The 57671-nt window shown below is 64.2% G+C and carries 49 protein-coding genes and 1 pseudogene (2 of these 50 only partly in view); 33 read left to right on the top strand and 17 right to left on the bottom strand.

All coding sequences use genetic code 11. From position 1 onward, the window contains the following. Both OVY01_RS03015 and OVY01_RS03010 read left to right on the top strand, forming a co-directional pair. On the top strand, nt 1-641 hold the end of the coding sequence (locus tag OVY01_RS03015) for an ATP-binding protein (RefSeq protein ID WP_267845548.1). Its footprint begins 1777 nt before the window's first position; the window shows 641 of its 2418 coding nt (coding positions 1778-2418); the start codon falls outside the window, past its left edge; its stop codon occupies nt 639-641. A 14-nt stretch (nt 642-655) separates the two neighbouring features. Continuing rightward, a pseudogene (locus tag OVY01_RS03010) lies at nt 656-1081 on the top strand (response regulator); the annotation flags it as partial. 73 nt (nt 1082-1154) lie between these two features. Here the strand turns inward: OVY01_RS03010 and OVY01_RS03005 are convergent. Continuing rightward, the gene (locus OVY01_RS03005) at nt 1155-4037 is read right to left on the bottom strand and encodes an excinuclease ABC subunit UvrA (protein WP_267845546.1); all 2883 of its coding nucleotides are present in this window, start codon (nt 4035-4037) and stop codon (nt 1155-1157) included. Nucleotides 4038-4222: 185 nt separating this feature from the next. Here OVY01_RS03005 and OVY01_RS03000 point away from each other — a divergent pair, with 185 nt between their 5' ends. The 3 genes from OVY01_RS03000 (at nt 4223) to OVY01_RS02990 (ending at nt 7891) form a co-directional block, all read left to right on the top strand. After that, a complete protein-coding gene (locus OVY01_RS03000) occupies nt 4223-5275 on the top strand; it encodes an NADP(H)-dependent aldo-keto reductase (protein ID WP_267845544.1) in 1053 nt (350 codons plus the stop codon). A gap of 364 nt (nt 5276-5639) precedes the next feature. Next, nucleotides 5640-6524 (top strand): amidohydrolase family protein, encoded by an 885-nt coding sequence (locus OVY01_RS02995; protein ID WP_267845543.1) that lies wholly within the window; start codon nt 5640-5642, stop codon nt 6522-6524. Beyond that, on the top strand, nt 6521-7891 hold the full coding sequence (locus OVY01_RS02990) for a short-chain fatty acid transporter (protein WP_267845542.1): 1371 nt from the start codon (nt 6521-6523) through the stop codon (nt 7889-7891). Before OVY01_RS02995 ends, OVY01_RS02990 begins: the two co-directional genes overlap by 4 nt. Before the next feature lie 34 nt (nt 7892-7925). Here the strand turns inward: OVY01_RS02990 and OVY01_RS02985 are convergent, their stop codons facing one another. After that, a complete protein-coding gene (locus OVY01_RS02985; protein WP_267845540.1) occupies nt 7926-8807 on the bottom strand; it encodes a LysR substrate-binding domain-containing protein in 882 nt (293 codons plus the stop codon). Between the two features lie 75 nt (nt 8808-8882). Between OVY01_RS02985 and OVY01_RS02980 the strand changes: the two genes are divergently transcribed. The 3 genes from OVY01_RS02980 to OVY01_RS02970 are packed head-to-tail and all read left to right on the top strand — an operon-like array spanning nt 8883 to nt 12494. Next, complete coding sequence (locus tag OVY01_RS02980) at nt 8883-9767, top strand: HpcH/HpaI aldolase/citrate lyase family protein (protein ID WP_267845539.1); 885 nt, start codon at nt 8883-8885, stop codon at nt 9765-9767. Continuing rightward, nucleotides 9764-10939, top strand: a complete 1176-nt coding sequence (locus tag OVY01_RS02975; RefSeq protein ID WP_267845537.1) for a CaiB/BaiF CoA transferase family protein — start codon at nt 9764-9766, stop codon at nt 10937-10939. Before OVY01_RS02980 ends, OVY01_RS02975 begins: the two co-directional genes overlap by 4 nt. Before the next feature lie 58 nt (nt 10940-10997). Next, nucleotides 10998-12494 (top strand): 2-hydroxycarboxylate transporter family protein, encoded by a 1497-nt coding sequence (locus OVY01_RS02970; protein ID WP_267845535.1) that lies wholly within the window; start codon nt 10998-11000, stop codon nt 12492-12494. Here OVY01_RS02970 and OVY01_RS02965 read toward each other — a convergent pair. Further along, nucleotides 12468-14054 carry a methyl-accepting chemotaxis protein gene (locus tag OVY01_RS02965; protein WP_267845533.1) on the bottom strand — a complete coding sequence of 529 codons (1587 nt, stop codon included), beginning with the start codon at nt 14052-14054 and terminating at the stop codon, nt 12468-12470. The two genes, OVY01_RS02970 and OVY01_RS02965, sit on opposite strands and share 27 nt — an antisense overlap. A 532-nt stretch (nt 14055-14586) precedes the next feature. Here OVY01_RS02965 and OVY01_RS02960 point away from each other — a divergent pair. Both OVY01_RS02960 and OVY01_RS02955 read left to right on the top strand, forming a co-directional pair. Continuing rightward, nucleotides 14587-15837, top strand: coding sequence for an NAD(P)/FAD-dependent oxidoreductase (locus OVY01_RS02960; RefSeq protein WP_267845532.1), 1251 nt, complete (start codon nt 14587-14589; stop codon nt 15835-15837). Between the two features lie 397 nt (nt 15838-16234). Continuing rightward, entirely contained in the window at nt 16235-17257 is a 1023-nt protein-coding gene (locus OVY01_RS02955) for a porin (RefSeq protein ID WP_267845530.1), read from the top strand. Between the two features lie 38 nt (nt 17258-17295). Here the strand turns inward: OVY01_RS02955 and OVY01_RS02950 are convergent, their stop codons facing one another. Further along, nucleotides 17296-18549: an MFS transporter gene (locus OVY01_RS02950; RefSeq protein ID WP_267845528.1), complete on the bottom strand. Its 1254-nt coding sequence runs from the start codon at nt 18547-18549 to the stop codon at nt 17296-17298. Between the two features lie 312 nt (nt 18550-18861). Between OVY01_RS02950 and OVY01_RS02945 the strand changes: the two genes are divergently transcribed. The 9 genes from OVY01_RS02945 to OVY01_RS02905 all read left to right on the top strand — a co-directional run bounded on the left by OVY01_RS02945 (nt 18862) and on the right by OVY01_RS02905 (nt 29670). Next, complete coding sequence (locus tag OVY01_RS02945; protein WP_267845527.1) at nt 18862-19836, top strand: ABC transporter substrate-binding protein; 975 nt, start codon at nt 18862-18864, stop codon at nt 19834-19836. A gap of 16 nt (nt 19837-19852) precedes the next feature. Continuing rightward, nucleotides 19853-20878 (top strand): amidohydrolase family protein, encoded by a 1026-nt coding sequence (locus tag OVY01_RS02940; RefSeq protein WP_267845525.1) that lies wholly within the window; start codon nt 19853-19855, stop codon nt 20876-20878. Between the two features lie 41 nt (nt 20879-20919). After that, nucleotides 20920-21771 carry an amidohydrolase family protein gene (locus tag OVY01_RS02935; RefSeq protein ID WP_267845523.1) on the top strand — a complete coding sequence of 284 codons (852 nt, stop codon included), beginning with the start codon at nt 20920-20922 and terminating at the stop codon, nt 21769-21771. Between the two features lie 85 nt (nt 21772-21856). Then, nucleotides 21857-23149: an MFS transporter gene (locus OVY01_RS02930; RefSeq protein ID WP_267845521.1), complete on the top strand. Its 1293-nt coding sequence runs from the start codon at nt 21857-21859 to the stop codon at nt 23147-23149. A gap of 111 nt (nt 23150-23260) precedes the next feature. Next, nucleotides 23261-24247, top strand: coding sequence for a DODA-type extradiol aromatic ring-opening family dioxygenase (locus OVY01_RS02925; RefSeq protein WP_267845520.1), 987 nt, complete (start codon nt 23261-23263; stop codon nt 24245-24247). Nucleotides 24248-24296: 49 nt separating this feature from the next. Beyond that, on the top strand, nt 24297-25154 hold the full coding sequence (locus OVY01_RS02920; RefSeq protein WP_267845518.1) for an HpcH/HpaI aldolase family protein: 858 nt from the start codon (nt 24297-24299) through the stop codon (nt 25152-25154). Beyond that, on the top strand, nt 25155-26708 hold the full coding sequence (locus OVY01_RS02915; RefSeq protein ID WP_267845517.1) for an acetolactate synthase large subunit: 1554 nt from the start codon (nt 25155-25157) through the stop codon (nt 26706-26708). It abuts the gene before it with no gap. A gap of 28 nt (nt 26709-26736) precedes the next feature. Then, the gene (locus OVY01_RS02910) at nt 26737-27633 is read left to right on the top strand and encodes a substrate-binding domain-containing protein (protein WP_267845516.1); all 897 of its coding nucleotides are present in this window, start codon (nt 26737-26739) and stop codon (nt 27631-27633) included. 99 nt (nt 27634-27732) lie between these two features. After that, on the top strand, nt 27733-29670 hold the full coding sequence (locus OVY01_RS02905) for a hypothetical protein (RefSeq protein WP_267845515.1): 1938 nt from the start codon (nt 27733-27735) through the stop codon (nt 29668-29670). A gap of 120 nt (nt 29671-29790) precedes the next feature. Here OVY01_RS02905 and OVY01_RS02900 read toward each other — a convergent pair whose 3' ends face one another. Then, a complete protein-coding gene (locus OVY01_RS02900; protein WP_267845514.1) occupies nt 29791-30819 on the bottom strand; it encodes a hypothetical protein in 1029 nt (342 codons plus the stop codon). Between the two features lie 507 nt (nt 30820-31326). On the opposite strand from OVY01_RS02900, the gene OVY01_RS02895 reads away from it, so the two are divergent. The 3 genes from OVY01_RS02895 (at nt 31327) to OVY01_RS02885 (ending at nt 35093) form a co-directional block, all read left to right on the top strand. Beyond that, nucleotides 31327-32352 (top strand): porin, encoded by a 1026-nt coding sequence (locus OVY01_RS02895; protein ID WP_267845513.1) that lies wholly within the window; start codon nt 31327-31329, stop codon nt 32350-32352. A gap of 238 nt (nt 32353-32590) precedes the next feature. Then, nucleotides 32591-33781 carry a helix-turn-helix domain-containing protein gene (locus tag OVY01_RS02890; protein WP_267845511.1) on the top strand — a complete coding sequence of 397 codons (1191 nt, stop codon included), beginning with the start codon at nt 32591-32593 and terminating at the stop codon, nt 33779-33781. Nucleotides 33782-33977: 196 nt separating this feature from the next. Continuing rightward, nucleotides 33978-35093 carry a lactonase family protein gene (locus tag OVY01_RS02885; protein ID WP_267845509.1) on the top strand — a complete coding sequence of 372 codons (1116 nt, stop codon included), beginning with the start codon at nt 33978-33980 and terminating at the stop codon, nt 35091-35093. A 71-nt stretch (nt 35094-35164) separates the two neighbouring features. Here the strand turns inward: OVY01_RS02885 and OVY01_RS02880 are convergent, their stop codons facing one another. The 3 genes from OVY01_RS02880 to OVY01_RS02870 all read right to left on the bottom strand — a co-directional run bounded on the left by OVY01_RS02880 (nt 35165) and on the right by OVY01_RS02870 (nt 37808). Continuing rightward, a complete protein-coding gene (locus OVY01_RS02880) occupies nt 35165-35476 on the bottom strand; it encodes a hypothetical protein (protein ID WP_267845507.1) in 312 nt (103 codons plus the stop codon). A 157-nt stretch (nt 35477-35633) separates the two neighbouring features. Beyond that, the gene (locus OVY01_RS02875) at nt 35634-37139 is read right to left on the bottom strand and encodes an MmgE/PrpD family protein (RefSeq protein ID WP_267845506.1); all 1506 of its coding nucleotides are present in this window, start codon (nt 37137-37139) and stop codon (nt 35634-35636) included. Nucleotides 37140-37478: 339 nt separating this feature from the next. Beyond that, a complete protein-coding gene (locus OVY01_RS02870; protein ID WP_267845503.1) occupies nt 37479-37808 on the bottom strand; it encodes a hypothetical protein in 330 nt (109 codons plus the stop codon). A 425-nt stretch (nt 37809-38233) separates the two neighbouring features. Between OVY01_RS02870 and OVY01_RS02865 the strand changes: the two genes are divergently transcribed. The 4 genes from OVY01_RS02865 (at nt 38234) to OVY01_RS02850 (ending at nt 42878) form a co-directional block, all read left to right on the top strand. Continuing rightward, complete coding sequence (locus OVY01_RS02865) at nt 38234-39583, top strand: MFS transporter (RefSeq protein ID WP_267845502.1); 1350 nt, start codon at nt 38234-38236, stop codon at nt 39581-39583. Nucleotides 39584-39656: 73 nt separating this feature from the next. Further along, nucleotides 39657-40865: a peroxidase-related enzyme gene (locus OVY01_RS02860; protein ID WP_267845501.1), complete on the top strand. Its 1209-nt coding sequence runs from the start codon at nt 39657-39659 to the stop codon at nt 40863-40865. Beyond that, on the top strand, nt 40858-42435 hold the full coding sequence (locus OVY01_RS02855) for a flavin-containing monooxygenase (protein WP_267845499.1): 1578 nt from the start codon (nt 40858-40860) through the stop codon (nt 42433-42435). Before OVY01_RS02860 ends, OVY01_RS02855 begins: the two co-directional genes overlap by 8 nt. Before the next feature lie 14 nt (nt 42436-42449). After that, complete coding sequence (locus OVY01_RS02850; protein WP_267845497.1) at nt 42450-42878, top strand: DUF3293 domain-containing protein; 429 nt, start codon at nt 42450-42452, stop codon at nt 42876-42878. On the opposite strand, the gene OVY01_RS02845 is transcribed toward OVY01_RS02850, so the two are convergent. From OVY01_RS02845 to OVY01_RS02835, 3 genes are all read right to left on the bottom strand, one after another. Further along, nucleotides 42879-43799, bottom strand: a complete 921-nt coding sequence (locus tag OVY01_RS02845) for a TauD/TfdA dioxygenase family protein (RefSeq protein WP_267845495.1) — start codon at nt 43797-43799, stop codon at nt 42879-42881. Between the two features lie 176 nt (nt 43800-43975). Then, on the bottom strand, nt 43976-44257 hold the full coding sequence (locus OVY01_RS02840) for a hypothetical protein (RefSeq protein WP_267845493.1): 282 nt from the start codon (nt 44255-44257) through the stop codon (nt 43976-43978). A 2-nt stretch (nt 44258-44259) separates the two neighbouring features. Beyond that, nucleotides 44260-44688 carry a hypothetical protein gene (locus OVY01_RS02835; RefSeq protein WP_267845492.1) on the bottom strand — a complete coding sequence of 143 codons (429 nt, stop codon included), beginning with the start codon at nt 44686-44688 and terminating at the stop codon, nt 44260-44262. 218 nt (nt 44689-44906) lie between these two features. Between OVY01_RS02835 and arsC the strand changes: the two genes are divergently transcribed. Continuing rightward, complete coding sequence (gene arsC, locus OVY01_RS02830) at nt 44907-45263, top strand: arsenate reductase (glutaredoxin) (protein WP_349293482.1); 357 nt, start codon at nt 44907-44909, stop codon at nt 45261-45263. Here arsC and OVY01_RS02825 read toward each other — a convergent pair. Continuing rightward, a complete protein-coding gene (locus OVY01_RS02825; RefSeq protein WP_267845490.1) occupies nt 45255-46112 on the bottom strand; it encodes a helix-turn-helix transcriptional regulator in 858 nt (285 codons plus the stop codon). The genes arsC and OVY01_RS02825 overlap by 9 nt on opposite strands. A 98-nt stretch (nt 46113-46210) precedes the next feature. Between OVY01_RS02825 and OVY01_RS02820 the strand changes: the two genes are divergently transcribed. Continuing rightward, nucleotides 46211-47098, top strand: coding sequence for an SDR family oxidoreductase (locus tag OVY01_RS02820; protein WP_267845489.1), 888 nt, complete (start codon nt 46211-46213; stop codon nt 47096-47098). Between the two features lie 30 nt (nt 47099-47128). Here the strand turns inward: OVY01_RS02820 and OVY01_RS02815 are convergent, their stop codons facing one another. Continuing rightward, on the bottom strand, nt 47129-47920 hold the full coding sequence (locus OVY01_RS02815; RefSeq protein ID WP_267845488.1) for an SDR family NAD(P)-dependent oxidoreductase: 792 nt from the start codon (nt 47918-47920) through the stop codon (nt 47129-47131). 342 nt (nt 47921-48262) lie between these two features. Between OVY01_RS02815 and OVY01_RS02810 the strand changes: the two genes are divergently transcribed. Further along, nucleotides 48263-48592: a hypothetical protein gene (locus OVY01_RS02810; protein WP_267845487.1), complete on the top strand. Its 330-nt coding sequence runs from the start codon at nt 48263-48265 to the stop codon at nt 48590-48592. Nucleotides 48593-49135: 543 nt separating this feature from the next. Here OVY01_RS02810 and OVY01_RS02805 read toward each other — a convergent pair. Genes OVY01_RS02805 through OVY01_RS02795 form a run of 3 tightly spaced genes read right to left on the bottom strand, consistent with a single transcriptional unit; the run spans nt 49136 to nt 53301 of the window. After that, nucleotides 49136-49912: a DeoR/GlpR family DNA-binding transcription regulator gene (locus OVY01_RS02805; protein ID WP_267845485.1), complete on the bottom strand. Its 777-nt coding sequence runs from the start codon at nt 49910-49912 to the stop codon at nt 49136-49138. A gap of 15 nt (nt 49913-49927) precedes the next feature. Then, nucleotides 49928-52309 carry a 4-hydroxythreonine-4-phosphate dehydrogenase PdxA gene (gene pdxA / locus OVY01_RS02800; RefSeq protein WP_267845484.1) on the bottom strand — a complete coding sequence of 794 codons (2382 nt, stop codon included), beginning with the start codon at nt 52307-52309 and terminating at the stop codon, nt 49928-49930. Further along, complete coding sequence (locus OVY01_RS02795; RefSeq protein ID WP_267845483.1) at nt 52309-53301, bottom strand: 2-keto-3-deoxygluconate permease; 993 nt, start codon at nt 53299-53301, stop codon at nt 52309-52311. The genes pdxA and OVY01_RS02795 overlap by 1 nt, the downstream gene beginning before the upstream one ends. A gap of 642 nt (nt 53302-53943) precedes the next feature. Here OVY01_RS02795 and OVY01_RS02790 point away from each other — a divergent pair. Both OVY01_RS02790 and OVY01_RS02785 read left to right on the top strand, forming a co-directional pair. After that, on the top strand, nt 53944-54768 hold the full coding sequence (locus tag OVY01_RS02790) for an alpha/beta hydrolase family protein (protein ID WP_267845482.1): 825 nt from the start codon (nt 53944-53946) through the stop codon (nt 54766-54768). A 170-nt stretch (nt 54769-54938) separates the two neighbouring features. Beyond that, on the top strand, nt 54939-55655 hold the full coding sequence (locus OVY01_RS02785; protein WP_267845481.1) for a GntR family transcriptional regulator: 717 nt from the start codon (nt 54939-54941) through the stop codon (nt 55653-55655). Here OVY01_RS02785 and OVY01_RS02780 read toward each other — a convergent pair. Continuing rightward, entirely contained in the window at nt 55632-55781 is a 150-nt protein-coding gene (locus tag OVY01_RS02780; RefSeq protein WP_267845479.1) for a hypothetical protein, read from the bottom strand. The genes OVY01_RS02785 and OVY01_RS02780 overlap by 24 nt on opposite strands. On the opposite strand from OVY01_RS02780, the gene OVY01_RS02775 reads away from it, so the two are divergent. Together OVY01_RS02775 and OVY01_RS02770 are read left to right on the top strand one after the other, a co-directional pair. After that, nucleotides 55780-57033, top strand: a complete 1254-nt coding sequence (locus tag OVY01_RS02775) for an MFS transporter (RefSeq protein WP_267845477.1) — start codon at nt 55780-55782, stop codon at nt 57031-57033. The genes OVY01_RS02780 and OVY01_RS02775 overlap by 2 nt on opposite strands. A gap of 54 nt (nt 57034-57087) precedes the next feature. Next, a protein-coding gene (locus OVY01_RS02770) for an amidohydrolase family protein (protein ID WP_267845465.1) crosses the window boundary here: on the top strand, nt 57088-57671 show its 5' portion. It continues 277 nt past the right edge of the window; the window shows 584 of its 861 coding nt (coding positions 1-584); it begins with the start codon at nt 57088-57090; its stop codon lies off the right edge, out of view.

Below are 57671 nucleotides of genomic sequence, written 5' to 3'. Positions count from 1 at the left end.
ATGACCTGCTGGCGTTCGCGCAGCTGGGCCGCGCCGCGCTGGCGGTGTCCGCGGTCGACATGAACGCGCTCGTGCGTTCGATCGTGCAGGGTGAAATGACGGGACAGGGCGCCGCGGTCGACTGGCGCGTGGGAGCATTGCCGACGGTGCATGGGGATCCGGCGTTCCTGCGCATGGTCATGCAGAATTTGATCGAGAACGCATTGAAATTCAGCGCCAAGCGAAGCGCACCGTGTATCGAAATTGGTTGCTTGCAGGAGCCGGAGCCAGGGCCGGGCGCCGGACATCACGTCCTGTTCGTGAAGGACAACGGCGTGGGATTCGACATGCGGTATATCGACAAGCTGTTCCGCGTGTTTCAGCGTCTGCATGGGCAAGAGGAATTTGCGGGGACCGGTATCGGACTGGCGAACGTCAAACGCATCGTCGAGCGGCACGGCGGACAGGTGCGCGCCGAAAGCCAGCCGGACCGGGGCGCGACCTTCTTCGTATCGCTGCCCGACGAGATAAGCCTGCAGGGCAGCGAGCAGCCCGAAGCGCCCGCCGCGGCGCTCGCCCGGCTGGTTGCCACCGGTACGCGCACGCCCGCAACCGCGACCGCGACCGGCCTGGCGAAGATCGTGCCGCGCGGCAGACACTGAACAAAGGAGATCTCATGCTTAAATCCATTCTGATAGTCGAGGACAGTCCGAACGATCTGGAACTCATCCTGATCGCCCTTGAAAAGAGCCGTCTCGCCAATCCCGTGGTGACCGTACGCGACGGCGCCGAGGCGCTGGAGTATCTACGCCGCGAGGGCGAATGGCAGGGCCGGGACGACGAGCATCCCGTCGTCATCCTGCTGGACAAGAAACTGCCGAAAGTCGACGGCCACGAGGTCATCGACGCGGTGCGCGCCGACGATGCGCTCCGGTACATCCCGATCGTCATGCTGACCTCGTCGCGCGAGGAGCAGGACCTGCTGCGCAGCTACGAACTGGGCGTCAACGGCTACGTCGTGAAGCCGGTCCAGTTGAAGGACTTCATGCAGGCGGTGAAGGACATCGGCATGTTCTGGGCCGTGCTCAACGAACCATCGCCGCGCCCCTTGAAGCCGCGCGGGACGGGCATGGAAGTGACGTCGCTGAACCAGGACAGCGGTTTGCGGCAGACCATCACCCGCCAGGCGACGGACTGACAAACGCCGCTGCGCTGGCGAGCTGACGCGCCAGATAGGGAGCGGTCGCGCTCCCGGCATGGCGCGCCACCGTCTCCGGCACGCCGGCCGCCACGATCTCGCCGCCGCGGGCACCGGCGCCGGGACCCATGTCGATCACCCAATCGCTTTGCGCGACCACCCGCATGTCGTGCTCGACCAGCACCAGCGTGTTGCCGGCGTCGGCGAGCTGCTGCAACTGGCGCATCAGGCGGTCGACGTCGGCCGGGTGCAGTCCTGTGGTCGGTTCATCGAGGATGTAGAGCGTATTGCCGCGCTGGGCGCGTTGCAGTTCCGTCGCGAGCTTGATGCGCTGCGCCTCGCCGCCGGACAGCTCCGTCGCGGGCTGGCCGAGCCGCAGATAGGCGAGCCCGATATCGCGCAGCACGCCGAGCGGGCGCGCGACCGCGGCCTCGGCGGCGAAAAACGCACAGGCTTCGCCCACCGTCATGCCGAGCACCTCGGCGATATTCCTGCCCGCCCAGACGATGTCGAGCGTCTGGGGATTGTAGCGGGCGCCATGGCAGACCGGACAGGGCGCGTAGACGCTGGGCATGAACAATAGTTCGATGCTGACCGAGCCCTCGCCCTCGCACTTGGGGCACCGGCCTTTCGCGACGTTGAACGAAAAGCGGCTGGCATCGTAGCGCCGACGGCGTGCCTCGGGTGTCGCGGCGAAGAGTTTGCGCACCTGGTCGAAGAGGCCGGTATAGGTCGCGAGATTCGAACGCGGCGTGCGCCCGATCGGTTTCTGATCGACGCGTACCAGCCGCGTCAGGCGCTCGATGCCCGCGACGATGCGACCCGTGCTGCTGCCGGCGGCGGCGTCCGTCGCGTCCGTCGCGTCCGCCGTCACGGGCGTCTCGTCCGCGGCGTCCGGGGTCGGCTCGTCGGCGTCCGCGACGTCGCTTTCGCCGCCGTCGGTCTGTCCGAGATGGGCCGCGATCAGTTCCGGCAGAACCTGGCTGACCAGCGACGATTTTCCCGACCCCGACACCCCGGTCACGGTCGTCAGACAGCCGAGCGGGAAACGCGCCGCGGCATTGCGCAGATTGTTGCGCGTGATGCCTTCGATCTCCAGCCAGGCCGCGGGCGTGCGTCGCGGGCAGCCCGTGGACGCCGCGTCGCCGGACGCGGCGGGCGGAAACAGGTAGCGCCGGGTCTCGGAGGCGGCGATGTCGGCCAGTCCGGCGGGCGGGCCGCTGTACAGCACCTCGCCGCCCAGCTCTCCGGCACCGGGACCCACATCGACCAGCCAGTCCGCGCGTTGCATCAACTCCGGGTCGTGCTCGACGACGAAGAGCGAGTTGCCCGCTTCCTTGAGCCGCGCCAGTGCGCGGATCAAGGCCTCGCCGTCGGCGGGGTGGAGGCCGGCCGACGGCTCGTCGAGCACGTAGACGACGCCGAACAGCTCCGAATCGAGTTGTGTCGCCAGGCGCAGGCGTTGCAGCTCGCCCGGCGACAGCGTCGGCGTGCTGCGTTCGAGCGACAGGTAACCGAGACCGAGATCGATCAGCGCCGCCACGCGCGCGAGGACATCCTGGCAGATGCGCGCGGCGGCGATGTCCGCGGCGGCCGTGCGTTCCGGCGCGTTCCGTTCCGCGGCGCGCAACGCGGCATGCGACTTGGTCTGGGACTTGGTCTGGGACTTGGTCTGGGACTTGGTAAGGGCGACGGCGGGTACCGCCGCAGGTGTCACGGCAGGTGTCACGGCAGGTATCGCGTCCGATGCCGCGTCCGATGCCGCGCGGCCGTCCCCGCGTTCGCGCGGCTTCCTGACGGCGGGGTCGGCGTCGGGCGGGGAACCCGCGGCGGCGGCCGCCTCGCCCTGGGCGACGGGCCGCAATACCGCTTCGAGTTGATCCAGCGGCAGCATCGACAGCGCGCCGATGTCATAGCCGTTGAACGTCACGCTCAGCGCCGCGCGCTTGAGACGCTTGCCGTCGCACTCCGGGCAGGCGCGGCTGACGAGATAGCGCGCGACGCGTTTTTTCATCAGCGCGCTCTGCGTGGTGGCGAAGGTATGCAGCAGATAACGCCGCGCGCTGCTGAACGTGCCCTGGTAGCTCGGCTCGCGTTTGCTTTTCAGCGCCGCCCGTGTCTGCGCGGGCGACAGGCCGGCGTACACCGGGACCGTGGGCTGCTCGTCGGTGAACAGGATCCAGTCGCGTACGCGCCGGGGCAGGTCTCGCCACGGCGTGTCGACGTCGTGCCCGAGCGTGACCAGGATGTCGCGCAGGTTCTGCCCATGCCAGGCGGGCGGCCAGGCGGACACCGCTCGCTCGCGGATCGTCAGGCGATCGTCCAGCACCATCGAGCGCTCGGTGGCCTCGTAGACCCGGCCCAGGCCATGACACACCGGACAGGCGCCCTCGGGTAGGTTCGGCGAGAAATCCTCCGCGTACAGCATCGCCTGACCGGGCGGATAACAGCCGGTGCGCGAATACAGCATGCGCAACAGGTCCGACAGATGCGTGACGCTGCCGACCGACGAACGGCTGTTCGGCGTGCCGCGTTGCTGCTGCAAGGCCACCGCCGGCGGCAACCCGTGGATCGAATCGACGGCGGGCGTGCCGACCTGGTCGATCAGACGGCGCGCGTACGGGGCGACCGATTCGAAATAGCGGCGTTGCGCCTCGGCATACAACGTGCCGAAGGCCAGCGACGATTTGCCCGAGCCGGACACGCCGGTGAAGACGACCAGCGCGTTGCGCGGAATGTCGACGTCGACATTTTTGAGATTGTGCTCGCGGGCGCCGCGCACGCGGACCCGGTCGTTGATCGGCGGCGTGCCCGGCGAACGGGAATCGTGGGCGGCGGCGCGTCCCGGTTTCTTTGTCATGCGTGCTGCGGCGCGGTGGCCGGAAAAGGGGAGAGGAAAGCCGCTCCGGGCGATCCGGGGGCGGGGCTCGCGTTCCAGCATACCGCGAATGCCCGCGCCCGGCCGGGGCCGGGGCCGGCGCCGTCGGGATGCCGCGCTTTGTGATAGCGTCGTCGTTTCGAACCACCCTTCGCAAGGATGTCATGATGGAGTACAGGAAACTGGGGGACAGCGGTATCGACGTGAGCCTCATCGGGTTGGGCACGATGACCTGGGGCGAGCAGAATACCGAGGCCGAAGCGCACGAGCAGTTGAACTTCGCGCTGGAACAGGGCGTGACCCTGGTCGATGCCGCCGAAATGTATCCGGTGCCGCCACGCCCGGAAACGCAGGGGCGCACCGAGGAATACATCGGTACCTGGCTGGCGAAGACGCCGGGCGCGCGCGAGAAGATCGTGCTGGCGACGAAGATCGCCGGCCCCGCGCGGCAGCCGCACAATCCGCGTCACATTCGCGGCGACGCCAACCAGTTCGACCGTCCGAATCTGGTCGCCGCGGTGGAATCGAGCCTGCGGCGCCTGCAAACCGACCGCATCGACCTGTACCAGCTCCACTGGCCCGACCGCAGCACGATGACCTTCGGACGTACCAATTATCCGTGGGTCGAGGATGCGTACACGGTGCCGATCGAGGAAACGCTGAGCGCGCTGGCCGACCTGGTCAAGGCGGGCAAGATCCGGCACATCGGCCTGTCGAACGAAACGCCCTGGGGCGTCGCGCAATTCCTGCGGGCCGCGGAAAAGCTGAGCCTGCCGCGTGTCGTGAGCATTCAGAATCCGTATAGCCTGGTGAACCGTACCTTCGAACTGGGATTGTCGGAATTCTCCCATCACGATGGCATCGGTCTGCTGGCCTACTCGCCGCTGGCCTTTGGCTGGTTGTCGGGAAAGTACGAAGGCGGCGCGCGGCCGGCCGGGGCGCGCATCACGTTGTTCGAACGCTTCCAGCGCTACAGCAAGCCGGAGTCGGTCGCCGCCGTCAGCCGCTATGTCGCGCTTGCGAAGCAGCATGGTTTGACGCCCACGCAGTTCGCGCTGGCGTTCGTCAACAGCCGGCCCTTCACGACCAGCACCATCATCGGCGCCACGTCGATCGCCCAGCTGCAGGAAAATATCGATAGCGTGAACGTCAAGCTGTCGGACGACGTCATTGCCGAGATCGAGGCACTGCACCAGATCCAGCCGAATCCGGCGCCCTGAAACACCGCGTGGGCGGATTGACGCGCGCCGCTGTCCGGTGAACGCCAATGGCCGCGCGCGCGGTACATCGCTGGCAGGGCGGTATGCCGTGCCGGCGGTTTCCCGCTGCGCTTTCCCCTCATCCCTTTTTCCGACTCCCGCTTTTTAACGCCGCTTTTTCCTGACGTGCCGCACCGTCGCGGACGCCGGCAACGGGCGCATGCGCGTCTCCTGAAAAGATAGTTTTACTTAAGTATGAATGCGGTTCAGCTCGCTTTATCTTTCGTGCCCGTCTGTCTAGACTCATCTTGAGAGACGGTCGACACCTGTCCGGTCGGAAACGGACACCGTGTCGTCGCAGCAAGAAAAAAAGAGGAGACACGACATGTCACGGACACGGCCCATGCCGGCGCTGGCGTGCGATGCGCACATGCACGTATACGACGCGGGGTTCGCCCATGCCGGCACGCTGGCCGGGGCGGCCACGGCGCATGACTACCAACATCATTTCCAGAAGCGCGTGGGTACGCGGCGCACGGTCGTCGTGACGCCGCGCCCCTATGGCGTCGACAACGCCGTCACCCTGGACGCGATTCGGAAACTCGGCCTGGCGCACACCCGTGGCGTCGCCGTCCTGCACCCCGACGTGAGCGACGCGGAGTTGGCCCGGTTGCACGCGGGCGGCATACGCGGCGTGCGCTTTACGTTGTATACCGCCGCGCGGGCAGCCGTCGGATTCGACATGGTCGAGCCGCTGGCGCAACGCATCCAGGCCTTGGGCTGGCATGTGCAGCTGCACTGGACCGCCGACCAGATCGTCGCGCACGCGTCCTTGCTGCGCCGTTTGCCGAGCCGCATCGTGTTCGACCATCTAGGCCGCCTGCCCATGCCGCAGGGCACCGCGCATCCCGCCTTCGCGATCGTGCGGGGGCTGCTGGAACGGGGCCGGACGTGGATGAAACTGTCGGGCCCCTATCTCGATTCGCGGGTCGCGGACTACGCGGACGTCGCGACGGTCGCCCGGGCCTGGATCGCGGCGGCGCCCGAGCGCCTCGTCTGGGGCAGCGATTGGCCGCATGTGACCGAAACGCACGACAAACCCGACGATATCCGTCTGGCCGAGGCGTTGTCCGACTGGGTCGAGGACGACGCCACCTATCAAAAAGTGCTCGTGACGACACCGGCCGAATTGTATGGATTCGAGCCACTACACAATAATCATAAGGAGACGAAAATGATGCACTCTTCCCACCTGGGTGGCCTGCGATGACGCCCGCCAGCGATGCCCCCGGCGGCCGGTCACGGTTGCGCGTCACCGATGCCACCATCGGCCTGTTCGAACGCATCATCCCCGACCCCTTCGTGCTCGCCATCCTGATCACGATGGTGGTGACGGTGGTGGCCGCGCTGATCGCGCCGCGCGTCTCGTTCGCCGGCATCGTCGACGGATGGTACAAAGGCTTCTTCAACATCCTGACGTTCGCGTTTCAGATCACGCTCGTGCTCGTGACGGGGCATGCCTTCGCCCATGCGCGGCCGGTACAGGCGCTGTTTCGGACGATCGTCTCGGTGGCGCGCACGCCGGTGCAGGCGGCCGCGCTGACCTTTCTGTCGGTCGCGGCGGCCTCGTTCTTCAATTGGGGGCTGGGTTTGGTGGTGGCGGCCCTGCTGGCGCGCGAAGTGGCGAAACGCATGCGCGTCGACTTCGCCTGGATCGTGGCCGCGGGATTTTCAGGATGGGTGGTGTGGGCCAGCGGCATCTCGAGTTCGATCGCGTTGGCGCAGTCGACCCACGGCAGCGCGATGAATGTCGTCGAGAAGCTCACGGGCCGGGTCCTGCCCTTCAGTGAAATGGTATTCACGCGCTTCAATCTCGTGCCGGTGCTGGCGATGCTGGTGCTCACGCCCGTCGTGCTCGCGCTCGTCAAGCCGCGCGATCAGGATGCGATCGTACTCGATCTTGAAAAAAATCCGGATGCGCCCGTGCGGCGGCGTCTGCGTGGCCGCCTTACCCCCGCGCAGTGGATCGAGAACTCCTGGGTGGGCAGCGCCTTCATCGGCCTGGCGGGCTTGTCGTTCCTGGTGATGGCGCTCACCCGGCATCTCGCCGCGTTTTCCGGGGTGAACGCGGTGATCTTCCTGATGTTCGTCGGTGGCGTGGTGCTGCACGGCTATCCGCTCGCGTACGCGGACGCGGTCAGGAACGCCGCGCGCCAGACCGGTTCGATGATGCTGCAATACCCCCTGTATGGCGGCATCATGGGCATCATGGACGCCACCGGATTGCCCGACGTGCTGTCGCATTTCTTCATCCAGATCTCCACCGCGCATACCCTGCCGTTCTGGAGCTACGTGAGTTCGCTGCTCGTCACCTTCCTGGTGCCCAGCGGCGGCGGCCACTGGGCGGTGCAGGGGCCTTTCGTCATACCCGCGGCGGTGGCGTTGCACGCCTCCGTGCCCGGCACGACGATGGCGGTCGCGATGGGCGAGCAGGTGTCGAACATGCTGCAGCCTTTTTGGGCGGCACCGGTGGTGGCGATGGCGGGAGTCGGCGTGCAACGCGTGCTCGGTTTCACGGTCATGACCTTTTTGCTGGCCGCGGTGGTCTTCGGCGCGGCGTTGCTGATCTTCATCTGAGAAACCGGTGACGGCGGGTACCTCCGCGCCGCATTCAATGACCAACGGTGCCCGCGTGCCGCGCGGCGGTGTCGACGAAGCGCTGGATCAGCGGCTCGCGCACGGACGCGCGTTTCCACAGCATGCCGAAGCGGCGCGGCTCGGAGGCTTCCGGCAGGGAGAGACGGGCGAGGGCGAGATCGCCGGTGAGCGGCGACGCGACATCCGGCGCGAGCGATACGCCCAGGCCGCGATCGACCATCATCGCGATGGCGAGAAGGGAGCTCAGTTCGAGCCGCTCGTTCGGCACGATGCCCATGCGGCGCAGGTAGCGGTCCGCCTCCCGGCCCCCGGACAGCGTGCGGTCATAGCGGATCAGCGGCGCATGCGCGAGCAGTTCGTGCGGGTCCCGCGCCGCCAGCCGCCGCGGCGCGATGACGACCAGCGGTTCCTCGCGCAGCAGGCGCCAGGCGAACGCCTTGGGGATGGAGAACACCGGATGCGTGCAGACCGCGGCGTCGACATCGCCCTGGTTCAATGCGTCATAGAGTTCCGCGGAAGTGCCGGACTGAATGAAGACCTTGACGTGCGGATGGGCCTCGGTGAAATCGGCCAGGATGTCCGGGAGAAAATTGTGCAGCGCGGTGTTGATGGTGCCGAGGCGCAGTTCGCCGGTCGCATGCTGATCGTTCGCGGCCACCTTGATGTCCGCCAGATCGCGCAGCAATGCGCGCGACTGCGCGACGATGCGGCTGCCCGCCGGCGTGACCGACACGGTGCGCCCCGCGCGCGCCAGCAGCGGCGCACCGAACTCCCGTTCGAGCGCGCGGATCTGCTGCGCGACCGCGGCCGCGGAGAGATCCAGCCGTCGCGCCGCCTCGGCCATCGACCCCGTTTCGACCACCAGGACGAAGCTCGCCAGGAATGCCGTTTCCATAAAAATAGTTTCTCTTATGTTTGAAAGAACATTATAGGGATTTATCTTGTGTCTCCGTCTCTCTACACTGAAACGATGAAAAGCAAACTATTCGTTCCCGGGTCCCGCCCCGAACTCTTCGCCAAGGCGCTGGCCGGCCCGGCCGATGCGGTGTCCTTCGATCTCGAAGACGCCGTAGCGGAGGCGGTCAAGCCGCAGGCCCGCGCGCATCTCAGGCGGTTTCTGCTCGATACGGCGCAAGGCGAAGCGCGGTTTTCCGGGAAAACCGTGATCGTTCGGGTCAACCCCGTCGACTCGCCGCATTTCGATGCCGATCTCGCGGAAATCGTGCGCGACGGCGTCACGCTGCTCAATCTGCCGAAACCCCGCCACCCCGACGACGTCCTCGACGCCGTGCGGCGCCTCGAGCGGGCCGAGCGCGCCAACGGCGTGCAAACGCCGATCGGCCTGCTGCTCAATATCGAATCGCCCACCGCACTGCGGCAGGCCTATGCACTGGCGTCGAGCCATCCGCGGGTGCAGGGTCTGCAATTGGGTCTGGGCGATCTGTTCGAACCGCTGGGCATCGCGCGGCACGAGACCGCGGCGGTACAGCAGGCGATGTTCGCGATGCGCATGGCCGCCGGAGAAGCCGGGGTCTTCGCCTACGACGCCGCGTTCGCCGATATCCGCGACCAGACGGGATTCCAGGCGGAAGCGCGGCTGGCGAAGCACCTGGGTTTCATCGGCAAGAGCTGCATTCATCCCAGTCAGGTCGCTCTGGCGAATGCGGTGTTCGCGCCCACGCCCGACGAAATCGCTCACGCGCGGCGGGTCGTCGACGCCGCGCAAGGCGCCCACGCCGATCAGGTCGGCGCCTGGGTCGTCGACGGAAAAATGATCGATGCGCCGTTTCTGGCGCGGGCCCGCGCCATCCTCGCGCAGGCGGGCCGCATCGTCGAACAAGGAGACAGCATATGAACGGCCCCTCCCGGAGACCGGCAACGACGCCCGCGACGCGTGGACCGCTGAGCGGCATCCGCGTGCTCGATCTGAGCGCCTACATCGCGGGTCCCTATGGCTGCAGCCTGTTGGCGGACCAGGGCGCGGAAGTGATCAAGATCGAGCCGCCCAGCGGCGACAATCTGCGGAAATACCCTTCGACGCTGGAAAGCGAAAGCCGCGCGTTCCTGGGGGTCAACCGCAGCAAGCTGGGGCTGGTGCTCGACCTGAAAAAACCCGAGGATCTCGCCACGCTCGACGTGCTGGTGACGCAGGCCGACGTGCTGGTGCACAACTTCCGGCCGGGCGTTCCCCTGCGCCTGCGGATCGACTACGAACGTCTGCGCGAGATCAATCCACGGCTGGTCTATTGCGCGGTGACCGGCTACGGCGAAACCGGACCCTTGAAGGGCAAGGCGGGCTACGACCAGGTATTGCAGACCATGACCGGCATGTGCGCGATGCAGGGCAAGGAGGACGGGCCGCCCGAAATCCTGTACGGCTCGGTGGTGGACTATTACGCGGCGTCGCTGCTGGCCGGCGCGGTGTCCTCCGCGCTGTTCGAGCGCGAGCGCAGCGGCGCGGGTCAATATGTCGGCGTGTCGTTGCTGCGCAGCGCGCTTGCCATGCAGTCGGCGCGACTGATCTGGGCCGAGGGAGAGCCCCGGGAGGTCAACCGCGACATGCGCTCGGGCGGCATCACCGGGCTGCATCCCACGCTCGACGGGTATATCTATATTTCCGCGAACACGCCGCATTTCTGGGAAGCCCTGTGCCGCAAGACCGGCCTGGACGCGCTGGCGGGGGACAGCCGCTTCGATTCGGTCAAGAAGCGTGCGTTGCACGTCGACGAGATCGTGCCGCAGCTCCATGCCGCATTGCGCGAGAAAAGCGCGCGCGACTGGGAAAATCTGTTTGGCGACGAGGTGCCCTGCGCCGCCGCCCGCACGGTGGAAGACATGTTCGATCATCCGCAGGTGCTCGCGGAAGACATGATCGCCCATTTCGACCATCCGGCGGTGGGCGCGTATCGCGGCCTGAAGCGCGCCGTCCACTTCGGTCGCACGCCCGGGCCGGAACCGTATGCGGCACCGGCTTTCGGACAGGATTCCGAATGGGTGCTGCGGGAATTCGGCAAAAAACGAGAGTAACGAGGTGCGTGCCGTACGCGCCTCCTCGCCGTTCACAATAAAAAAATCAGGAGATGAGATGCAGGAGAAACAGGAGGGTGCCCTGCCGGCCGGCGTAGGGCGCGGCGGCGGAAAGGAGGGGTGGTGGGCCTTCTTCGATGTACAGATCGGCGTTTTGCCGCTACCGGTCTATCTCGTGCTGGTTTGCGTGCTGGGCGCGATGACGGTCTGGGGCAAGCTCGCGGCCGATCTGCCCACCGGCATCGCCCTCGTCGCGGTCGGCGGTTTCACGTGCGCGGAGCTGGCCAAGCGTATTCCGTGGATCCGCCATGTCGGCGCGACGTCGATCTTCGCCGCCTTCCTGCCGTCGGCGATGATCTACTATCACGCGATGCCCGACGCCATCACGAAATCGGTGACGGCGTTCACGAAGAACACGAATTTCCTGTATCTGTTCATCGCGGCGATCATCGTCGGCAGCGTCCTCGGCATGGACCGGCAGACCCTGATTCGCGGTTTCGCGAAAATCTTCGTTCCGGTGTTCGCCGGTTCCGTCGCCGCGGCCATCGTGGGCACGGGCGTGGGCACCTTGCTCGGCCTGGGCGCCAAACATACCTTGTTTTTCGTCGTCGTACCGATCATGGCCGGAGGCGTGGGCGAAGGCGCGCTGCCCTTGTCGGCGGGATTCGCGCAAACGCTGGGCGTCTCGCAGGGGCCGCTTTTCGCGCAGGTCCTGTCCGCGGTGATGCTTGGCAACATCGTGGCGATCTGTTGCGCGGGCGTGCTGCACTATCTGGGGACGCGGCGGCCCGAATGGACCGGCAACGGCCAGTTGATGCGGGCGATGCCGCCATCGCCCGCCGTCGATACGGCGGCAGTCACGGCAGGAGCGGCAGGAGCGGCAGGAGCGGCAGTCACGGCAGGAGCGGCGGCAGGAGCGGCGGCAGGAGCGGCGGCAGGAGCGGCGGCAGGAGCGGCGGCAGGAGCGGCGGCAGGAAGCGCCGCGCCTTCCCCGGCGACGCCGGGGGCCGCCGCGGGTCCCCTGATGGACGTGCGCTGGCTGGCCGCGGCGGGCGCCATGGCGATCGCGATGTATCTCATCGGCGAACTCAGTCACCAATGGTTCGGCTGGCCCGCGCCCGTCGTGATGCTGCTGCTCGTGACCGCGGCGCAGTTGCTTCAGGTCGTCTCGCCCCGCGTGCGCGACGGGGCGCGCATCATGTACGGTTTCTTCTCGACGGCGGTCACCTATCCGCTGATGTTCGCCATCAGCGTGGCGATGACGCCGTGGGGAGAAATCGTCACCGCGTTCCACTGGGCGAATATCCTGACCGCCACCGCGACGGTCGTGACGCTGGTCGTGACGGGTTTCTTCGTGGGCCGCCGTGTCGGCATGCATCCGGTGGAAGCCGCCATGGTGAATGCCACGCATAGCGGCCTGGGCGGCACCGGCGACGTCGCGATCCTGACGGCCGGCAACCGCATGGCCTTGATGCCGTTCGCGCAGATCGCGACGCGCATCGGCGGTGCGCTGACGGTACTGCTGGCGCTATCGATATTCGCCTGGCTGGGTTGAGATGCCCTCGGTGACGAAGAACGCGACGGCGGCGTTGAGTTGCCTTCCCTGGTCTTCCAGCGATTGCGCCGCCGCGGCCGCCTGTTCGACCAGCGCCGCGTTCTGCTGGGTCACATCGTCCATCTGCGCGACCGCGTGGTTGACTTGCTCGATGCCCCGGCTTTGTTCGATGGATGCCGTGGCGATCTCGCCCATGATGCGCGACACGCCCTCCACCTCGCGCGTGACGTCCGCCATCGTCTGCCCGGCTTCGTTCGCCAGGAGCGCGCCATCGCGCACCTTGCTCACCGAGGCGGTGATCAATGCCTTGATCTCCTTGGCCGCGCCGGCGGAGCGCTGGGCGAGGCTGCGCACCTCGCTGGCCACCACGGCGAAGCCACGGCCCTGTTCGCCGGCGCGCGCCGCCTCCACCGCCGCATTGAGCGCCAGGATGTTGGTCTGGAACGCGATGCCCTCGATGATGCCGGTGATGTCGGCGATCTGGTCCGCGCTCTCGCTGATGCCCTGCATCGTCATCACGACACGCCCTACCACGTCGCTGCCCTGACGCGCGACGCCCGAGGCGCGGCCGGCGAGCGTGCTGGCCTGTCGCGCGTTCTCGGTATTCTGCCTGACCGCCGCGGTGAGCTGTTCCATGCTCGCCGCCGTTTCTTCCAGGGCCGCGGCCTGCTCGTCCGTGCGCTGGCTGAGGTCCATATTGCCGGTGGCGATTTCCCGCGCCGCGCCGCCGATCGCGCTGCTGCTGTCGCGAACGCGGCCGACCGTATCGGTCAGGCAGGTGTTCATGTCGCGCAACGCGCGCAGCAGTTCGCCGGTTTCGTCGTCGCGGTCGATGACGATGCGGCTGCGCAGGTCGCCCCGGGCGACGGTACGCGCCACGTCGACGGCGGTGCCGATCGGACCGGCGATCGCGCGCGTGATGATCGCGCCCGCGGCGGCGGCCAGCACGAGCGCGGCCAGACAAACGGCGATCTGCAGATTGCGCTGCATCCTGAACGTGTCCGCGTAGCGCTGCACCAGCGCCTGCTGGTGGTCGTGGGTCTGCCGCGCGTAGGCGTCGGTGGCGCCGATCAGCGCGGCGAGCAGCGGACGGCAGTCGTTGTCGAGGCGGAGGATCGCGGCGTCGCGCCGACCCTTCAGCGTCAGTGCGACGATGTCGGCGGCGACAGGCCGGTAGAGTGTCTCAACGCGCACCATTTCGCCGACCAGTACACGGCCGTTATCGCTGACATCGCGCCCGGTCGACATCATTTCCTGCAACTGCGCCAGATTGGTCTCGACGTCCTGCTCGGCTTGATTCACCGCGGTTTTTTCGATGGCGATATCCGTTGCGCTGGTGACCAGAACCAGATTGCGGGCGGCGATGGCGCGGCGGTCCACGGCGGTGCGCAGCCTGGCGGCCAGGTCCGCGCGCGCGATCACGCCGTTGACGAGATTCGAGAACGCGTCCGTCGATTGATCGAGCGCGCGAAGGGATAGACCGGATACCAGCAACACCATTGCCGCGAGGATAGCGAATCCGGTGATCAGTTTGGTTTTGATTCTGATCTGTTTGAGCATTTCCAGCCTTCGATGAAAAGGATTGAATTCACGGTGGCATGCCCGTGGCATGGGTTCTATGCGAACCTGCAACCGCACTCCTAAAGCCGGATAACGACCGGTCTGCGTTCCCCTGAAGAGATTGGTGATGGAAATGAGCAAAAAAATTCTCGAATTACTGTGGAATTTCCATCTATTTTTTGCAACATATTGATTTGAAAAATGAATTTTTAAAGATGCGTTTTTTTGCAGTGAAATGGCATTTCCAATGTACAAACGATTGTTTACTTCATTCGATCAAACGCGCCGGAATTGCGTTTCATTTTTCATCCCGATGCGCGGCGAGATTCCGGGTTCTTTATGGAGGAACATCTGCGGATAAATAATTCGCCAGGAATCGGCGATATCCCGGGAATTCGGGCGCTCGCGGCGGTGCCGATTTTCGCTGCCTCGTTTGAGCGAGGGACGCGGAAGTCCGCCGTCGCATGGCGGTGCGCGCGAGCGTCCGGCGCGATTCGCGTAAGATGAGCGTCCGACAAAGGAGGGCAAGACGATGAGGCAGCAGGAGAAGGGATCGGTGCTGGTGGTGGGTGCCGGGATTGTCGGCTTGTGCACCGCGTACGAACTGCGCAAGGCCGGTTTCGACGTCGTCGTGCTCGACCGCAGCCCGGTCGCGAGCGAGTGCTCATCGGGCAATGCAGGGGCGATCTCCTCGCGTTCGGTCGTGCCGCTGGCGATGCCGGGGTTGATGAAATCGGTGCCCGGCATGCTTCTCGATCCGACGGGACCCCTCTATCTGCCGATGAGTTATCTCCTGCGGGCCGCGCCCTGGCTGGTGCGCTTCGTCGCATCGGCCAAGCCCGAGCGGGTCGCCGCCATCTCCCGCGCGCTCGATGCGTTGCTCTCCGAATCCGTGCCGCTGCATCACGCGCTGGCGGCCGAAGTGGGCTGCCCGGGCCGGGTGCAGGACACCGGTCAACTGCATCTTTACCCGGATGCGGCGGCCATGCACAAGGATCGCCAGGGATGGGCGATCAAGGAAGCGTACGGACTCACCTCGGAATTCGTCGAGGGCGCGCGGATCCGGGAGCTCGAACCGCAGGTTGGCCCCGGTTATGAGGCGGGCCTGTTCCTGCCGGACCAGGCCTGGGTGTCGGACCCGCTCGAGTACGGTCGTGCGATCGCGCGTGCCGCCCGCGAGCGCGGCGTGACCTTCGAACAGAGCGCGGTGCGGGCGATCCGGCGCGCGGGCACGGCGTGGGAAGCCGAAACCGAAGCGGGAATGCGCCGTGCCGATCAGGTGGTCTTGGCCGCGGGCGCGTGGTCCGCGCGCTTGCTGGCGCCGCTCGGCGTGGCGGTGCCGCTCGAATCGCAGCGCGGCTACCACGTGCACGTGGGCGAATCGGGCCTGCGCCTGCAACGCCAGGTAGTGCTGGTGGACCGCAAGGTCTTCATCACCCAGATGGAAAGCGGGCTGCGCGTGGCGGGCACCGTGGAGTTCGGTGGCCTCGAACGGCACGCGGATGCGCGCCGCGCCGCGCTGCTCTTCGAGCATGCGCGGCGCGGTCTGCCGGCATTGCGGCCCGACGCCGCGCGCACGACCTGGATGGGTCATCGCCCCTGTCTGCCCGACTCGCTTCCCGTCATCGGGCCGGCGCCCGGACACGCGGGGCTATGGTGTGCCTTCGGCCACGGCCATCTCGGCCTGACCGGTTCGGCGGCGACGGCCCGGCTGATGGCGTCGGCGCTGACGGGACAGCTCGATCCGGCGCGTCTGGCGCCTTTCTCCGCCGATCGGTTCTGAATGTCGAACGCTGCGATTCGAAACCACGCGCTCCGCCGGTTTTAGCTGCCCCCGCATTCCTTCCTGAAGCGTACTCCGCGCGCCCCCGAAACATTCGTCGTTGAAAACCCTGGCGCGCGGCGGAACATCGCGCATCAAAACATTTTTTCATTAGGTATGCGTAACGAATTGATTTTCGTAATCGTCGCCTGGAAATAGCTGCTGCCGGCAGCCTGAAAAATGCAAAAAGTTCCATCGAAAAGCACTTTTGTGCAAAGACGCGTAATGGCGTATCGAATACTCTCTTAGGCAAAATCTCTTCGGAATTCAGCGGTTGAATATGATGAGCATGACCGAATTGATTGAAATGGAGGCGATTTAAAAAATATTGCAGCAATAATAATAGGGTGGAGACAGCGTGAAAATACTGCGAAGTGCATTGTGTCTGGCATCGGTTTGCGTTGCCAGTGTCGCCCATGGGCAATCCACCCTCACGCTCTATGGCGTGATGGACAATGGCATCGAATTCCAGAACGGGGGAGCGGGTTCGGCGGTTCGGGCGGTGTCCAGCGGACTTTTCGCGACGGTATATGGCTTGCGGGGGGCGGAAGACCTCGGCGGCGGAACGATACTGAACTTCACGCTGGAACAAGGTTTTTCGGGCGAAACCGGCGCCGCCACCGTCGCGACCGCGGCGTTCAACCGCCTGGCGTGGATCGGCATAGCCGGTACCTACGGCGAATTTCGCCTCGGCCGGCAGAAAAAGCCGGAATATCTGTTTTTGAACGCCCAGATGGATCCCACGGCGGTGAAAAGCTTCGCGTCGCCGATCAACAACTTTCAGGATCCGACGGTCCGGGCCAATAACGCCATCACGTATTTCTCGCCCACGATCATGGGCCTGACGGCGCAGGTCATGGTGGCCATGCGCGACTCCACCACGAAACCCCAGAATGGCCTGGAACTGTACAACGGCGTGTTGCGCTACCTGAATGGCCCGTTTCACGCCGTGATCGGTTACGAGCAGTGGGGCAGTGCGACCGGAACCACGCTCCAACGCGTCTTCCGCAGCGGCGTCTCCTACGATTTCGGTCACCTCAGACTGTACGCCGCCTTCGAATCCGAAAAGCTGAGCAACCATACCGAAGATCTCGATATTTACGCGCTATCCGCGTCCTATGCCTTCAACCCGGCGAATTTTCTGTCGGTGTTGTACGGCTACGCGCATGACAAGACGGGTCAGGGAAACAATGCCCAGCAGTTGGGGACGATCTACGAGTATTTCTTCTCGAAGCGCACCATTCTCTATGCGGCGGGCGGCGTCATCCAGAACCGAAACTACGCCGATTTCACCCTGGACGGCACGCAATATTCCGGCATTGCCGGCGCTCCGGGGGGCTATGCGAAAGCCGTCATTCTCGGGATGACGCACAAATTCTGAGACGAGCGCCGACGCCGGCGTCTGGCCGGCGGTGCCCGTCAAGGCGCCATTGCATGTCTTTCCCCCATGTCATTGACCCGCGGCGCCCATTTGCGCCGCATCAGGATGCCGGTGCTCATGGCACCCGCCAGCAAAAACACGAAGATGGCCATCATGGGCAGTTGGTAGCTGCCGCCGATATGCAGCAGCCAGCCCGACAGGCTGGCCGATACCCCGCCGGCGAGACTGGTGGCCACCTGCTGCAGGCCCGTGTTCAACCCGACCGCCTGTTTCGGGATCAGGGTGAGCTTGCACAGGGCCAGATTGTTCGCGGTGACCAGCCCGAGCAGCGAGAGCGACAACACGTTCCAGAACAGCGCCGCGCCGAGCGACGACGCATAGGCACCGAACAGCACGGTCGTGCCGCCGATGAAGCCGGCGATGATGAAGCATTTGCGCACTGCCACCGCGTCCCGGCCGCGGGCGATGATCCGGTCCGCGAACCAGCCGGCGAGGGCCGCGACGATCGCGATGCCGGCGAAGCTGAAGAAGGTATAGAGCCCGGACCTTTCCAGCGAGAGGCCGCGCTGCTCCACCAGATAGGCGGGCATCCAGGTCATGCAGTAAAACGCGAAATAGCTGTAGCAGAAATTATTGATCAAGCCGCCCCAGACCACCGGGCTGGACAGCAGATTCCTCAGCGGCACCGAGGCGGCGCGGTGGATCGCCGCCGCGAGTTCCTCCCGCGACGGATAATCGTTGCGGACCGTGAGCAGCCAGGGCACCAGCCATATCAGTCCGACCAGACCGGTCATGACGAACATCGCCTTCCAGGAGTACGCCACGATCATCCAGGCCGCGATCGGCGCGCCCAGCGCCGGCCCCATCTTGCCTCCGATCGAGAAAATGCCCAGCGCCGTGCCCTTCCGGGTCTCCTCGAAGTGGTTCGCGAGATAGCGGTAGGTGGCCGGAACCACGATGGCTTCGGCCATGCCGATGAGCAGTCGTACGACGATCAGGGCGGACAGCGTGTTCACCAGACCGGTCGTCGCCGCGGCGATGCACCACAGCAGGAAACAAAGCGCATAGGGCCACTTCACGCCATAACGGTCCACCAGCCAGCCCATGGGCATCTGGAAAAGACCATAGGACCAGAAAACGGCCGAATTGAGCCAGCCGCGATCGACGCTCGTCAGCGCGAATTCCCGCACGAAGTGCCGGTCCGCCAGCGCCGACGACAGACTCGTGCGGTCGACGAAGGAAATCAACAGTCCGAGTGCGAGAAGCACCAGAACGGCCCAGCGATTCTCCACCGCGGCTCTTCTCAAGCGAAGCCTCTTTTATCTGTATGGGTGACGGCCATTTCCGGAAAGACAGAATAGGGGATCCGCCAGGAGTCGTCCCTGCACAAAAACCAGATTCGTCGGGACTTTTCGATTCGACCGGACGCTCCCCCGCACCCCGCCCGGCCGCACCGCAGGCCCGCGCGAAAAGTGCCATTGAATCTTCGTTTTGTGTAAAGACGGGAGGTCCGACGTCTTCTATTCTTTCCCCATCGAGACGGGGCCTCGGACGTGGAACGCCCGACGCCGCCGTCCACGACGCACAAGCTCAAGGAGAAGACGTTGACCAAGAAAGTGCCGCTCAAAATCGCCATTGCCGGACATCCGCACACCGTGGCCATCCGTGACGGATCGATTCCCATCGAGGGTGTGGAGCCCGAGTTCGTAAACGTCCAGCCCCAGATCGGCGCGTTCCGCCGGATGGTGCGCGACGTCGAATTCGACGTGTGCGAACTGGCGCCCACGACCTACATCATCGCCCGCGCCTACGGCGCGCCGTTCGTGGGGCTACCGATCTTCGTGGTGCGGCGCTTTCATCATGGCGGTCTGCTGATCCGTCCCGATGCCGGCATCAAGACGCCGAAGGATCTCGAAGGGAAGAAAGTGGGCGTGCGCGCCTATTCGGTGACCACCGGCGTGTGGACGCGTCAGGTCCTGATCGACGAATTCGGCGTGGATTCGTCGAAGGTGACGTGGGTGGTGGACGATGAGGAACACGTCACGCAACTCAAGCTGCCGTCCAATGTGATTCATGCTCCCGAAGGCACGTCGCTGGCGGAAATGATGGCGAAGGGAGAACTGTCGGCGGGCTTCGCCGCCGCCGCGGGCATTGGCCGCACCGGCGCCCCCACCGGCGGCTGGAAGGAGGTCGAGGCCGACTATCCGGACCTGCTGCCCAACGCCACGGAACTCGAAGCGGACTATTACGCCCGGACCGGCGTGTACCCGATGCACGGCACGATCGTCGTCAAGGATTCGGTGCTGGCCGAGCACCCGTGGATCGCGAAATCGCTTTTCGATGCCTTCGCGCAGGCGAAGAAGGAATGGCTGGCACGCCTGGACGCGGGTACCGCGACCACCGCCGGCGACAAAAAGTATCTCGAATTGCGCAAGATCGTGGGCCATGACCCGCTGCCCTACGGCCTCGAGGAAAACCGCAAGACCATCGAAACGCTGGAAGCCACGGCGTTCAAGCAGGGCCTCACGCCGCGTCGGATGTCCACGAGCGAATTGTTCGTCGACCCCTTGGCACAATGACCCGAACGGAGAGACTATGATTATCGATTGCCACGGCCACTTCACGACCGTGCCTGCGTCGTTCCGCAACTGGCGCGCCAAACAGGTCGAATTCGCGAACGATCCGGCCAACGCACCGTCGCGCGAGAGCGCGCACGTGAGCGACGACGAAATTCGCGATGCGATTGAAAACGGTCAACTCAAGCTGCAACGCGAACGGGGCAGCGATCTGACGCTGTTCTCGCCCATCGCGGGCCTGATGAGCCACCATCTCGGCAACGAACGCACGAGCCTGGAATGGGCCGAGGTCTCGAACGACCTCGTGCTGCGCGTGACCGAGCTGTACCCGGACAACTTCGCGCCGGTCTGCCAGTTGCCGCAGTCGCCGGGCGCCGCGCCCGCCAACTCGATCCCCGAACTGCGCCGTTGCGTGGAGCAGTTGGGTTTCGTGGGATGCAACCTCAATCCCGACCCGACCGGCGGTTACTGGACGGGCACGCCGATGACCGACCGCGAGTGGTACCCGCTCTACGAAGCGCTGGTCGATCTGGACGTGCCCGCGATGATTCACGTGGCCGCGTCGTGCAATCCCTGCTTTCACGGCACCGGCGCGCACTATTTGAACGCGGACACCTCGGTGTTCATGCAGATCCTGCAGTCCGATCTGTTCAAGGATTTCCCGACGCTGCGCTTCGTGATTCCGCACGGCGGCGGCGCGGTTCCCTACCACTGGGGCCGCTATCGCGGCATGTCGCTCGAGATGCGCGACCGTCCGCTCGAAGGCCTGCTGAACAATATCTTCTTCGATTCCTGCGTCTATCACAAGCCGGGCGTCGAGCTGCTGACCAAGGTCATACCGTCCGACAACGTGCTGTTCGGCTCGGAAATGGTGGGCGCCGTGCGCGGCAGGGATCCGGCCACCGGACAGTATTTCGACGATACCAAGCGCTACATCGACGCCTGTCAGTTCTTGACCGACGAGGATCGTTTCAAGATATTCGAGGGCAATGCGCGGCGCGTCTATCCGCGTCTCGACGCGCGGCTCAAAGCATACGCGAAATGATCTCGACGCACTCGGCATAATCAGAAAAGGACAAGGCATTCATGGCTTCCTCGATTGTTGATATTCACCCCCACATCATTTCCGACGATGAAGGCCGCTATCCGCCGGCGCCGTTGTTCGGCAAGCGTTCGGAATGGTCGAAGGAGCGTCCGACGACCGTCGAGACCCTGATCGCGGCGATGGACGATGCCGGGGTCGCCAAGGCGGCCGTGGTGCATTCCTCGACCACCTACGGTTTCGACAACAGTTACGTGGTGGACGGATGCGCGAAGTATCCCGATCGCCTCGCGGCCGTCGGTTCCGTCGATGTACTCCAACCGGACGCGCCCGCGCGCATCCGGGAATGGACCGACCGCGGTCTGGCCGGCCTGCGCCTGTTCACGGGCGGCAGCACGAAGGAATTCGACCCCAGCGAACTCGACGATCCCCGCGCCTTTCCGGCGTGGGAACTGTGTGCGGAACTGGGTCTGCCGATGTGTATCCAGACCGGGCCGATCGGTCTTCCGCAGGTCACGGCGCTCGCCCGCCGTTTTCCCGGCGTGGCGATCGTCCTCGACCACCTGGGACGCCCCGAAGTGGCCGACGGCGCGCCTTACGTCAAAGCGCAAAGCCTGTTCGACCTCGCGCCGCTCGAAAACATCTACCTGAAGCTCACGCCGCGGATCTTCGGCGACGTGAAGAAGGAGAAGGCCAGCGCGGAAACGTTCTTCCCGCGCGTGGTGCAGGAATTCGGCGCGCAGCGCCTGGCCTGGGGATCGAATTTCCCGACCTCGCCGGGTACCCTCGCGGAGATTCTCGCGACGGCCCAGACGGGTTTGCAAAGCCTGAGCGAGGAAGACCGCGCATGGGTATTCGGCAAGACGGCGCAGCGGTTGTACCCCGTTCTGGCCTGAAGCGCCGCGGCGTGTCGTCCAAGGCGCGAGAAAAGCGTCGGACGAATGTGAAACAGAAGTCATACGAACCGAAAAAAGGCAGGGAATGGAGACGATAAAGGAGCCGAGCAAGCTGGAACCCGTGGCGGACGCGAGCCGATGGTGCATTCTCGCGCTCCTTGCAACAGGTGTGCTGATTTCCTTCGTCGATCGCACCAGCATCTCCAGCGTGCTCGCGGACACGAGTTTCATCCGGAAATTCGCGCTGACGAACGTCGACCGCGGCTGGGTCAATTCCGCCTTCTTCTGGTCCTACGGCCTGTTGCAGGTGCCGATGGGCTGGGTGGCGGACCGCTATGGGGTCAAATGGCCGTACGCGGTCTGTTTCGCCCTGTGGTGCGCCGTCACCGCGTTGATGGGAATGGTGACCACGCTGCAGAGCCTGATCGTCATGCGCCTGATCGTCGGCGTGGCCGAGGCGATCGTGATACCGGCCAGCTACCGCTGGATTCGCAACAATTTCGACGAAAGCCAGCACGGATTCGCCACCGGCATCCTGGCGATGGGCAACAAGTTCGGCCCGGCGCTGGGCGCGCCGATCGGCGCCTGGTTCATCGTGCATTACTCGTGGCAGGCCATGTTCATCGCGACCGGCCTCGTCGGCATGATGTGGCTGATCCCGTGGCTGATGCTGGTCCGCAGCGATTTCCCCTCACGGGCCGAACTCGTGCTGGCGAATCAACGGGCCCGATCGGTCACGTTCGCCAGCGTCCTGTCCAGCCCGGTGGTGTGGGGCGGCCTGATAACGAACTTCTGCTACGGGTATTTCACGTTTTACTGCATGACGTGGATGCCCGCCTATCTGGTGGAGCAACGCGGCCTCTCGATCAGCAAGTCCGGGCTCTTCACGTTTTTCAGCTTCGCCGGCATCGCGGTCGTGGCGGTGGTGGCGGGATGGGCGGCTGACCGGATCATCGCCCGCGGGCATGATCCGGCTCGGGTACGCAAGGCTTTCACCATCGCCGGTTTCGTGGGCGGCTGCACCGTCCTGCTCGGCGCCTATGCCCATTCGCTGAACATGGCGCTGTTCTGGAACGTGTTTTCGCTCTCCTTCCTGGGCCTCGCGACCGCGAACAATCTGGTGCTGTCCCGTCTGACCCTGATTCCCCGGCAGGCGATCGGTCTGGTCACGGGCGTGCAGCAGCTTGCCACCAGTCTCGCGGGCGGCGTCGCGGCGAGTCTGTCCGGATGGCTGCTGCATGTCAGCGGCAGCTATGACCTGCCGATGATCGTCATTCTGGTGTTCCTGGTGATCGGTGCGGCCGCCACGGCGATCATGTTCCGCCCCGAATGGGCACCCAAGGTCAGCGAGGCTCCCGGCACGCTGCGGCAAATTTAACCCAAGGTTTCATGCACGCGCGGTCTAAATGCGCGGTTTGCACGCGTTGCAGCGGCAAGTGAAAACCAACGTTACCGGCCCGGCCGGTGACATCTGACTGGAAAATCTTTCATGGCGAAGATCGTATTCGGAATGGCGGTGCCCCACAGCGGGATGCTGGGGCAGGCGCCGGAAGACTGGCTCAAGAACGGGGAACGGGACCGCAACAATCCGGAATTGTGGTTTCGCAACCGGACGTGGACCTATCCCGAACTGGAAGCGCACCGCGGCGCGGCGTTCGAGCCGTTCCTGACGATCGAGGAGCGCACCGCGCGCGCCGCGCGTTGCCGGGTGGCGCTGGACAAGATGGCCGAGGCGTATCGCGAAGCGGACATCGACGTCGCGATCATCCTGGGGAAGGACCAGAAGGAAATCTTCCTCGATTTCTCGCCATCGATCGCCATCTACACTGGCGAAGAAGTACATAACGGCCCGCCGCAGCGGCCGGTGTACGCGCCCGATCATCACGTCACGCACCAGTGTCATCCGAAGCTGGCGACCCATCTGATCGACAGTTTCCAGCGCGAGGGTTTCGATCTGACGGATCTCTTCGCCTGGCCCGACAACGTCTGGATGAAGCCGCTGCCCGACTATCCCGTCGCCCCGCATGCGTACAGCTTCGTGTATCACCAGATCATGGACGACAATCCGCCGCCGCACGTCCCGATCATCATGAACTGCTTTTATCCGCCCACCCAGCCCTCGATGTCACGCTGCATCGAGTTCGGCCGCGTGCTGCGCGATGCCGTCAACGCCTGGCCGGAGGACGTACGGGTCGGCATCTTCGCCTCCGGCGGTCTGTCCCACTTCGTCAACGACGAGGAATTCGACCGCAGGATCATGAAGATGCTGGCCGAATACGATTACGACGGTCTGGCCGCGGTGGACGACCGTTCCTATCAGTCCGGCACCTCCGAGATCAAACTCTACGTCAGCGTGATGAAGGCCGTGCAGGAAACGGGCGCCGCGATGACCCTGGTCGACTACGTGCCTTGCTGGCGCACGCCTGCCGGCACCGGCGAGGGCATGGGCTTCATGTACTGGAAAGCCGCCGACTGATTCGGCCTGCGCCGCCGACGGTCCCGCCAATCAAAGAGAGAGACACAGCATGAGCGACACCCGACTCAACAGCATCATTCGCGCCTTCGAATCCGGCAAGCCCGCTTTCACCGCGTTCTCCAAGCTGGACAAGCAGACCGCCATCGAGATGAGCGACGCGCCGTACGACGGCATCGTTTTCGAGATGGAGCACAACCCCTACGACGTGTCCGCGCTCGGCGACGCATTGCAGTACATGCTCAACCGCAAGGCGATCGCCGAATCCGGCTCGGTCGCGCCGCGCGTCACGCCGATCGCCCGCATTCCGGCCAACGGCGCCGAGATGAATCAGGCCTTCGCCAAGCAGGTGCTCGATCGCGGCGCCTATGGCGTGGTGTGGCCGCACGTGTCGACGGTGGCGCAAGCCTACAATGCCGTGGCGTCGTGCCGGTACGCGCGTCCGAAGAATGCGCCGTTGTACGAGCCCAAGGGCGTGCGCGGCGATGGTCCCGCCACGGCGGCGCGTTATTGGGGGGTGAGCGTTCCCGAGTATTACAAGCGCGCGGATGTCTGGCCGCTCGCGCCGCAGGGGGAAATCCTCGTCGGCCTGATGTGCGAGAGCACCGAGGCGATCGAGAACCTCGACGACATTCTCGCGAACGTCCCCGGCATCGGCTTCATCCTGATCGGCGAAGGCGATCTCAGTCAGCAACTCGGCTACCCCCGCGAGTACGAGCACCCCGTGGTCCTGGATGCGATGCGCCAGATCGTCGAAATCTGCCACAAGCACAAGGTGGTGGTGGGAAACCCGCATGTCACCGCGAAGAACCATCAGCGGCTTATCGAAGAAGGGTACCGCTTCCTGATGTCCGCACCGCAGCGCAGCTACGGTGTCGTGGGCGCGGCGCGCGAGATGGCGGGGTATTAAATGAACGGAGCGGAAAGCCTGGTTCAGACACTGACCGATCAGGGTGTCGATATCTGTTTCGCGAACCCCGGCACTTCGGAAATGCACTTTCTGAAGGCGCTGGAGAATCCGCGCATGCGCAGCGTGCTGTGTCTGTTCGAGGGCGTCTGCACCGGCGCCGCGGACGGCTATTACCGGATGAAGGGCACGCCGGCGTCGACACTGCTGCACCTCGGCCCGGGACTCGCGAATGGGCTGGCGAACATCCATAATGCCAAACGTGCCTCGTCCGGCATGGTCAACATCGTGGGCGACCACTCGGCCGCGCATCTGAAATACGATCCGCCGCTGATGTCGGATATCGAAGGTCTCGCACGGCCGCTGAGTCACTGGGTGCGACGCGTCGAATCCGCGCGGGCCGTGGCCGGTGACGTCACCACCGCGGTGAGCAAGGCGAGCGAACACCCGGGACGCATCGCCACGCTCATCCTGCCCGGGGACGCGTCATGGCAGGAGACCGGCATCGACGGCACGCCCGTCGCGCCCCCACCCGCGGCGGCCGGCACGAAGGTACCGGACGCGGCGCGCATCGAGCATATCGCGCGCGTGCTCCGTTCCGGCGAGCCCGCGCTGATCATTCTCGCGGGCCGTTCGACACGAGGCCCCGCGCTCGAATGGGCCGGCAGGATCAAGGCGGCGACCGGATGCCGCATCGCGACGCAATTCTTCACCGCGCGGATCGAGCGCGGCGTCGGCCGCGTGCCGCTCGAACGTATTCCCTACGCGGTCGGCCCCGCCATCGAGTATTTGAAAGGCTTCAGGCACATCATCACGGTGGAGACGACGGAGCCCATCGCGTTCTTCAGCTATCCCGATAAACCGAGCCTGCTCAAGTCGCCGGGCACCGCCGTGCATTCCCTGATCGAAACCGACGAGGATGGGGCCGCGGGTCTGCGCATGCTGGTCGAGGCACTCGATGCGACGAATGTCGCCGCGGTCCTTCAGTCCGGTTCGGTCACGGCGGTCCCCAGCGGCGCGCTGGGGCCGACGAGCATCGCGCAGGCGCTGGCCGCGGCATTGCCCGAGAACGCCATTCTGGTCGACGAATCGCTGACCACCGGCCGCGAGACGATGGGCCTGACGGCCGGCGCCGCGCCGCACGACCTCATCAACAACATGGGTGGATCGATCGGTTACGGCACGCCCGTCGCCACCGGCGCCGCGCTCGCGTGCCCCGACCGGCGCGTGTTCTGCATGGTGGGCGACGGCAGCGCCATGTACACCATTCAGTCGTTGTGGACCCATGCGCGCGAAAGCCTGAACATCACGACGATCATCTTCGCCAACAACAGTTACGCGATCCTCAAGGCCGAATACGCCAACATGGGTGCGGGTGCACCGGGCGCGCGCGCCCTGGCGATGATCGACATCGACCGCCCGCGTATCGACTGGCTGGCGATGGCGAAGAGCATGGGGGTGCCCGCCGTCGCCGTCGATACGGCGGAGGCGTTTCATCGCGCGATGGCGAACTCGGTGCACGAACCCGGCCCCTGTCTCATAGAAGTCAGACTGTAATACCATCACGCATAAAGGACGGCGACACATGACAACGACGCTAACGGGTGTGCCCACGCTGCGCACCAACCTGGCCGACTACCCGGTGACGAAGGCGATGAAGGACGGTCGCGTCACCTCGGATATCGTAAAGCTCGATTTTTGCGGACCGACGCCGGCGCACAATGGGTTCAAAGCCATGGTGCGCGAAAACGCCTTCGACGCGGGCGAACTCGCGATCGTGACGTTCCTGCAGGCCAAGGCATTCGGCAAACCCTATGTTCTGCTGCCCACGCCGATATCGGGGCGTTTCCAGCATCACTGCGCGGGCTACAACAGCGATTTCGGCCATCTCGATCCGAAGGATATCGAGGGCAAGCAGGTGGGCGTGCGTACCTATACCCAGACCACCGCGCTGTGGATCCGGGGCATTCTGCGGCACGAATATGGCGTCGATCTCGACAAGGTGACCTGGATGACGCTCGGCGACGGCCATCTCGCCGAATACAGCGATCCGGAAAACTGCGTGCGCCTGCCGAAGGGCTCCTCGATACCGCAAATGATGCTCGACGGCGAACTGACCGCGGCGTTGCTGGGCGAGGACATGCCGAAGGACCCGCGTGTCCGCACGCTGGTGCCCGATGCGCAAGCCGCCGCCAAGGACTGGTTCGCCCGCGAAGGCGTCGTGCCGATCAATCATATGTTCGTCGTGCACGAGGACATCCCGAAACAGCGGCCGGACATCGTGCGCGAACTGTATCGGATGATCGTCGAAAGCCGGGCGCTGACCGAGGGCGGCGTGCCCGCGATCTTTCCGCCGATCGGAATGGAAGCGAACCGCAAGGGCCTGCAACTGGCGATCGATTGGGCGCTCGATCAGAAGATCATTCCGCATCGCCTGTCGGTCGATGAATTGTTCGACGATGTGACCGCCAGTCTGGGCTGAAGCATCCGGACATCCTGGCAGGTAGGCGGCAGGCAGGACGCATTTCGCGTCGAGCGGTCTCGCCATCGCTCGACGACGCATAATAAATGGAGACATTGCATGACGGGCTTGACTGAATCGTTCAGGAAGCGCGGCGCCTGCCTGGCCGTGGTGGGTATCTGGATGTGTATCCCGATGGGCGCAGGCGCGGCCGATGCGCCCGCCGTGACCGACGGGTCCAGGGGCACCCTGTTGCTCAACCGTGTCGGTCCCGTGAGCTCCGAGCTGTACGTGTCCAATGCGGACGGTAGCGGCGAACACAAACTGCTCCCCACGCCCGGCTTCGATTATCACGCCTCTTTCTCGAAAGACGGCCAGTGGATCCTGTTCACCTCCGAGCGCGACGGCCTGGGCGAGTCGAACCTTTATCGCGTCAAGGTGGACGGCACGGGCCTGCAACGGCTGACCGATCACATCGCGGTGGACGACGCCGCGGTTTTTTCCCCGACGAACCCCAACCTGATCGCCTTCGTTTCATCGCGCCGGGGCCAGGCGGGATTCGGCACGACGAATATCTGGACGCTGAACGTCGCGACCGGCGCGTTGAAGAACGTCACGGGTTCGCTCAAGTTCGATCCCACCCGTCCGCACAGCTATTTCAGACCGTCCTGGTCGCCCGACGGCAAGTGGCTTGCGCTGTCTTCCGACACGGGTTCCGATTGGCGCGGTCACGACCTGCCGGTCGGCTGGGAACGCACGCAGGAATGCAGCATCTATATCATCAAGCCCGATGGCTCCGGCTGGAAGCGGATCGCCTCGCACCCCGGCTTCGACGAGGGTTCGCCATCGTGGTCGCCGGATGGCAGGAAAGTGGTGTTTTACGAGACGCCGGTTGAGTCGACCTGGGGTGCGCATCGTCCGGAAAAGATCAATCAGGTCAGCACGCAACTGGTGTCGGTCAAGGTGTCCGACCTCGCCAGGACGACATTGACCGACACGCCCGGTTTCAAGGTGTTTCCGCAATACCTGAACGCGAGCACGGTCGCCTATCATGTCAAGGGCGGCGCCACCGAGGGTCTGTACACCACGGCGGGGGCTTTCCGTCCGACCGCCGACACGGGCATCCGCTCGCCGCGCTATTCGTCGGATGGCAATGCGATGGTGTACGAGAAGGTGGCGTTCCGGCCGGCGCGCGCGAACGGCACCGCGCTGTTCAGCTTCGATCCCGCCTGGCGATACACGTATATCGACGTCTTTCCGCAGCTCTCGCCGGACCGCAAGAAACTGGTATACACGGAAAAGGCGAAAAACTCGTCCATCGCCATCATGAACCCGGATTTCACCGGCTATGAGCGGATCTACGATCCGGCCACCAGCGGTGCGAACCCGACGATGATCAAACAGGGGCTGGCGGGCGCGTTCCAGCCGACCTGGTCGCCGGATCGCGAATGGGTGGCCTTCGGCGTGGGGCAGTGGTTCTTCACGCGCGGCACCGGCGCGGGCCGGATCATGCGGATCAAGGCCGATGGCAGCATGCAGGGCCATCCGGAAATCCTGACCGACGGCAGCATCAATGCCGGCTTTCCCAGCTACTCGCCGGATGGCAAGAAAATCGTCTACCGCGTGTGGAGCGAAAAGGTGCAGGGGCTGCGCATTCTCGATCTCGAAACGCGGAACACGACGATCCTGACCACGGAGTCGGACAACCTGCCGGGATGGTCTCCGGACGGCCAGAGAATCGTGTTTACCCGCAAGCAGATCGATCCGACCGATCCGAAAAAATTCAACTACGACGTATTCACGATCAGGCCGGACGGTACGGACGTGCGTCGTTTGACCACCGACGGTTCGAATCAGGGGCATGCCGTCTGGACCTGGGACGGCCGTCTTGCCTACAGTTCGGGCACCTATGGTTTCCGGGATGAGCTCGCGCTGTACGACAACAGTTTCCAGCCGGACGGCCAGAACTGGGTCATGAACGCCGACGGAACGGATCAGCACGCGATCACGGACACCTTGTGGGAAGAAGCGATGCCGCTCTATATCCCGACTCCCTGAGCATTCGCCGCCGGGCGGCGTGGTGCCGCCGGCGGAATGCGTGCGATACGGTTTTGCAGTCCGCAGGAACGGCCCCGCGCACCACCGGGGCCGTTCCCGTTATACACCGCGGTGCCGGGCCTAGAAGTGGATTTCGGCCATGACCATCGGCGCCGATGTCCGGGTATTGACGGTCTCCGATGTCGGCGTGCCATACATATTGTGCCAGTATTCGTATCCCACACCGACATAGAGTACCCGCGGCCGCCGTGCCAGGGCGCCGACATCGGCGAGCAACGAGACCCGCGTGAGGAACTCCGTCGTGGTGTTGATGCCGAAGCCGTCCTTGCCCTTGGGACCGGTCATGGTCGCGAAACCCTTGAAAACCAGCGGTACCGGTCCGGCCTGCAGCGGTATCATCCAGGAGCTTTCAAGATGCCAGGCGGCGTGGAATTTCACGTCGGTATTCGTGATGCCGTTGTGGTTGCTCTCGGTCCGCACCCCGGCGGTGAAATTCCAGTAGCCTTGCGGAACGGCGAATTCCACGGTCGGTCCGAACACCAGCATGCGGGCGGCCTCGGCATATGCATCGTTTTTGGTACCGAATTCATATCCGGTGGTGAAGCCGATATCGCGGATGAAGCCGAATCTCAGCGAATGGCCGAAAATCTTCTCGCCGCTCCATTCCACCCGTCCGACGCTGTACACCTCCTGCGCACCGCCCGTGGCGCTCGCGTGCGACGTTCCGGCTTCGGGATTGGCGGCGTTCGACACCAGATAGTCGACGGTGAAGGCGTAGCCGCCGTACTTGAAGCTGCCGACGGTCGTGAGGTAGCCGATTCGCAGCGCGACCTTGTCCGGCACGCCGGGGAAATGAAAATCCGTGCCGTAGCGAAAGCCCACATACGTATCGTTCCAGACCGCGGGCCGCGCGTCGCCGCCGGTGATCTTTCCCAGATCCGTCTTGTCGGGGGTGGGCGCGGGTGTCGGCGTGGGTGCCGGATTCGTTGCGCTCGTGGAGGTTGCCGGGCTGGTCGGGGTAGCGGGGGTCGTCGGGGTCACGGCGAGAACGGGCGGGATCACTTCGTCCGCATAAACCGGTTCGATCAAACAGCACAATGCCGCCATTCCGAATATATGCTTCAGCACAACTGATGATTTCTCTTTCATGTCTCCATCCGAGTGGAATGTCAATCGTATAGTGGGCGTGGTCGTTTTTCCGACTCTTGGTTCTTTTCTTGCCGCCGGTATCTCCCCACAGGCCGCCGCCACCGGGCGCCGTTGTGGTGGTAAGAGATCGTAGGGGATGCACATTCCCTTGCCATTACACAAAAACCAGATTCGCTGGCATTTTTGCGCAAAATCAAGGGTTAACGCTCGCTCTTATCGCCGGTTACGAACGGCGAGGCAAAGGCGGAACGCCCGTTTCGGGGCAGGTCGGAGGCAGGTCGATCCGCGGGTATGCCGCATCGCGCATTGCGCCGATAAAAATCCAAGCGAATCCTGTTTTTGTCTAAGGACGATCGTTCTTTTCTCGAATATCCTGCTTCAGTCGAGACAATGCTTCCTGAGGTGACCTCCTGCGCGTGATTCTTGTTGAAAAGGATGGTTGTATGCGGGATTAAATTAGTATTACAAATAAAAATACAAATAAAAAATCATAAATCTGGAGACAAGATGAAAAAGCTGGTCTGTTTCGCGTCTGGCGTGGTGGCGGCATGTGTATTTCAGACGGCGCACGCGCAGTCGGCGGTCACGCTGTACGGCGTGATCGATAACGGTGTGGAATATCAGAAAGCGGGGGCCAGCAGTGTGGTGCGGGTGGTATCCGGCGGACGTTTCGCGAGCCGGTTCGGCTTGAAGGGCAGCGAAGACATCGGCGACGGACTGCATGTCAACTTTCAGTTGGAACAAGGCTATTCGGGTGCGACCGGGGCGGCGTCGAATTCCGCCGCTGCATTCAGCCGTCAGGCGTGGGTGGGCGTATCCGGAGGATTCGGCGAGGTGCGCGTCGGATTGCAGAATACGCTGCAATACGCCTACCTCAATCCGGAACTGGATCCGGTGTCGGTCATGACGGTCGGATCGCCGATGAACAGCTTGAACAGCCTCACCGTACGGGTCAATAACGCGATTTCCTATCTTTCGCCGACGCTTTACGGTTTCACCGGGCAGTTCATGATCGCGGCGCGCGATTCGACGACCAAGCCTTCGAATGGCTTGCAGTTCTACAACGGGGTGATCCATTACGCAACGGGGCCGTTTCGTGCCGCGGCCGGATATGAACAGGCGGCGAACGCCACAGGCACCTCGATGCTGAAGATATTCAGTGCGGCGACGTCGCTGGGCGTGGGGGCCGCGCGGTTTTTTCTGGCATATCACACGGAACGGCAAACGGACAACACCGACAAGCGCGACGTCTACGAAGTATCGGGTTCCTATGATTTCAACGTCGCCAATAAACTGTCCCTGATGTATGGCTACGCGCATGACAAGACGGGCAACGGCAACAATGCGCAACAAGTGGGCCTGACGTACGAGTATTTCGTGTCCAAGGCAGTGACCGTGTATGGTTCGACGAGCTTCCTGCAGAACCGGAACCGTGCGCAATTCGCCATCAACGGTACAGCCTATACGGGTATACCCGTCGCCCCGGGTGCCGACGCGCGCGCCATCATGGTAGGCATGCTGCATCGGTTCTGATGGTCTGGGTTCCGATGGTCCGGATGAATGTCCGGAAGCGCGCAGTCGCGACGTTCGGGTAAATCGCAGGTCGCGCTGCGCGCCAATATGTGGAAAAATGCGGGCTGTGTTCTGTCGCTTGCCATTGGCCACTGGTCGCCGATGAAAGGCCGGTTGACCGAAGAAGACGCATGCCGAGCATCGAACCGTTGTTGCCATTGCTGACGCCGCCGCTTCGCGTCTCCCCCGTCGCGAGGCGATGCCCTACCTCGTCCCGCGTGCTCCGCGCGTCCCGGCACCGCGCCGCGACCTGTGCCCGCTCCGCCCCCCACCACACGAAGGTGGCGCGTGGAAACCCTGCGATGTCACGCGACCTCTCTTCCCCCGCCATCCCGCCGCCGCCGCGCGGGGGCAGGGGATCGATCTATTCCAATCAAGCGCATGCCATGCCGATCGCGGTGTCGAGACACCGTTGCCCAATCGACCAGAATGCGAAGGAGACTTTATGACACACAGTGTCATGGCAAAGTACCATCCCGGATGGAACGGCAAAGCGAAGTTCATGAGCGTTCCCAAGGTGCGTTTGTATGTCGACCGGCCGGAAGAGGATAACTGGTTGGTGCACGTGGGGCATGTCACCGATCGCGGTCGCTGGCGCACCGAGCCGCACGCGCATCCGGCGTATGGGCAGGTGATCTTCATCCGCAACGGAGAGGGCGTCATGAATCTGGAGGGAAGCAGGGTGCCGTTCAAGGGTCCCTGCGCTCTGGTGTTGCCCACCGACTGCGTGCACGGGCTGGATTACGAACTCGATGTGGACAGGTGGGTGGTGACCATCGAGCAATCCTATTTGATGCAGGTCAATGCCAAGCTGAATGAATTCATTTCATTCTGGGCGCTGCCGCGTATCATTCCGCTGTCCTGCTCCGCCGATGCCGGCATGGAATTCTATAGTCTCGTCGGCAAGCTCAAACAGGAACTCGAATCGGATGCGGTGGGCCGGGTGGCGGGAACGGAAGCGTTGCTGACGACGTTGCTGCTCATGCTGGTCCGCCAGGCGAGCCTGGAGACGCCCGGGCACGAGAATTCCACCCGCAACGATATTTGCCTGGTGGACCGGTTTCGCAAACTGATCGATCTGCATTACCGGGAAAGCCTGCCCTTGCAGGACTATGCCTCCATGTTGGCGGTGTCGCTGGTGCAACTGCGCGCGGCATGCGCATCGGCCGCGGAGCAAAGCCCCACCAAGATGATTCATGCGCGCATCATCACCGAGGCGAAGCGCCACCTGATCTTTGGCGACCTGTCGGTTGAGCAGGTGGCATTCTGGCTGGGCTTCGCGGATGCCGCGTACTTCACGCGGTTCTTCCGCAAGGAAGTGGGTCAGGCGCCGAGCCAGTTCCGGGTCATCACGCGTCAATCGTCGCAGCGGAAAACGCTGCCTCAGTAGCCGGGTCCGGATGGAAAAATGCCAGGGAACCCGATTTTTGTGCAGGGACGCAGGCGCGTGAATCGAATACGCTTGACCGGGTGGTTGCCATCGTCGATGGCAACGAACCATCGGGTCTTTCAATCGAACCACTATGATGCAGGGTCTGCGCAGGAACAGGGCGACGTGGTGTGGCGCCGTTTTGGCAATCATCGCCTTGCCTTGGTCGGTCGGAACGGATGCGAAGCCGGGCAAGCCCGTCGACGTGCCAGGAACAACAAGCGCGGAACTCACGTATGTCGGTACGCAGGAACAGGATATCCGGGCGCTGCGCTTCGATGCCGCCACCGGGACACTCACGACGATCGGCCCGGTCGAAAACGGACTGTCGTCCACCTGGCTGGTCACGCATCCCTCGTTGCCCGTGGTGTATTCGGTCGACGACCACACGGCGAGCGAAGGGAGCATCACCGCGTTCGCGGTGAATCGCCGGTCCGGCGCGCTTGCTGGGTTGAACGCGCAAGCGACGCGCGCCAAGGGCACTACCTACCTGTGGTTCGACAAGCCGTCGATGACGCTGCTCGCGACGAATTACGGCAGCGGGTCCGTGTCGAGTTACCGTGTGAACGGCGACGGCAGCGTGGGCTTGCGCATCTCCACCGTCACGGAGACGGGTTCGGGGCCGAACAAGCGGCAGCAGAGCGCGCATGCGCATAGCGTCGCCATCGACCCGTCGGGCCACTATGCGCTGGTGCCCGATCTGGGCGCGGATCGCGTGTTCATCTATCCGTTCGATCGTGCCACGCGCACATTGTCATCGAGCCGGGACGATCCCGCCGGATCCTTCACCGCACCGCCGGGGAGCGGCCCTCGCCACCTTGCGTTCGGCACGAATGGCGTCTTCGTCTATTTGCTGACGGAACTCACCGCCCAGGTGTTCGTTCTGCGCTGGGATGCAGCGCAGGGGCGATTGACGCCGGTGCAGTCGCTGCCGATCAGCAGCGGGGAATTCAAGGGACCGAAAAGCGGCGCCGAAGTGGCGGTCGGTCACGACGGACGTTTCGTGTATGTCGCGGACCGTGGCGAGAGCACGCTCGTGGCGTATCGCGTCGATCCTGGCTCGGGAACGCTTTCGTTCGTTCAGCGCGTGCCTTCCGGCGGCGAGCGGCCGTGGGATTTCGAGATCGATTCGTCGGGAAAATGGATGCTCGTTGCGAACCAGCGCAGCAACACCATGAATGTGTTCGGCATCGATCCCGCTTCGGGCCGGATCACCGACACCGGGCGGTCCGTCGCGATACCCCATCCCGTCAGCATCACGTTCGTGAGATGACGGGTGCCGGATAGCATCGTTGCCTTGCGGGCCGGTCAGGGGCGGCCCTCGCGGGCAACGCCCCCGTAGCGTTATTTGGTGCCGGCGCCACCGCCCGAGCCACTGCCGGAACCGCCGGTCGCTGCGTCCGTGCCGGTTTTCGACATGCTGCCGCCCACGCTCTTCGAACCGCTATTCTTGCTTTTCATCCGGCCGGTGGATGATTTCGTCATGGACGAACTGCCGCTCATCGTCGTGCCGTTCGTGTTCGTCCCCATCGCGGAAGGGTCCCCCGTGCCATGCTCGGGCGTCGTCGTCGCGGTGCTTTGCGCTACCGCCGCGACGGATGCGCCAAGCAGCGCGAGCGCGGCGAGGGATGAGGCAATGATGCGGATATGCGACATGGTGTGCTCCTGGGTTTTTATTTGGTTGAACTACCAGGTAGGCAAGCAATCGCCGTTCCATGTCGTGCAATGAAGGCGGGATCGCACCTCGCCCGCAAAAGGCCGTTCGCACGCGGCGGATTGTCGTAGGGGGTTTCTCGGCGTGCGTCGGGGTACGTCATGCGGTGAACAGGGGCCGCAGTGTCCGTACATCGCGAACGGTTTCAAGCCGATTGATGGCGGCGATCAATCTATCGGTCTTCTCCTTTCCCAGCACGGGAGCCATCAGATCCCGGGACTTCTCGTTGACGGCCTGCGTGTCCAGGGGATTTTCCTTGGTGCCGGGAGGGTACTTCGTGAAATGCGAGACCTTGCGGCCATCGTTCAGGGTCACTTCGACGATGCTGCCCCGCGGCGCGGCGGGATTCATCAGTGCCGCGTCCGCCACGACGGCGACCTTGGCACGCTGCCGCTCGATCGTGGCATCGTGCATCAGCGCCACGTCGTGGCTGTCCACGAACGATACGGCGCCTTTCACCAGCGCGAGCGCGACGAGATGCGCGCAGTTGACGTCGGGCATCGCGCTCTCGCCCACGATGCCGATCGCGTCGCTGGGAATCTTCACCAGGATGGCACGCACATTATCGGGATTCAGCCCGTATTGCTTGCGCAGTGTGAGGAAGGCATCCAGCGGCGACTGAATCGGATACCCGACGGAGAACGTCTTGATGGCGGTCTCGCCGACGTAAAACCGTTTTCCCAGTCCCGCGAGCATTTCTTCCGGCTGGGGTTGCGAGGACAAGGCCATGAAAAGGTTGTTCGTGCCGTCCAGCACATCCCATACGCCCGTCATGCCGGCCTGCACCATCGATACCGCGGTCAGTCCATTGCGCGCGCCCATGCCGGCGAAATCGAAGGCCTTTTCGATATGGTCCTTGTCCTTGACCCAGCTCCACAGACCCGATACCTGCTGCGAGGAATAGGAAATGGCATAGCGCATGCCGGTTTCGTCCAGTCCGGCGAGCGGTGCCGCGGCGCCCACGCTGCCGAAGGTGGAGGCGGTGCCTTCGGCGCTGCGGCCCGTGTGGCGCACCAGATCGGGGCCGAGCGCCATCAGCAGGCGGCAGGCCATGTCGTATCCCAGCGCGACCGATCGCATCATGGCATCACCGCTGCTGCCCGACATTTCTCCCATCGCCAACGCCGACGGCACCACCGAGCTTCCCGGGTGCGCCTTGGTGACCGGCTCGAAATCGTCCGTTTCATCGGAATGCGCGCACATGGCATTGGCCAGCGCCGCGTTGATCGTCGTGGTGCGGAAATCCGCGCCGACGACCGACGCCTGCGCGGTTCCGCCAAGGGACTTCACGTACCGGGTCGCTTCCATTCCGGGGCGCATGCGGCTGCCCGACACCATTGCGCCGAACGTATCGAGAATGCGGTGCTTGCATGCCAGCGCCACGGCATCGGGAAGCGGAGTGCTCCCCGCCGAAACCATGTAACGCGCCAGTTGCCCCGTGATGTCGTCTCCTTTGGGTGGGAGGGTATCCTGGGCGGGGTGCCGGATGGATCCCCCCTGCGCGTCCTGCGCGCGAGCGGCTCGCGTTCCGGCGAGCGCCAGCGCCGAGGCGGCGCCGATCGCCCGCAGTATGTCGCGGCGGCGCTTCCTATGAAGTGATGACATGTCTTCCTCCAAGAATATCGATCGATACGGGGCTGGGCGAGCGGATCTTTTTCGTCGTTCCCTGTTTCCGCATGCCCCGCGCGGCGCCCTTCGGCGCATGCGGAACCCCCGCGGTTCAAGATATCTCACTTTGGAGCGTGCCGTCGGGGCCCCGGGAGCGGTGCTGACGCGGCATCGATCCCGGAACGCGGAGCCGCGTGCCGGTCACCGGCGACGGTCGCCGGCATGACGACGAATCGTTCGCTATGCGAATGGATGGATGAAAGGGCTGGCCCTGCGCGGTGGCGGTTCTTGTCGGAGGGTGCAGGTACTTTCACGAGCCCGCATGGCGAGAAGGATTCAGCCCAGAGCGGTCGTGGAAGCTTCACATTCCGGCCCGTCGCTCGCCGGCCCGGATTTTTGCATGGATTCGATCGCGGCGACGGCTTCGTCGCTGGTTTGCGACAACTCCGCCCCGTGCGCGCGAATGGCCGCGATCAGTTCCGCCGGCGTGATTTCGTAGCAGACGGCCCGCATCACGCCCGGCTTGCGCTGGTCCAGGTCGACCATGATGATGGTTTTGCCGTCACGCGACGTTTGCAACCGAACCTGGCGGCAGGGCGGGGTATTCTCGGAGGGGTGCTCGGAGAGCAAGGACATTGCGCCGGTAGCGCCGATCTTCAGGGTCATGACGGATTTTCCTAAACGCCTTCGCGAAGCGCAACTAACGGGTACGCCATATCGCATGCACCCGGCATGCGCGGCAGACTGCCCTTGCAAAACTCCCATCCGGCGGGAAAGACATGCGGAGACCGCCATTATGCGGCAACGAACGGTCTTCGGGAGAAAGGCAACATCGTCGCCGACGAGACTTTACAAGAACCCCCGGATAGGGTATATGCAGGTCGCGATATGCTGTACAGACGTACAGTACCTGCAAACAATGGGCGCGTCAAAGGCTGTTCCGCGCGCCCTGCCTGCTGCCCGCGTCGCGAAGGTACACTATCGTCCGTGGATCGCGCCGCGCGTGTCGGTGCCGGCCGAATGCGCCGGCGGCACGCCCGGCGCGGCGACGCATCATCAAAGCGACACCGTCGCGAAGGAAACTGGAACGCATGCTTGTCACCTCGAACGCCCGGCGCGGCATCGCCGCCGCGGTGCTGGGCAACGCGATGGAGTGGTACGACTTCACCGTATTCGCCATCATGACGCCGATCATCAGCAAACTGTTTTTTCCGGTCGACGCGGCGATACCGGGCAGCGAACTGAACGCGATCCTCCTGACCACCGCGCTGTTCGGCGCCGGTTTTTTCATGCGCCCGGTGGGCGGCGTGTTGCTGGGCTTGTACGGCGACCGCCGGGGCCGCAAGGCGGCAATGACGCTCGGCATGGCGTTGATGGCCCTATCGATACTGCTGATGACGTTCGCGCCCACTTACCGGCACGCAGGGGTGGTCGCGCCGCTGGTCGTCCTGATCGCGCGATTGCTACAGGGGTTCTCGGTCGGCGGCGAATTCGGCACGTCCACCGCGTTTCTGATCGAGATGGCGCCACGGGAGCGCACCGGCTTCTTCGGTTCCTGGCAGATCAGCGGGCAGCTGATGGCGAACGTGCTGGGCGCGGCGATGGGCATGGTGGTCACGCAGTGCTTCACGCCCGCGCAGCAGGCCGCCGGCGCCTGGCGGATACCGTTCGCGGTGGGTCTGATCATCGTGCCGATCGCGCTCTATCTGCGGCGCAGCGTGCTGGAGTCGGAAGCCTTCCTGCACGCCGCGCGGCAGGCGGCCGCGCGCGCGCAGGGTTTCGCCGCGGATCTGAAGCAGCCCGGCGGAAAATACCTGGTGGGCATGGGTATGGTGGTCGCGAGCGCCGTGTCCTTCTACGTGACCTTCGGCTATACGGTCACGTATGCGAAACAGGTCCTCAAGCTGCCGTTGATGCAGAGTTTCATGGTGCAGATGCTCGCCGCCATCGTCATGCTGATCGTCGTGCCGATCGCCGGCGCGGCGGCGGACCGGCACGACCGGAAGAACCTGCTGCTCTGGTCGCTCGGCGCCTATCTCGTCACCTTGTATCCCCTGTATTCATGGGTCACGTCCGAACCGTCGATCGGGCGTCTGCTCGTGACCCAGGTGATCGCGGGCGTTTTCAGCGCTTTCTTTCTCGGGGTCTATTGCACGACGCTTGCGGAGATGTTCCCGGTGCGCGTGCGTTCCACATCGTTGTCGATCGTCAACAACGTGGCGGTGCTGATTTTCGGCGGCTTCGCGCAGTTCTTCGTGACCTGGCTGCTCAAGCTGACCGGCTCGCCGCTGGCACCCGTGTTCTATGTAATGATCGGGTTGTCGATCGGCTTCGTCGCGGTCGTCTGCATGAAGCGCGAGCCGCGCGTCGCGTTCGACGCGGGCGATGCCGTCGACGCGGTCGACCCGGCGACGCTTCGGAAACACGGAAAAGCGCCATAGGCACGAAAGGCACGAAAGGCACGAAAGGCGTGGGTATGCGCGCCTGTCCGACAAAGTCACAAGGAGTTTCAGCTTGAACCGACCATGGAGCCCGGAAACCCCGGGCGACGTCATCGATCGGATCGTCGATCCGGCGAATCCGCTGGCGGCCGCGGCACTGCGGCAACATCGCCCGAAGATCGTGGCGGCAGTGCAGGGCGCGTTCGACGCGCTGTTTCAGGATGACGGCGGTAGCCTCGATCTGGATACGCGCCGTGCCTGTGCCGCGCTGGTGGCGCATTTGACACCCGAACCCGCGCTTGCGGCTTTCTATGCCGCGGGAGCGGCACCGGATGCGGGCATTGCGGCGCAGACTCCCCTGCGGCAGGCTGCCCTGGCCCATGCGCGGCGCGTCGCGCTCGCGCCGGAGGAAGCCGGGCCGGGTTCGCTGGCGTCGCTACGCGCCGCGGGCTTGTCCGAGCGCGATATCGTGACCCTGTCGCAGTTGATCGGTTACGTGGCGTTTCAGGCGCGTGTGATCTGCGCGGCGCGCGCGCTGCTGGGCATCGATGCCGACGCCGTGGACGGCGGCGGCAATACCAACAGCGACGACGCCGACGTGGATCTCGCCTCGTTCAAGCGGTTCCGCGGTTTCACTTCCGCATCGCTCGACTGGCAGTCCTGGCTCGCGCCGGTGGAGGCCGCCCGGGCGACGCCGGAACAGAACGCGGTGCTGGACGAAAGCGGCCCCACGGCCCGGACTTCGCCCTACTACCTGACGCTGGTCCACAACCCGGACGTATTGCGGCAGCGCAGCAGCGCGTACAACGCGATCATGTATGCGCCGGGCGGACTCGCCCGCGCGGACCGCGAACTGGCCGCTTTGGTGGTATCGATGCTCAACGGTTGCCCGTACTGCGCCTCGGTGCATGCGCAGCGGCTCAACCAGTTGACGCGCAACGGCGATCTGGTCGAGCGCGTTTTCGCGGACCCCTTCACCGGGGGCGCCGATGCGCGCGAACAGGAACTGCTGCGCTATGCGCGGCGGCTGACGCTCGAAGCCGGGGCCTTCGACCAAGGCGATGTCGCCCGCCTGCGCGCGCTGGGCATGCGCGACGACGAGATCGTCGATTTCTCGCATGTCGTCGCGATTTTCGGCTGGGCGAACCGCCTGATGCAGACGCTTGGCGCCCCCGCGCCGGCAGCCGGTTCCGATCCCGTGTCGGCCGACGCCGCGGCGGCTCCCGTGCCGCCCGTCGATTCCGCGCCCACGTCGCCCGCCAGCGGAGCGCCGCATGACTGATGAGGGGCTGACACCTTCGCCGGCAGCGGCTTTGACGCCACCTGTGACACCTTCGCCGGCAGCGTTCGCGACATCGCCCGCGTCCGCGCCGCCGCCGGCTTCGCTGGCGGCGCTCGAAGCGCGCCTCGCGCAGGATCTGAAGTGGCTGGCGCTGCCCGCGCCGGCGTGGTCGCCGCGCCGCACGCACCGGGGCGAGGCGGTCAGCGACGTGCTGATCGTCGGCGCCGGCATGTGCGGGCTCGCGGCCGCCGGGGCATTGAAATTGCTGGGCATCGACAATCTGCGCATCGTCGACCGGGCACCGGCGGGGACGGAGGGCCCCTGGGTGACCTTCGCCCGCATGGAAACCCTGCGCTCGCCGAAGGAACTGACGGGACCTGCGCTGGGCCTGCCCGCGCTGACCTTTCGCGCGTGGTTCGAATCGCAGTTCGGCGCGGACGCCTGGGCCGCGCTCGACAAGATCCCGCGTACGCAATGGATGGACTATCTGATCTGGTACCGTCGCGCGCTGGGCCTGGCGGTGGAAAACGAGATACGGGTGGTGCGTGTCCGGCCGCTGGACGGCCTGCTCGAAGTGACGCTGGCGGATGCGCGTGGCGCGGAGCAACGCGCCTGGGCGCGGCACGTGGTGCTCGCCACCGGCCGCGACGGCGGCGGACAGCCGCAGGTGCCGGCGATCGCGCGGCAGTTGACGCGCACGCGCTGGGCGCACTCGGCCGACGACATCGATTTCGCCGCCCTCGCGGGGCGTCGCGTCGCGGTGGTGGGCGCGGGCGCTTCGGCGATGGACAATGCCGCCGCCGCGCTCGAGGCCGGCGCCGCGCGCGTCGACCTGTTCGTGCGGCGTCGCGATCTGCCGCGCATCAACAAACTCACCGGCGTCTCCAGTCCCGGTTTCGCGCACGGTTTCGCCTTGCTGTCCGACGACTGGAAATGGCGCATCAATCACTACGCGATGTCGTCGCAGACGCCGCCGCCGCGCGGCAGCACCTTGCGGGTCTCGCGTCACGCGAACGCCTATTTCCATCTCGGCAGTCCGGTCGAAACCATCGTCGATGAGGCATCGCACCTACTGGTCAGGACGCCACGCGGCGAATACCCGGTCGATTTCCTGATTTTCGGGACGGGCTTCCGGACCGACTTGCGCGCGCGCGGCGAACTCGCCCCGGTGGTGGACGCGATCCGGCTTTGGGAAGACGTCTTCGACGCATCGCGGGAGGGAGAGAACGGCGAACTGGCGCGGTCGCCTTACCTTGGCCCGGCGTTCGAATGTCTGGAAAAGGTGCCGGGAAGCTGCCCGGGCCTGGAAGGCATCCACCTGTTCAACTATTCCGCGCTGGCGAGCCAGGGCAAGCTTTCCGGCGACATTCCCGCGGTCAGCATCGGGGCGCAGCGCATGGCCCAGGGCATCATCGCGAGCCTGTTTCGTGATGACCGCGAGCACCACTACGCGGCGTTGCAGGCTTTCGCGAAACCGGAACTCTTCGGCGACGAATGGACGGATGCGGATGCGCCCGATGCGGCCATCGATCGCGATACCGACATGCCGGTTGCCGGCGCCGGGGTGTGAGCGACGGGCCGCCCATGCCGTCTTCTTCGCGGATACCGGCGGACACCGTGCAGGCCTACCGTGAAAGCGACTACCGCGTCGCGTCCGTACCGCCGCTGGTGCTGCGCGTCGATTGCGCGAGCGCGGCGCTGCGCGGTCTGCATGCAGCCTATGGCGTCGCGTCGAGCGTCTTCCTCACGGCGTGCAACCCCCTGGGCCGCATCCAGGATTCCGAATGCAACCGGCGACGGCAGACGCTCCTCGCGGACACATTGCGCCGGATGCGGTTCCCCGCGATCGACGGGATCGGTCAGCATCCGACGAGCGACTGGCCCGGGGAGCCCAGCTTCCTGATCCTCGGACCGGACCGCGACACCGCGATCCACCTGGGTCTGCGGTATGAACAGAATGCGTTGATCTGGTGCGCCGCGGATGCGGTGCCGCGACTGCTGCTGTTGCGGTGATCAAAAAGGCGCGTCGCCCTCGATCGTCGTGCGGTGCAGACGCCGCCGCTGCGATTCCGGGCAGCCGGCCGCGAGATGCTGCAGCGAGCGGTTGTCCCAGAAAACCATGTCGCCTGCCCGCCAGACATGGCGGTACTGGAACGCCGGCTGCACGCTGTGCGCGAACAGCGCATCGAGGATCGCACGGCTTTCGTCCTCGGGCAGGCCGACGATACGGGTCGTGAAATGCTCGCTGACGAACAGGGCGCGGCGGCCGTTCTCGGGGTGCACGCGCACGATCGGATGTTCGACGGGCAGCACCTGTGCCCGCTGCGCCTCGCTCAGGTTCGGGCGCCACGGGCTGCGCGCCTGCAACTCGGCGTAGCGCGCCAGATAGGTATGCTCCGCGCGCCGGCCTTCTATTGCCTTGCGCAGGTCCGCGGGCAGCGTATCCCATGCCAGATGCTGGTTCGCGAAGAGCGTGTCGCCGCCGTCGGCCGGCAGCTCCCGCGCATACAGCATCGATCCCAGGCTGGGGTTTTCCTTGTACGACAGGTCCGAATGCCAGAAGTGGCCCGCATCGCCCAGCCCGATGGGCGCGCCGTTCTCCACGATATTCGACACGATCAGAATTTCGGGATGACCGGCGAGATGGAACTGGTGCAGTACATGGATCTGCAACGGGCCGAAGCGCCGGCTGAATGCGATCTGCTGCTCGGGGGTGATGTCCAGATCCCGGAAGATCAACAGATGGTGATCGAGATGCGCGCGGTGCAGCCGCGCGAAATCGTCCGCATGCAGATCCCGATCGAGACGCAAGCCGAACACCTCGGCGCCAAGCGCGCCGTCCAGCGGTCGAATATCGAGTGTGGGGGCGCGAAGATGGCGGTCCCCGGCGGGACGCACGCCAGCGGCGGGGGCAACTGCGGGAGACGATTGCATGAAAGACATCCAGAGAGGCCAAAGGCCATTCTAGGAATGCCAGGGTACCGGCGCAAACAAGCAATCGTGCTATGCATCGGATAATTCGAGATAACGCGGCGTCGGGATCGTTTCTCCAGGCCCCTGCAGGGTGCCCGGAACGCGCATGCAACGCGCAGCGGGCGCTCAATCGGCGCTCAATCGGCGTCCGGCCGCCGCCGCAGCATGGCCGACCAGGCGGTGATTTTTCGCAGGTAGTCGCGCTTCAGGTCCTCGGCGATATGCCGGATCACGGGATTGCCGGGATGGCGATCCACGCCCGAATCGATGATCCGCGCGATCCAGCGGTTCGCGTGTTCGACGCTGCGCGCGTCGCCGCCGAAGCTGACGAGACTCAGTTCACCATGGAGCGCGTCGAGCGCCCGGTTGGCCTGCTCCACATGCCGGCTCATTTTCATCGCCATCGCATCGATCGACATGCTCACCATCCCGTGCTGTTCAGCAGCAGTTCCGACAGCAGTTCGCGCCGCACCGGGTCCAGAAGATTCAGATCGAGAAAATCCGACAGGCCGCACTGCTTGCGCAGCCGCACCGCCTCGTGCGGGTTGTACAGCGAGAGCAGCGCCGACAGAAACATCTGCTCGGTGCGTTCCAGCGTGCCGACCCCGTGACGGATGGTCGCCAGGCGCGGCACGAGGTCCCATTTGCTGGATGCCTTCGCCAGATCGGCGATCCTGCCGCTACCGAAATACCGGGCGCCGACGATCGTGACGGACTGACGCCACGCGCGCAGAAAGCGCGCTTCCACGACGCGGATATGAGGTTCGTTCGTCTCACCCGTGTAGGAGGGGACGGACCGGCCAGCGCCTCGGCGTTCCGCCGTCGAATGCAATCCATCGTGGTTCAACATGTATCGATTCCTGGTCATGTTCGTCCTACCGGTGAGACACCGTCATGCACAGTTCAGGCATGAGCGAATCTCGAATGGTGGCATTATGATCAATGCAATATCGATGCAATTCACTGAACAACGGTGTTATTACCGAGTATTTCCCGATCCTGCGCGATGCGTCGCAATGAATCATTCGATCGCTTTTTCGCGGATCGCCGCGCTTTACGAGGACATTCATGGAAGTGACGATCTATCACAATCCGAACTGCGGCAACTCGCGCGACACGCTGGCCCTGCTCCTCGGTGCGGGAATCTCGCCTCGCGTGGTCGAGTATCTTGAAACCCCGCCGTCACGTGCCGTGCTCGCCGATATGATCGCCAGGGCGGGGCTGTCGGTGCGCGACGCGATCCGGCAAAAGGAGCCGCGCTACATGGCAGGCGGCCTGGACGATCCCGCGCTGGAGGATGCCGCCTTGCTCGACGCGATGCTGCGCGATCCGATCCTCATCAACCGGCCATTCGTCGTCACGCCATTGGGCGTGCGCCTGTGCCGGCCACCCGCGATCGTGCACGAGATCCTGCCGCTACGGTAGCGGGGCCCGCGCCGGAGCGGGTCGCGCACGCTCGGCAAGCGCACCGATTCGTTCGGCGATCGCCGGGTCCAGCGGCGTATAGACGATCAAACCCAGATCCGGCCGACCGTCGACGGCGAATGCCGAATACTCCAGATCGATGGCACCCAGTTCGGGGTGGCGCAGCCGCTTCACGCCGTCCCCGTCGGCCGGACGCAGTACCTCGTTGTCTTGCCACAATGCCGCGAACTCCGGGCTGGCGGAACAAAGTTCGCTCACCAGGTTGCCGGCCTCGGAACTCAGGCCCGCGCGTGCCGCATCGGCCCGGAAAGTGCCCACGACGAAACGCGCCACCGCTTCCCAATCGTGCTGCCGCGCGCGAACCTCGGGGTGGCAGAACAGAAAACGCAAAACATTGCGCCGATCCGCGGGCAGCGTGCCGTAGTCGGTCAGCACGACGGTGGCCGCCCGGTTCCAGGCGACCACATCCCAGGTCGCGGTCTTGATGATCGCCGGACTCGTGCGCAGCGAATCGAGCAGACGCTGGAGGCGCGGATTGACGCCATCGACCGGTTTGCGGCGAACGTCGGGCGGCCGCCCGAGGCCCAGTAGGAACAGGTGCTCGCGCTCGGACTCGGTCAGCATCAACGCGCCGGCGATCCGGTTCAGAACCGCCGCCGACGGCGCGCCGCCGCGCCCCTGCTCCAGCCAGGTGTACCAGGTCGGGCTGATGCTGGCGCGCTGCGCGACCTCTTCCCGGCGCAGTCCCGGCGTTCTTCGGCGTCCGCTCAGACCGAAGGTCGCGGGATCGAGCCCGGTGCGACGGCTTTTCAGGAAAGTACCGAGGGAACCGACCATCTCGTTCGACATGCGCATCCTGTTGGTCATCTTACTATGATGATGTCACTACTTTACCGGAATGAAAAACGGCCCGATAGTCGAGCGATCGACGACCAAGGAGGTTCACCATGCGACTGTTTCTTACCGGTGCGACGGGCTTTATCGGTTCCGCGCTCGTTCCCGAACTCCTGGGCGCGGGTCACCAGGTGATCGGCATGGCACGCTCGGACGCCGGCGCGCGCGCCCTGACCGACGCGGGCGCCGAGGTGCATCGCGGCACCCTCGAGGATCCCGAAAGTCTGACCCGTGGCGCGGCGAAGGCGGATGGCGTCATCCACACCGCCTTCGACCACGACTTTTCGAAATTCGCGGAGAACTGCGAGAAGGACCGACGCGCCATCGCGGCGCTCGGTGTCGCGCTTGCCGGGTCCGACCGTCCCTTGCTGATCACATCCGGGACCGGAATGGGTGCCGGCGGGTCCGGTGGGTTGGCGACCGAGGATGTCTTCCACGGCGATCACCCTCATCCGCGCAGTGCCTCCGAGCAGGCGGGAAACGCGCTGCTGGCCGCGGGCATCAACGTCTCGGTGGTGCGATTGCCCCAGGTTCACAACCCGTTCAAGCAAGGCCTCATCACGCCTCTCATCGCGCTGGCCCGCGACAAAGGGGTGTCGGCCTATGTGGGCGAAGGCCACAACCGCTGGTCCGCGGGCCATCTGCTCGACGCGGTGCGCCTTTACCGGCTGGCGGTGGAAAAGGGGGAACGCGGAGCGCGCTATCACGCGGTGGGCGAGGAGGGCGTGAGCAGCCGCGACATCGCCGAGTCGATCGGCCGGGGTCTGAACGTGCCGGCCGTATCGGTGGCGCCGCAGGACGCGGCGGCGCACTTCGGATGGCTGTCGATGTTCGTCGGAATGGATATGCCGGCCTCCAGCGCGCTGACGCAGGCCCGCTTGGGGTGGCGGCCTGCCGGACCGACGTTGATCGCCGACCTCGACGAGGCGCGTTACGTTTAGGGCCTGCGATACGGAACGGCCGGACGCGCTTCAATGCCCGCGATACCGCCCGGCGGTGGCCTTATAAAACCGCCGCGCCACCAGCGTGCGTGGAAGAAGTTTGCCGATGGTCGCGATGAGCTTGTTCGCGTTGCCTGCGATCACGGCAGGCTGGCCTTTGAACAAGGCGTCCAGCCCGATCACGGCCACCTTCGCTGGGAGGAGGGCCGTACGCCGCGTCGCCGGCGTCGGCTGGAACCCCGAGGCCGCGTCGAAGCCGGTTTCCATATAACCCGGCGACAGGACCGTCACGCCGACTTTCGGCGCAAGCTCCACATGGAGCGCTTCACCCAACGACAGGACATAGGCCTTCGATGCCCCATAGGCGGCCAGCAGCGGCGCGGGCATATGCGCGACGACGCTGGCCACCAGCAGGATATGCCCGCCCTCCGCCGCCATCATGCGCTGCCCGTAGAAGCGGGTCAGTTCGGTCAGCGCGAGGATGTTCAGTCGCAGCATCGATGCCACGCGGTCGGCGTCCTGTTCCGCGAAACGCGCGTGGAGACCGAAGCCCGCGTTGTTCACGACGACCGTGGGCGAGAGTCCGCTGGCATCGAGGGCCGCGGTCAGTTCCTTCACGCCTTCGGCTTGGGACAGGTCGGCAGGTTGCACGACAACTTCGACGCCCTGGCTGGCGCGGATCCGTTCGGCCAGCGCCGCCATGGCGTCCGCTTTGCGTGCCGTTAAAACCAGAGCGTAGCCCCGCCGGGCCAGGTCCTCGGCGAAAGCGCTTCCCAGCCCGCCCGACGCGCCCGTGACGAGCGCGATCTTCTTTGAATTCATGACGCCCTCCGATGCGCTGCGGTTATTGTGGGATGGCTGGGGGCCGTTGTAAAGCCGTCGGTATCGGCGTGGTTGCGGCTCGTGGATCTCGGCGGGGCATCGGCTGAACCGAACATGGAACGCGACATATGAAAAATCCAGTGCGATTCAATTGAGACCGCTTCACGTTTGTTTCGCCTTTCGCGATATGCGTTCGCGCGGCGCGGCTCAATGCCGGGATGTGGTTTACTCAGTCCGAAACACGTGGCGCGCGATGCGGGGCGCATCCGGCGCGCCTTCCGCAACTCGTGGAAACCGCATGCCGTTCATGGCGGAATCGATGCATTTCGATGGAGGAGCGTCATGGCGCCGCCCGTTACCCGTTCCTCAAAAACCGTTGTTCCCGACGCGCTTCTGCATCCTGACCCGGACGCACCGCTCAGGGCAGCAAACCCACCCCGTCAGCGAAGCCCGAACGGCCTTTTGACGGGTTTGCCGCAGCGTCGGACGTCTTCGCTTGTTTCCGGCATCGCCGACGTCCGGCCTGCTGGTTCACCGACAGGTGACGGCGCGCCAGGGCGAGTCAGACGCCCGGCACATTCGGTAAAAATCCTGGAGGCCTCCCGGTTTCAGCTTGCTGGCTACCTGCGCGCGCGCACGGCGTTGAACCGCACCATCGATGGCAGGGAATGACGGGATTTGCAAGTCGGGCAGGAAACGCTTTCGCAGACGCGGGCTGCCTTCACCCATTTGCGCGGCAATGTGATTCCCGATATTCAGCGGACCGGTATCGACTTGTACGCGCGGTATCGGTCCACCGGTTCTTTGTACATGCGTATACAGCATGTGTTGCAAAGCTGGCACGTGCGAATCAGCCGCCTGGATCGCGCGAGGCGCTCAGACATGAAGTCCAGGCCAGCGGCGTCGCCCGGGCGATGGGTCTGAATATCCGCTCCGCGAGCGATGGCAGAAATACCGCTGCAATTGATGCGTCGATGCGTGGACTGCTTGGTTTGCCAGCGGAGGACCAGGAATAAAACGCTTGTCCAAGGTGCGGGGCAGCGCATTCGTAAGCGGTCCGTGCACGATGGCGCTGAGTTCAAGCAGCGGCTCGCCGGGCCGGCACTGCGGCCCGACACGTCCATGGCCGGGTTGACATCGGCCCACGGCCTCAACGCCGACCTGCTGCGCATCCGAATCCCCATCACCATGCGCCGGCGCGAACCGTACTCGTGCTCAGGGAGCGATCGGCACCACTTCGACGCTGATGCGGGACATCGCGCGAAAAGGGGCCAATTGCTCCGCGCTGGAGAGCGCGGTCGTCATCAGCCGCCAGCTGCGCGTCAACGGTGTCCAGTGATGCTGCCGGGCCCGCCCCAGCTTGCTTGCATCCGCCAGGACGATGACCTCGGATGTGCGCTCGATGATGCGCTCTTTGAGATAGGCTTGTTCGGCGGTGGCCTCGCACAGGCCGTGGGATGCGAGCACGCCGTCCGCGCTGAGAAACGCGGTGTCGATGCTGAGACGATCGAGCGCCAGCACGGCAAGCGGTCCCAGCGTGCTCATGCTGGTCGTGCGCAGTTCACCGCCCAGCAATGTGATTCGGACGCCTTCCGCCGCCGCTAACGTTCCGACCACGAGCAGGTTGCCGGTGATCACGTGCAGATTCGGTATGGCGGTCAGCCGGCGAGCAAAGGCGGCGCAAGTGGTGCCCCCGTCAAGCATGATGCTGTCGCCCGGCTTGATGTGGGCAACCGCCGCGAGCGCAAGCGCGGCTTTCTCTTCCTGCTGCGCCGCCTTTCGCCCTTCAAGCGAGACCTCCGGCTCATAACCCCCCATCAGGGCGGCCGCACCGCCATAGGTGCGCACCAGGCGCCGCTCACGGGCCAGTGTGTTGAGATCGCGCCGTATGGTCACTTCGGAAACGCACAAGGCGGCACTCAGCCGTTCAACGTTGGCGTCGCACCCCTCCAGGAGATCGAGTATGGCCTGGTGCCGTTGTGCTACTTTCATTGCATTTTCTCAACATTAAGCCCGGCGGGTGGCGAGTTCCGCGCCCTGCCGCAATGCTTCCAGCATGCTGCCCTCGTCGGCGATGCCCTTGCCGGCGATATCGAACGCAGTGCCATGATCCACGGAAGTTCTCACTACCTGAAGTCCGACCGTCACATTGACACCCGCTTCAAGGCCCAATACTTTAACAGGTCCGTGACCCTGGTCGTGATACATCGCCACCACCAGATCGAAATCGCCCCGCCCGGCGCGGAAGAACAAGGTGTCCGCAGGAAGCGGCCCCGTCACATCGATCCCTTCCGCCTGCAATGCCTTGACCGCCGGAATGATCTTTTCCTCTTCCTCGCCATAGCCGAAGAGGCCATTCTCGCCGGCGTGCGGGTTGATCCCGCACACGCCGATTCTCGGCTTGGCGATGCCGGACTTGATCAGCGTCGCATTGCCGCGCTCGATGGTGCGGCGCACCAGGCCAGGTTCGATCCTTTTGATCGCGTCGATGATACCGATATGCGTGGTGACATGAATCACGCGCAACTGTGGCGCCACCAGCATCATCGACACTTCGTCCACGCCCGTGAGATGCGCAAGCATCTCCGTATGTCCCGGGTATTTGTGACCGCCGGCATGCAGGGCTTCCTTGTTCAGCGGCGCCGTGCAGATCGCGTCGATCTTCTCCGCCTGGGCAAGTTCCACGGCTTTCGCAATGAATCGATAGGCAGCATCACCGGCGATCGGAGACAGGGCGCCAAACGGGAGGTCGGCGGGAATGAGGTCCAGATCGATGCACTCGATGACCCCGGGCTGAAACAGCGCTTCCTCGACGGCATGGATGCGATGCACGCGAACCGCCGCGCCCGTGATCTCGATTGCGCGCTCCAGGCGTCGGGCATCGCCGATCACCAACGGACGGCACTGAGCATACACGCTGGCATGGGTCAGACTTTTGACGACCACCTCCGGACCGACGCCCGTTGCGTCGCCCATGGTAATGCCAATGACGGGGAGATAATCGCTCATAGTAGGTTCTGTTCCGTGAGTGGTGTTGTTGGTAACGAGATGGCCGGCCGCAGCCGTTGTCTTCATCTTCTTTAAATATCGGTAAGCGCCATATAACGCGTGCTCGGTGCCGAATGCACCTGCCTTTGTCACGATCCATGGGCGTGCGGGGTGGGGCGAAGCCGGCCGGGCCACGGCCACGCCGGCCTCGACCTCGTCGATGAGTTCGAGCCGCGCGACACCCGCCTCCACGAGCATCGCGCGCGCGGTTTCGCCGCCAGTCAGGATAATGCCGCCCAAAACTCCGAAAGAGGGGGCGACCAGCCGCGCGAGACCAGCGGACAACACCGCACCCTCCGCCGGGTCGAAGGACACATCGCGTCCGATGCGCAGCAACAAATCCTGAGCAGCGTTCAGATGGGCGGCAATTCGCGCTTGCCAGGCGGCCCATTCAGGATGTGTCTCCCTGTCGCGCAGCACCACCGGAGGCACGGTCCATTCCGGCATGCCGGCGCGTTCGCGAAGCATCGTACATTGTTTTTCACAGACCGCCGACAGGCTGCCCACGAGCGCCAGCGTTGCACCGCCCACAGGGCGATGCTCGTCCGCATCGTCGGGAACGCAAAGAGAGGCGGGGCGGGAGAACAAGCCGGACGTTTCGGGCAGGTCGGCCAGTTCGCGCGCTAGGCCGCCGGAGCCGACCCAGAAGTGCGGCACACGCCAATCGCAGGTCAATCTCGCGAGCCGGGCCAGGTCGTCGCTGGTCTGTGCGTCCACGATCACCGCCTGCACGCCATCGGACAGCGCTGCTTCCAGTGACGCGAGCATGGCATGCCCACGCAATGTCTCTATGTCGATGCGGGCGGTGCGCAGACCGGCGTTCGCCAGCATCAAGGACACGTTGGCGGGCAAGCCGGCATGTTCGAGTTGCCACGTATCCGTCTGTTCGAGCGGGACTCCATGTACCAGCACCTCACCCTCCACCACGACACGGCCGGTCGCCGGAAATGCGGGCGCCACGATAGCCAGGCCAGCCAGCGGGTGCAGGGCGGCGACCTCGGCCGCCCAATTTCCGCGCAAGGTCGAGTCGATCTTCTTGCAAAGACGCCGCGCCGCGCCGCCAAGCGTTTGATAGATCGCCTGGGCACGTTGTCCCGCGCGTTCCGCGGTCAGACGCCGCGTATCGATGTCGGCGGCGATAACGTCGGTTCCCCGATCGAATCGCTCGTCGGCGGCAGGCCCTTCGGGATTTTCAAGGTCCTCGTGCTGCCGGGCGCGCGACGGGATGCGCTCCGCGTCCAGCACGACGACGGTGCGTCGTCCTTTTGTTGCGAAGGCGACCGCACAATCCGCCGCACCGGACAAGTCGTCGGCAATGATCAACAGATCTGTCACGGACATCAGCTCGTCTCCGTCGTCGCGGAAATGCGGCGGGCGGCGCGTTCGTTGGCCCGCTTGGCGACGGCCGCCGTCAGGATGGGCGAAATGATCGAAGAAATCACCACGCAAGCGGCAACCAGCAGCGTCGCACTTTTCGCTGCCTCGCTATAAACGGGATTCGCCGCCGCAATCAGCGCGGGAACCGCCGCGGCATTGCCGGCGGTGTTGGCCGCCGCCACGCCCGCGACGCCTGTTCCTCCCGAAAGACGGTCGGCGATATACAACGGGACGCCACTCACGATGACGACGCCCACGCCCATTGCCAGACCCAGCAAGCCCGCTTGCCATACCTTGTGCAGATCCAGGCCGGCACCCAACGCCAGCGCGAAAAAGGGAATCATGACCGGCACCGCCTGCGCCAGGAATTTGCGCATCTCGCGGTCCAGGTTTCCCAGCAGCATACCCAAGGCCAGCGGCAGGATACTGCCCACGAGCGTCGGCCACGGAAATGCGGAGAGGCCGGCCACGCCCAGCGTGACCATGGTCAGAAACGGCCCCGACTCCAGCGACATGATCGTGTAGGCGCCCACATCCTCCGACTTGCCGTACTGACCCATCAGCGCCATGTAGAGGCCACCGTTCGTATCGTTCAGCGCGGCCACGACCGCCAGGGTCGAGATGCCCGCGAACAATCCGCCGGCCACCGGATTTTCCCCCAGGACATGGCCCAGGACGATACCCGCGACGACGGCGGTTGCAATTTTCGTTGCGAACAGGACGCCACCTTTTTTCAGCAGGTAGGGGGTCGCCTTGATATCGATGCTCGCTCCCATGCACACATAGAACACGGCCAGGATGGGCAGGGCGCCCGTAAAAAGCGCACTCGTGAAGGAACCGAAAAACTTCGGCATGCCCGGCAAAAACGTGGCGACCAGCGAACCTAACAGCAAAGGCACGATCATCATGCCGCCGGGAACGCGCTCAATGGCACGTTTGATGGGAATCTGGGCCATAACTGTCTCCTTATTGTTTTCGTTTAGCTTACAAAATAGTCGGCTAAATGATTTATTCGATCAGTATGAGCATACATGTCCGCGCAATAATGCACAACATGATCGTTTTATATCAATAATAACGATCACGTAGTTCATTTCTCGTCCGTGCGGAAGCGCCCGTGGCGTCGCAGGCCGGCTGGTAACCCTCTCCCACGGAGTGCCGGTCCCTGCAAGGTTTTTCCGTGCCAGCACGCGGTCCGGTTGTGTATCGTCGATCCGGACACCGGTGGCGTGTCTCCCGTGATGGCGCGTGACGTATGCGTGGAACCCGACGGCCCGCCTGCGTTCCGGTGGCTCGACGACACGTCGCTGGTCTGCCGGGTTCTGCCTGCAGGACAACCCGCGGAAGGGATCGAGATGGCGACATGCACCGTCGAACGGGCGTGCGCGGCCTGGAATGCGATGCAGGCGGGCGATGTGGCCACGGCCAGTGTGTTGCGTGTCAGGGACGATACGGCCCGGCAGACATCGCAGGAATGGGCACTCGTGTCCCTGGCGACGTTCGAGGTGTCATATTTTTCGAACTCGGAAACCGCGCCACCCGCGGTGGCCCGCTTCGCGGACGAACAGGCGGCGCAACCTCTCGCGGAGGAGGCATCCATGGCCGCGCCCGCATCGGACCGTTGTCTCTGGCAAAGCGCCGGTCAGCATATCGCCGTCTCCCGCACGAACAACGGCACGATCTTGCGCCATCGAAACGAGGAGGGGACGCGCGAACTGCTTCGCGTCAACGCGCACTTGGGCGATGTTCGATTCGGCAAGGCATTCGATCTCAGGTACACGATGTCGAGCGGTCGCGAGGCGTCGATGTCCTGCGTGCTTCCTCCGGACTGGGCGGCCAAGGAACGGCATCCCGCCGTGATGTTCGTTTATCCCGGTATCGAGAGAAAAACCGCTGTCGGCGAACCTCATCTCGTCGATGGGCCCTATTTCATCTACAACAAACATCTGTTCGCCGCGCACGGTTACGTTGTTCTGGAGCCCGATCTCCCCTTCGACGAGAACGCCGGAGGGGACTTCATCGATTCGCTCGCGGGTGTCGCGAACCTGATTGCACTGCATGAGCAGGTCGACCCGCGTTGCCGGTACAAAAATACGGACCAGGTCGCATTTCGGTTCGCGCAGATGTGCGAGCATTCTTTCCATCTGCCAGGGCCGCCTTGGCAGGATCCGGCGTCCTATATCCGTAACAGCCCTTCTTTCCTTGCCGAAAACTTCGAAGCGCCGCTGCTGCTGATGCATGGCGATCTTGACTATATTTCCATCGCGCAATCGGAAGCGATGTTCATGGCGCTGACGGGTCTGAAGAAGCCGGTGGAATTCGTGCGCTATCTTGGCGAGGATCATGTCTACGTCAGCGCCCCGAACATCCGCGACGCATTCAGCCGAATCGTGACGTGGCGTGACCGGCATGGTTCGATGTGACGCATTTCGGCCAGCCCGTCTCGTTCACGTATCCGGTGCCCCGGTTCGCGGGCCTGTAAAAGTGCCTGACGCCCTCTACGGGAAACCCCCTATCGGCAAAATCATCTATTTATATAAACATATATATGAATTTCCGACGTCACCGGATCGTCACATCATTTTGAACCGCCATGGACCGACGCCTGCCGCGATATCAGTTGTTGCGCGATCAGCTCGCCGCACGCATTGCTGCGCTGGAATGGCGTTTCGATGAGCCGTTGCCGACCGAACAGGAACTGGCCGCGTCGTACGGGCTGGCTGTGGGAACCGTGCGAAAGGCGATCGACGTATTGGAGAAAGAAGGCGCGCTGAGCCGATTTCAGGGCCGGGGTACCTTCATACGACGAGCGAATTTCGATCGGTCCTTGCTGCGGTTTTTCCGGTTTCTCGATGCCAGAGGACGACGGCAGATTCCGCAGGGCAAAATCCAGTCCAGGAAAACGAAACGTCCCCCCGCCCATGTGGCGAACGCGCTGGGAATCGAAGCCGGCATTGCGGCGCTTCAGTTGAAACGCTTGCGCCTGATAGACGCGAAGCCGCTGGTCAGCGAAGAGATCTGGCTGCCGCTCAGCCGTTTCGGGAAACTGGAAAAACTGCCCATCGACGATTTCGGAAACCTGCTTTATCCATTGTATGAGTCGCTTTGCGGTCAGGTGGTGGCACGGGCGAGCGAGCGCCTCACCATCGATCTGGCGAACGACAGCGATATCGAAACGTTGAAATTGCAGGATGCGGGATCGGTCGTGGTCATAGAAAGAATTGCCTATGGACTCGACGGGTCCGCATTGGAGTGGCGGATATCACGTGGCAATCCCGGTCATTTTTCATACACGGTCGATATCCGGTAGCGTCAACAACAGCTTTTCTTCCGAAAATGCGCGGCGACGCCCGGCGTTGATGCCTATTTCCCGGTTCCATGTATCAGTACTACTCAATGCCAAGCCTGTGCGGTTTGGCTGCAATGGAGTTTTCATGTTTTCCTGGTATCGAGAGGTTTCTCGGACGGAGCGCCGCACCTTTTGGGCCTGCTTCGGTGGGTGGGCATTGGACGCGCTCGACGTGCAGATGTTCAGTCTGGTCATTCCGGCGATCATAGCGGAGTGGGGCATCAGTAAGACCGACGCGGGCCTGGTAAGCGCGGTGACCCTGATCGCGTCCGCGATGGGTGGCTGGATTTGTGGCGCGGCGGCGGACCGTTACGGCCGGGTCAGGGTATTGCAAATCACGGTCATCTGGTTTTCGTTGTTCACCTTGCTTTCCGCTTTCTCGCAAAATTTTCCGCAATTCATCGTCCTCAAGGCGCTCCAGGGCTTCGGTTTCGGCGGCGAGTGGGCGGCAGGTGCCGTGTTGATGGCCGAGACCATTCGGAATCAACATCGCGGGAAAGCGATGGGAGCCGTGCAGAGCGCATGGGCCGTCGGTTGGGCGGCGGCAGTGCTGCTTTATACGGTGGTATTTTCGACGATGTCGCCGCAGTTGGGTTGGCGGTTCATGTTCGCGCTGGGTATTCTGCCCGGACTGCTGGTGATCTACGTCCGGCGCAACGTCCCGGAGCCGCTTCGCGAATCCACGGTGCGCGCCATTCAGGAAGATCGTCCATCCATCAGGAAAATCCCGCTATTGTCCATTTTCGCACCCGATGTGCTGCGCATGACATTGATTGGCGGTCTGTTGGGCGTGGGCGCACATGGTGGCTACGCTGCCTTGACGACGTGGTTGCCCACTTTCTTGAAAACCGAACGTCACTTATCCGTGTTGGGGACCGGCGGCTATCTGGCGGTCATCATTTTCGCGTTCTTCTGCGGATGTCTGGCCGCATCGCAGTTGCTTGACCGGATAGGCCGCCGTGGGACCATTTTGTTTTTCGCGGTATGCTGCGTCATCACCGTGCTGGTGTATATCTTCCTGCCGCTTTCCAACGCGGCGATGCTGGTGTTGGGATTCCCGCTGGGATTCTTCGCCGCCGGCATTCCCGCGAGCATGGGGGCGTTGTTCAACGAGTTGTATCCACAAGGCACACGGGGAACCGGCGTGGGATTTTGTTATAACTTCGGACGCGTCGTGTCCGCCGGATTTCCCGTCATGGTCGGACACCTGGCCGCCAAGCATTCCCTGGGATTCGCCATTGGCGTGGACGCCGCTTTTGCCTATGCGATCGTCGTGATCTCCGTGTTGCTGTTACCGGAAACGAGCGGACGCGTGCTGACCGAAGAGACGGCGGCGTAGATACCCTGGCACGTGGATCGGCGTAAACCACGTGACGACCTGAATTGGGTTTTTATGAAACAGAAGAAGCTTCCGACGGACAGGGTCGATAGCCACGCCCATGTCTTTTTGAAAGACATGTCCTGGACGGAAGGGCGTCGTTATGCCCCTTCCTACGATGCACCATTGGCGCTGTATCGCTCGCTGCTGGCGGAAAACGCCATCTCTCATGCCGTTTTGGTCCAACCGAGCTTTTTGGGGACGGACAATCGCTATCTGATCGATTGCCTTGAACGTCACCGGGAACAGCTTCGAGGCGTGGTCGTCGTCGAGCCGGACGTCGAGCTCGCTTTGCTGGATGAATACGACGCGAAAGGCGTTGTGGGAATTCGGTCCAATCTGATCGGCAAACAAACGCCGGATTACGCGAGCGGCGCGTGGCGTCATCTGCTGAAACGCCTGCGCACGCTCGACTGGCATCTGGAAGTGCAGATAGAGGCGGCGCGCCTGAGCGAAATCCGTGCGCCGATATTGGACAGTGGCGTGCGTCTGGTCATCGACCACTTCGGTCGTCCGGACCCTGAACGCGGGGTATGCGATCCGGCGTTCCAGGATTTGCTGTCGCTGGGCAAAACCGGGCGTGTCTGGGTCAAAATTTC

The organism is Robbsia betulipollinis (assembly GCF_026624755.1).
In the GTDB taxonomy this organism is placed as follows: Bacteria; Pseudomonadota; Gammaproteobacteria; order Burkholderiales; family Burkholderiaceae; genus Robbsia; species Robbsia betulipollinis.
This window is presented reverse-complemented; position numbering and strand designations above follow the sequence as displayed.

Bases quoted from the DNA above. Each gene is read 5' to 3' on its own strand.
- OVY01_RS03005 (WP_267845546.1), bottom strand. From the start codon at position 4,037: ATGACAAAGAAACCGGGACGCGCCGCCGCCCACGATTCCCGTTCGCCG.
- OVY01_RS03000 (WP_267845544.1), top strand. From the start codon at position 4,223: ATGGAGTACAGGAAACTGGGGGACAGCGGTATCGACGTGAGCCTCATC.
- OVY01_RS02995 (WP_267845543.1), top strand. From the start codon at position 5,640: ATGTCACGGACACGGCCCATGCCGGCGCTGGCGTGCGATGCGCACATG.
- OVY01_RS02990 (WP_267845542.1), top strand. From the start codon at position 6,521: ATGACGCCCGCCAGCGATGCCCCCGGCGGCCGGTCACGGTTGCGCGTC.
- OVY01_RS02985 (WP_267845540.1), bottom strand. From the start codon at position 8,807: ATGGAAACGGCATTCCTGGCGAGCTTCGTCCTGGTGGTCGAAACGGGG.
- OVY01_RS02980 (WP_267845539.1), top strand. From the start codon at position 8,883: ATGAAAAGCAAACTATTCGTTCCCGGGTCCCGCCCCGAACTCTTCGCC.
- OVY01_RS02975 (WP_267845537.1), top strand. From the start codon at position 9,764: ATGAACGGCCCCTCCCGGAGACCGGCAACGACGCCCGCGACGCGTGGA.
- OVY01_RS02970 (WP_267845535.1), top strand. From the start codon at position 10,998: ATGCAGGAGAAACAGGAGGGTGCCCTGCCGGCCGGCGTAGGGCGCGGC.
- OVY01_RS02965 (WP_267845533.1), bottom strand. From the start codon at position 14,054: ATGCTCAAACAGATCAGAATCAAAACCAAACTGATCACCGGATTCGCT.
- OVY01_RS02960 (WP_267845532.1), top strand. From the start codon at position 14,587: ATGAGGCAGCAGGAGAAGGGATCGGTGCTGGTGGTGGGTGCCGGGATT.
- OVY01_RS02940 (WP_267845525.1), top strand. From the start codon at position 19,853: ATGATTATCGATTGCCACGGCCACTTCACGACCGTGCCTGCGTCGTTC.
- OVY01_RS02935 (WP_267845523.1), top strand. From the start codon at position 20,920: ATGGCTTCCTCGATTGTTGATATTCACCCCCACATCATTTCCGACGAT.
- OVY01_RS02930 (WP_267845521.1), top strand. From the start codon at position 21,857: ATGGAGACGATAAAGGAGCCGAGCAAGCTGGAACCCGTGGCGGACGCG.
- OVY01_RS02925 (WP_267845520.1), top strand. From the start codon at position 23,261: ATGGCGAAGATCGTATTCGGAATGGCGGTGCCCCACAGCGGGATGCTG.
- OVY01_RS02920 (WP_267845518.1), top strand. From the start codon at position 24,297: ATGAGCGACACCCGACTCAACAGCATCATTCGCGCCTTCGAATCCGGC.
- OVY01_RS02915 (WP_267845517.1), top strand. From the start codon at position 25,155: ATGAACGGAGCGGAAAGCCTGGTTCAGACACTGACCGATCAGGGTGTC.
- OVY01_RS02910 (WP_267845516.1), top strand. From the start codon at position 26,737: ATGACAACGACGCTAACGGGTGTGCCCACGCTGCGCACCAACCTGGCC.
- OVY01_RS02905 (WP_267845515.1), top strand. From the start codon at position 27,733: ATGACGGGCTTGACTGAATCGTTCAGGAAGCGCGGCGCCTGCCTGGCC.
- OVY01_RS02900 (WP_267845514.1), bottom strand. From the start codon at position 30,819: ATGAAAGAGAAATCATCAGTTGTGCTGAAGCATATATTCGGAATGGCG.
- OVY01_RS02895 (WP_267845513.1), top strand. From the start codon at position 31,327: ATGAAAAAGCTGGTCTGTTTCGCGTCTGGCGTGGTGGCGGCATGTGTA.
- OVY01_RS02890 (WP_267845511.1), top strand. From the start codon at position 32,591: ATGCCCTACCTCGTCCCGCGTGCTCCGCGCGTCCCGGCACCGCGCCGC.
- OVY01_RS02880 (WP_267845507.1), bottom strand. From the start codon at position 35,476: ATGTCGCATATCCGCATCATTGCCTCATCCCTCGCCGCGCTCGCGCTG.
- OVY01_RS02875 (WP_267845506.1), bottom strand. From the start codon at position 37,139: ATGTCATCACTTCATAGGAAGCGCCGCCGCGACATACTGCGGGCGATC.
- OVY01_RS02870 (WP_267845503.1), bottom strand. From the start codon at position 37,808: ATGACCCTGAAGATCGGCGCTACCGGCGCAATGTCCTTGCTCTCCGAG.
- OVY01_RS02865 (WP_267845502.1), top strand. From the start codon at position 38,234: ATGCTTGTCACCTCGAACGCCCGGCGCGGCATCGCCGCCGCGGTGCTG.
- OVY01_RS02855 (WP_267845499.1), top strand. From the start codon at position 40,858: ATGACTGATGAGGGGCTGACACCTTCGCCGGCAGCGGCTTTGACGCCA.
- OVY01_RS02850 (WP_267845497.1), top strand. From the start codon at position 42,450: ATGCCGTCTTCTTCGCGGATACCGGCGGACACCGTGCAGGCCTACCGT.
- OVY01_RS02845 (WP_267845495.1), bottom strand. From the start codon at position 43,799: ATGCAATCGTCTCCCGCAGTTGCCCCCGCCGCTGGCGTGCGTCCCGCC.
- OVY01_RS02840 (WP_267845493.1), bottom strand. From the start codon at position 44,257: ATGTCGATCGATGCGATGGCGATGAAAATGAGCCGGCATGTGGAGCAG.
- OVY01_RS02835 (WP_267845492.1), bottom strand. From the start codon at position 44,688: ATGTTGAACCACGATGGATTGCATTCGACGGCGGAACGCCGAGGCGCT.
- arsC (WP_349293482.1), top strand. From the start codon at position 44,907: ATGGAAGTGACGATCTATCACAATCCGAACTGCGGCAACTCGCGCGAC.
- OVY01_RS02825 (WP_267845490.1), bottom strand. From the start codon at position 46,112: ATGTCGAACGAGATGGTCGGTTCCCTCGGTACTTTCCTGAAAAGCCGT.
- OVY01_RS02820 (WP_267845489.1), top strand. From the start codon at position 46,211: ATGCGACTGTTTCTTACCGGTGCGACGGGCTTTATCGGTTCCGCGCTC.
- OVY01_RS02815 (WP_267845488.1), bottom strand. From the start codon at position 47,920: ATGAATTCAAAGAAGATCGCGCTCGTCACGGGCGCGTCGGGCGGGCTG.
- OVY01_RS02810 (WP_267845487.1), top strand. From the start codon at position 48,263: ATGGCGCCGCCCGTTACCCGTTCCTCAAAAACCGTTGTTCCCGACGCG.
- OVY01_RS02805 (WP_267845485.1), bottom strand. From the start codon at position 49,912: ATGAAAGTAGCACAACGGCACCAGGCCATACTCGATCTCCTGGAGGGG.
- pdxA (WP_267845484.1), bottom strand. From the start codon at position 52,309: ATGTCCGTGACAGATCTGTTGATCATTGCCGACGACTTGTCCGGTGCG.
- OVY01_RS02795 (WP_267845483.1), bottom strand. From the start codon at position 53,301: ATGGCCCAGATTCCCATCAAACGTGCCATTGAGCGCGTTCCCGGCGGC.
- OVY01_RS02790 (WP_267845482.1), top strand. From the start codon at position 53,944: ATGGCCGCGCCCGCATCGGACCGTTGTCTCTGGCAAAGCGCCGGTCAG.
- OVY01_RS02785 (WP_267845481.1), top strand. From the start codon at position 54,939: ATGGACCGACGCCTGCCGCGATATCAGTTGTTGCGCGATCAGCTCGCC.
- OVY01_RS02775 (WP_267845477.1), top strand. From the start codon at position 55,780: ATGTTTTCCTGGTATCGAGAGGTTTCTCGGACGGAGCGCCGCACCTTT.
- OVY01_RS02780 (WP_267845479.1), bottom strand. From the start codon at position 55,781: ATGAAAACTCCATTGCAGCCAAACCGCACAGGCTTGGCATTGAGTAGT.